General features: G+C 60.9%; 41 protein-coding genes (1 of these 41 running past the window's edge). 8 read left to right on the top strand and 33 right to left on the bottom strand.

From position 1 onward, the window contains the following. The 4 genes from AC2FML_RS13040 to rpsL form a co-directional block, all read right to left on the bottom strand. Positions 1-111 (bottom strand): GTP-binding protein (locus tag AC2FML_RS13040; protein ID WP_170611170.1); only part of this gene is annotated, 111 nt, incomplete at its 3' end. Positions 112-171: 60 nt separating this feature from the next. Continuing rightward, positions 172-2,289 carry an elongation factor G gene (fusA, locus tag AC2FML_RS13035; RefSeq protein ID WP_170360942.1) on the bottom strand — a complete coding sequence of 706 codons (2,118 nt, stop codon included), beginning with the start codon at positions 2,287-2,289 and terminating at the stop codon, positions 172-174. Between the two features lie 18 nt (positions 2,290-2,307). Next, the gene (rpsG, locus tag AC2FML_RS13030) at positions 2,308-2,778 is read right to left on the bottom strand and encodes a 30S ribosomal protein S7 (protein WP_093964348.1); all 471 of its coding nucleotides are present in this window, start codon (positions 2,776-2,778) and stop codon (positions 2,308-2,310) included. 15 nt (positions 2,779-2,793) lie between these two features. Continuing rightward, the gene (gene rpsL, locus AC2FML_RS13025; protein WP_005980675.1) at positions 2,794-3,165 is read right to left on the bottom strand and encodes a 30S ribosomal protein S12; all 372 of its coding nucleotides are present in this window, start codon (positions 3,163-3,165) and stop codon (positions 2,794-2,796) included. A gap of 374 nt (positions 3,166-3,539) precedes the next feature. Here rpsL and AC2FML_RS13020 point away from each other — a divergent pair, with 374 nt between their 5' ends. Further along, positions 3,540-4,346 (top strand): putative rhamnosyl transferase, encoded by an 807-nt coding sequence (locus tag AC2FML_RS13020; RefSeq protein WP_496783457.1) that lies wholly within the window; start codon positions 3,540-3,542, stop codon positions 4,344-4,346. On the opposite strand, the gene AC2FML_RS13015 is transcribed toward AC2FML_RS13020, so the two are convergent. The 6 genes from AC2FML_RS13015 to rplJ form a co-directional block, all read right to left on the bottom strand. After that, positions 4,331-5,200: a DMT family transporter gene (locus AC2FML_RS13015; RefSeq protein WP_170342451.1), complete on the bottom strand. Its 870-nt coding sequence runs from the start codon at positions 5,198-5,200 to the stop codon at positions 4,331-4,333. The genes AC2FML_RS13020 and AC2FML_RS13015 overlap by 16 nt on opposite strands. Positions 5,201-5,345: 145 nt before the next feature. Next, a complete protein-coding gene (locus AC2FML_RS13010; protein WP_496783456.1) occupies positions 5,346-6,455 on the bottom strand; it encodes an HlyD family secretion protein in 1,110 nt (369 codons plus the stop codon). A gap of 196 nt (positions 6,456-6,651) precedes the next feature. Continuing rightward, on the bottom strand, positions 6,652-10,893 hold the full coding sequence (gene rpoC / locus AC2FML_RS13005) for a DNA-directed RNA polymerase subunit beta' (protein WP_496783454.1): 4,242 nt from the start codon (positions 10,891-10,893) through the stop codon (positions 6,652-6,654). A 50-nt stretch (positions 10,894-10,943) separates the two neighbouring features. Then, a complete protein-coding gene (gene rpoB, locus AC2FML_RS13000; protein WP_170341436.1) occupies positions 10,944-15,080 on the bottom strand; it encodes a DNA-directed RNA polymerase subunit beta in 4,137 nt (1,378 codons plus the stop codon). A gap of 251 nt (positions 15,081-15,331) precedes the next feature. Next, entirely contained in the window at positions 15,332-15,709 is a 378-nt protein-coding gene (rplL, locus tag AC2FML_RS12995) for a 50S ribosomal protein L7/L12 (RefSeq protein ID WP_093964343.1), read from the bottom strand. A gap of 79 nt (positions 15,710-15,788) precedes the next feature. Further along, a complete protein-coding gene (rplJ, locus tag AC2FML_RS12990) occupies positions 15,789-16,307 on the bottom strand; it encodes a 50S ribosomal protein L10 (protein WP_093964423.1) in 519 nt (172 codons plus the stop codon). Between the two features lie 331 nt (positions 16,308-16,638). On the opposite strand from rplJ, the gene AC2FML_RS12985 reads away from it, so the two are divergent. Next, on the top strand, positions 16,639-17,910 hold the full coding sequence (locus AC2FML_RS12985; protein ID WP_496783453.1) for a DUF2254 domain-containing protein: 1,272 nt from the start codon (positions 16,639-16,641) through the stop codon (positions 17,908-17,910). Between the two features lie 65 nt (positions 17,911-17,975). Here AC2FML_RS12985 and rplA read toward each other — a convergent pair whose 3' ends face one another. From rplA to AC2FML_RS12935, 10 genes are all read right to left on the bottom strand, one after another. Then, positions 17,976-18,674, bottom strand: coding sequence for a 50S ribosomal protein L1 (rplA, locus tag AC2FML_RS12980; protein ID WP_170360931.1), 699 nt, complete (start codon positions 18,672-18,674; stop codon positions 17,976-17,978). Between the two features lies 1 nt (position 18,675). After that, on the bottom strand, positions 18,676-19,125 hold the full coding sequence (gene rplK, locus AC2FML_RS12975) for a 50S ribosomal protein L11 (RefSeq protein WP_093964340.1): 450 nt from the start codon (positions 19,123-19,125) through the stop codon (positions 18,676-18,678). Between the two features lie 230 nt (positions 19,126-19,355). Beyond that, positions 19,356-20,183, bottom strand: a complete 828-nt coding sequence (locus AC2FML_RS12970) for a DUF2189 domain-containing protein (protein ID WP_496783452.1) — start codon at positions 20,181-20,183, stop codon at positions 19,356-19,358. A gap of 221 nt (positions 20,184-20,404) precedes the next feature. Next, positions 20,405-20,938, bottom strand: coding sequence for a transcription termination/antitermination protein NusG (gene nusG / locus AC2FML_RS12965; protein ID WP_093964422.1), 534 nt, complete (start codon positions 20,936-20,938; stop codon positions 20,405-20,407). A 247-nt stretch (positions 20,939-21,185) separates the two neighbouring features. Next, on the bottom strand, positions 21,186-21,383 hold the full coding sequence (gene secE / locus AC2FML_RS12960) for a preprotein translocase subunit SecE (protein ID WP_093964338.1): 198 nt from the start codon (positions 21,381-21,383) through the stop codon (positions 21,186-21,188). A gap of 89 nt (positions 21,384-21,472) precedes the next feature. Next, on the bottom strand, positions 21,473-21,631 hold the full coding sequence (gene ccoS / locus AC2FML_RS12955) for a cbb3-type cytochrome oxidase assembly protein CcoS (RefSeq protein WP_093964337.1): 159 nt from the start codon (positions 21,629-21,631) through the stop codon (positions 21,473-21,475). A gap of 5 nt (positions 21,632-21,636) precedes the next feature. After that, a complete protein-coding gene (locus tag AC2FML_RS12950; protein WP_496783450.1) occupies positions 21,637-23,814 on the bottom strand; it encodes a heavy metal translocating P-type ATPase in 2,178 nt (725 codons plus the stop codon). Between the two features lie 4 nt (positions 23,815-23,818). Next, positions 23,819-24,277 (bottom strand): FixH family protein, encoded by a 459-nt coding sequence (locus AC2FML_RS12945; RefSeq protein ID WP_170364356.1) that lies wholly within the window; start codon positions 24,275-24,277, stop codon positions 23,819-23,821. 3 nt (positions 24,278-24,280) lie between these two features. Then, on the bottom strand, positions 24,281-25,708 hold the full coding sequence (gene ccoG, locus AC2FML_RS12940) for a cytochrome c oxidase accessory protein CcoG (protein WP_496783448.1): 1,428 nt from the start codon (positions 25,706-25,708) through the stop codon (positions 24,281-24,283). A gap of 101 nt (positions 25,709-25,809) precedes the next feature. Then, positions 25,810-26,685 (bottom strand): LysR family transcriptional regulator, encoded by an 876-nt coding sequence (locus AC2FML_RS12935; RefSeq protein ID WP_496783446.1) that lies wholly within the window; start codon positions 26,683-26,685, stop codon positions 25,810-25,812. 99 nt (positions 26,686-26,784) lie between these two features. Here AC2FML_RS12935 and AC2FML_RS12930 point away from each other — a divergent pair, with 99 nt between their 5' ends. Then, positions 26,785-26,946 (top strand): hypothetical protein, encoded by a 162-nt coding sequence (locus AC2FML_RS12930; protein ID WP_170364352.1) that lies wholly within the window; start codon positions 26,785-26,787, stop codon positions 26,944-26,946. Between the two features lie 150 nt (positions 26,947-27,096). Here the strand turns inward: AC2FML_RS12930 and ccoP are convergent, their stop codons facing one another. The 4 genes from ccoP to ccoN are packed head-to-tail and all read right to left on the bottom strand — an operon-like array spanning position 27,097 to position 30,504. Next, positions 27,097-27,960 carry a cytochrome-c oxidase, cbb3-type subunit III gene (gene ccoP / locus AC2FML_RS12925; protein WP_170342399.1) on the bottom strand — a complete coding sequence of 288 codons (864 nt, stop codon included), beginning with the start codon at positions 27,958-27,960 and terminating at the stop codon, positions 27,097-27,099. Then, positions 27,957-28,142 carry a cbb3-type cytochrome c oxidase subunit 3 gene (locus tag AC2FML_RS12920; protein WP_093964331.1) on the bottom strand — a complete coding sequence of 62 codons (186 nt, stop codon included), beginning with the start codon at positions 28,140-28,142 and terminating at the stop codon, positions 27,957-27,959. Before AC2FML_RS12920 ends, ccoP begins: the two co-directional genes overlap by 4 nt. A gap of 11 nt (positions 28,143-28,153) precedes the next feature. Next, positions 28,154-28,882 carry a cytochrome-c oxidase, cbb3-type subunit II gene (ccoO, locus tag AC2FML_RS12915; RefSeq protein WP_093964330.1) on the bottom strand — a complete coding sequence of 243 codons (729 nt, stop codon included), beginning with the start codon at positions 28,880-28,882 and terminating at the stop codon, positions 28,154-28,156. A gap of 14 nt (positions 28,883-28,896) precedes the next feature. Next, positions 28,897-30,504, bottom strand: a complete 1,608-nt coding sequence (ccoN, locus tag AC2FML_RS12910) for a cytochrome-c oxidase, cbb3-type subunit I (RefSeq protein WP_170373003.1) — start codon at positions 30,502-30,504, stop codon at positions 28,897-28,899. Positions 30,505-30,700: 196 nt separating this feature from the next. Here ccoN and AC2FML_RS12905 point away from each other — a divergent pair, with 196 nt between their 5' ends. Further along, positions 30,701-31,540 carry a universal stress protein gene (locus tag AC2FML_RS12905; protein WP_496783444.1) on the top strand — a complete coding sequence of 280 codons (840 nt, stop codon included), beginning with the start codon at positions 30,701-30,703 and terminating at the stop codon, positions 31,538-31,540. Between the two features lie 49 nt (positions 31,541-31,589). Here AC2FML_RS12905 and AC2FML_RS12900 read toward each other — a convergent pair whose 3' ends face one another. Further along, positions 31,590-31,844 carry a GlsB/YeaQ/YmgE family stress response membrane protein gene (locus AC2FML_RS12900; protein WP_496783442.1) on the bottom strand — a complete coding sequence of 85 codons (255 nt, stop codon included), beginning with the start codon at positions 31,842-31,844 and terminating at the stop codon, positions 31,590-31,592. Positions 31,845-31,902: 58 nt separating this feature from the next. Further along, positions 31,903-33,225: a serine hydroxymethyltransferase gene (gene glyA / locus AC2FML_RS12895; RefSeq protein WP_496783440.1), complete on the bottom strand. Its 1,323-nt coding sequence runs from the start codon at positions 33,223-33,225 to the stop codon at positions 31,903-31,905. A 98-nt stretch (positions 33,226-33,323) separates the two neighbouring features. On the opposite strand from glyA, the gene AC2FML_RS12890 reads away from it, so the two are divergent. Beyond that, entirely contained in the window at positions 33,324-34,196 is an 873-nt protein-coding gene (locus AC2FML_RS12890) for a LysR family transcriptional regulator (RefSeq protein ID WP_496783438.1), read from the top strand. Here AC2FML_RS12890 and fnrL read toward each other — a convergent pair. Continuing rightward, on the bottom strand, positions 34,193-34,936 hold the full coding sequence (gene fnrL / locus AC2FML_RS12885) for a transcriptional regulator FnrL (RefSeq protein WP_170360914.1): 744 nt from the start codon (positions 34,934-34,936) through the stop codon (positions 34,193-34,195). The genes AC2FML_RS12890 and fnrL overlap by 4 nt on opposite strands. A 61-nt stretch (positions 34,937-34,997) precedes the next feature. On the opposite strand from fnrL, the gene hemN reads away from it, so the two are divergent. Beyond that, on the top strand, positions 34,998-36,353 hold the full coding sequence (gene hemN / locus AC2FML_RS12880; RefSeq protein ID WP_170434050.1) for an oxygen-independent coproporphyrinogen III oxidase: 1,356 nt from the start codon (positions 34,998-35,000) through the stop codon (positions 36,351-36,353). A 211-nt stretch (positions 36,354-36,564) separates the two neighbouring features. After that, positions 36,565-38,493 (top strand): elongation factor G, encoded by a 1,929-nt coding sequence (locus tag AC2FML_RS12875; RefSeq protein WP_496783436.1) that lies wholly within the window; start codon positions 36,565-36,567, stop codon positions 38,491-38,493. On the opposite strand, the gene AC2FML_RS12870 is transcribed toward AC2FML_RS12875, so the two are convergent. The 5 genes from AC2FML_RS12870 to AC2FML_RS12850 all read right to left on the bottom strand — a co-directional run bounded on the left by AC2FML_RS12870 (position 38,490) and on the right by AC2FML_RS12850 (position 44,853). After that, on the bottom strand, positions 38,490-40,067 hold the full coding sequence (locus tag AC2FML_RS12870) for an ABC transporter ATP-binding protein (protein WP_170342383.1): 1,578 nt from the start codon (positions 40,065-40,067) through the stop codon (positions 38,490-38,492). The two genes, AC2FML_RS12875 and AC2FML_RS12870, sit on opposite strands and share 4 nt — an antisense overlap. Then, entirely contained in the window at positions 40,064-41,170 is a 1,107-nt protein-coding gene (locus AC2FML_RS12865) for an ABC transporter permease (RefSeq protein WP_496783435.1), read from the bottom strand. The genes AC2FML_RS12870 and AC2FML_RS12865 overlap by 4 nt, the downstream gene beginning before the upstream one ends. Next, positions 41,171-42,265, bottom strand: coding sequence for a microcin C ABC transporter permease YejB (locus tag AC2FML_RS12860; RefSeq protein WP_170341405.1), 1,095 nt, complete (start codon positions 42,263-42,265; stop codon positions 41,171-41,173). Position 42,266: 1 nt separating this feature from the next. Then, positions 42,267-44,177: an extracellular solute-binding protein gene (locus tag AC2FML_RS12855; RefSeq protein WP_170444421.1), complete on the bottom strand. Its 1,911-nt coding sequence runs from the start codon at positions 44,175-44,177 to the stop codon at positions 42,267-42,269. Positions 44,178-44,349: 172 nt separating this feature from the next. Further along, on the bottom strand, positions 44,350-44,853 hold the full coding sequence (locus tag AC2FML_RS12850) for a c-type cytochrome (protein WP_170341467.1): 504 nt from the start codon (positions 44,851-44,853) through the stop codon (positions 44,350-44,352). A 119-nt stretch (positions 44,854-44,972) separates the two neighbouring features. On the opposite strand from AC2FML_RS12850, the gene AC2FML_RS12845 reads away from it, so the two are divergent. Next, the gene (locus AC2FML_RS12845) at positions 44,973-45,806 is read left to right on the top strand and encodes a prephenate dehydratase (RefSeq protein WP_170342378.1); all 834 of its coding nucleotides are present in this window, start codon (positions 44,973-44,975) and stop codon (positions 45,804-45,806) included. Between the two features lie 56 nt (positions 45,807-45,862). On the opposite strand, the gene AC2FML_RS12840 is transcribed toward AC2FML_RS12845, so the two are convergent. Beyond that, positions 45,863-46,046 carry the final stretch of an SRPBCC family protein gene (locus tag AC2FML_RS12840; RefSeq protein ID WP_496734213.1) on the bottom strand. The gene runs 284 nt beyond the window's last position, so the window shows 184 of its 468 coding nt (coding positions 285-468); the start codon falls outside the window, past its right edge — the gene reads right to left on this strand; its stop codon occupies positions 45,863-45,865.

Raw genomic sequence — 46,046 nt, 5'->3', positions numbered from 1 at the left:
GCCGAAATACTTGGTGATTGCTGCGGTCAGCGTCGTCTTGCCGTGGTCAACGTGGCCAATCGTGCCAATGTTGACGTGCGGCTTATTACGCTCAAACTTTTCCTTTGCCATGATGGCCTCCTTTTTCGGAAATGAAGGGAGCCCGGGCAGCAGGCTCCCTCTATTTTTCGGTTATGCGTATTTTGCCTGGATCTCTTCCGCGATGTTCTGCGGAACCGGATCATAGTGGTCGAACTGCATGGTGAACTGGGCGCGGCCCGACGACATCGAACGCAGAGTGTTGATGTAGCCGAACATGTTGGCCAGCGGCACGAATGCGTCGATCGCAATCGCGTTGCCGCGCGGCTCTTGTCCAGACACCTGGCCCCGACGCGAAGTCAGGTCGCCGATGATACCGCCGGTATATTCTTCCGGGGTGATCACTTCGACCTTCATGATCGGTTCCAGCAGTTTCGCGCCGGCCTTTTTCAGACCTTCGCGCATGCACATCCGCGCCGCGATTTCGAACGCCAGAACGCTCGAGTCGACGTCGTGGAATTTACCGTCCAACAGGGCAACCTTGAAGTCGATCACGGGGAAGCCGGCCAGCGGGCCGCTGTCCATGACGGACTGGATGCCTTTTTCGACACCCGGGATGTATTCCTTCGGAACGGCACCACCAACGATGCGGCTTTCGAACGAATAACCTTCGCCCGGTTCGGTCGGAGTGATCTCGAGCTTGACCTCAGCGAACTGACCCGAACCACCCGACTGTTTCTTGTGGGTGTAGGTGTGTTCGATCGGCATCGAGATGGTCTCACGATAGGCCACCTGCGGCGCACCGATGTTGGCTTCGACCTTGAACTCGCGCTTCAGACGGTCGACCAGGATGTCCAGGTGAAGTTCGCCCATGCCCTTCATGATGGTCTGACCCGATTCCAGGTCGGTTTCCACGCGGAAGGACGGGTCTTCGGCGGCCAGACGGGCCAGACCCTGAGACATCTTTTCCTGGTCGCCCTTGGTTTTGGGCTCGACCGCGATCTCGATCACCGGATCGGGGAAGGTCATGGTTTCCAGAACCACGGGATCCTTCGGATCGCAAAGGGTGTCACCGGTGGTGGTGTCTTTCAGACCCGCCAGAGCGATGATGTCGCCTGCGAACGCTTCTTCGATCTCTTCCCGGTTGTTCGAGTGCATCATCATCATACGACCGATGCGCTCTTTCTTGCCTTTGGTCGAGTTCAGGATCGAGTCGCCCTTGTTCAGAACGCCCGAGTAGATCCGGGTGAAGGTCAGCGAGCCAACGAAGGGGTCGTTCATGATTTTGAACGCCAGGCCCGAGAAGGCCATGTCATCGTCAGCGCGACGCGCGATGTTGCGGACTTCTTCCTCGTCACCGGGTTTGAAGCCCATGTAGTCGACAACGTCCAGCGGGCTGGGCAGATAGTCGATCACGGCGTTGAGCAGCGGCTGAACACCTTTGTTCTTGAACGCCGAACCACCCAGAACCGGCACGAAGTGCAGCGCCAGGGTGCCCTTGCGCAGCAGTTTGCGCAGGGTCGGAATGTCGGGCTCGTTGCCTTCCAGGTATTCCATCATCGCGTCGTCGTCTTCTTCGACGGCCGCTTCGATCATCTTGCCGCGCCATTCTTCAGCCATGTCCTTCAGGCTGTCGCGGATCGGAGCTTTGACCCAGCTTGCGCCCAGGTCTTCGCCCTGCCACAGCCATTCTTCCATGGTGACCAGGTCGATCAGGCCTTCCAGCTCGTTCTCGGCACCGATCGGGATACCGACAGGGACGGCGCGCGCGCCGGTGCGGTCTTCGATCATGCGAACGCAGTTGAAGAAGTCGGCGCCGATCTTGTCCATCTTGTTGACGAAGACCATGCGCGGAACTTTGTAGCGGTCAGCCTGACGCCACACGGTTTCGGTCTGGGGTTCGACACCGGCGTTTGCGTCCAAAACGCAGACGGCACCGTCGAGAACCGCCAGCGAACGCTCGACTTCGATGGTGAAGTCAACGTGGCCGGGGGTGTCGATGATGTTCAGGCGGTGCTTGGGGGTATCGGCGGTCTGACCGTCCTCGGTGCGCTCCCAGAAAGTGGTGGTCGCAGCCGAAGTGATGGTGATGCCGCGTTCCTGCTCCTGCTCCATCCAGTCCATGGTGGCTGCACCATCGTGCACCTCACCGATGTTGTGGGATTTGCCGGTGTAATACAGGATACGCTCCGAGCAGGTGGTCTTGCCTGCATCGATGTGCGCCATGATACCGAAGTTACGGTATAGTTCGAGCGGATATTCGCGTGCCATTTGGATAAGCCTCTGGGATTACCAACGATAGTGGCTGAAGGCTTTGTTCGCCTCGGCCATCTTGTGGGTGTCTTCGCGCTTCTTAACGGCAGTACCGCGGGACTGTACGGCGTCCAGCAGTTCGCCGGCGAGGCGTTCTTCCATGGTGTTTTCGTTGCGGCCGCGCGCGGCGGTGATCAGCCAGCGGATGGCCAGAGCTTCGCGGCGCTCGGGGCGCACTTCGACCGGAACCTGGTAGGTTGCACCACCAACCCGGCGCGAGCGAACCTCGACCGACGGCTTGATGTTGTCGAGTGCTTCGTGGAACACCTCGACAGGAGCGCGCTTGATCTTGCTCTCAACGCGGTCGAAGGCGTTGTAGACGATACGCTCTGCGACCGACTTCTTGCCGTCGATCATCAGGTTGTTCATGAATTTGGTCAGGACCTTGTCGCCAAATTTGGCGTCAGGCAGGACTTCGCGTTTTTCGGCGGCGTGACGACGTGACATATCAGCCTCTCCTTCTTACTTGGGACGCTTCGCGCCGTATTTCGAACGACGTTGCTTACGGTCTTTGACGCCCTGGGTATCCAGAACACCACGCAGGATGTGGTAGCGGACACCCGGAAGGTCTTTCACACGGCCGCCACGGATCAGAACAACCGAGTGTTCTTGCAGGTTGTGGCTTTCACCCGGGATGTACGAAATGACTTCGTAACCGTTGGTCAGGCGCACCTTGGCAACCTTACGCATAGCCGAGTTCGGCTTCTTCGGCGTGGTGGTGTACACGCGGGTGCAGACGCCGCGCTTCTGCGGGCACTGCTCCAGGTGCATGGACTTCGAGCGTTTTACTTTGGGCTGCCGCGGTTTGCGGATCAGCTGTTGAATAGTTGGCATTCCGGTTTCTTCCCCGTTTTGCAACACACATGACATGCACGCGCGTTGCGTGCGGCTAACTTCGCTGCGCCAATGCGTCCACAAGCGCAAAACCCGCGAGCGTTCCCATTCCGAGGTGAACGTCGCGGTTGGTTATCAGAGGGCGCGAACTGCAAAATTGTCCGGGCCTTGACCAGTTCAATACTGAAATCGGTTTTGGGGCGGCCCCCGGTACCGAGATGACGGGCGTATAGGGGGAGTCGGCCCGACTGTCAACAGCCCCGGCAGATGCCCGCCCGCCTTGCAGCCGTGCGTCGCGGCGGAAGCGACATCGGTTGCGGTGTCACATCCCTCGGGGCATAGTCCGCACTGGTGTATTCCTACCGGAAGTGAAGATGCAAGTCATTGGTCTGTGCCGTTTCTCCTACCCGGCCATCGGCGGGTTCCAGACCATGCACGAGTCGGTCGAAGCGCGCCGGCGCTATCTGTATGACCCCCGGCGTCTGGACGCGCGGTTCCGCCTGTTCGAGGCCTGTGCCCTGCCCGCCCTGCGCGCCCAGACGGATCCGCGGTTTCAGTTTGTGATCGTGACCGGGACCTGCCTGCCTCGGGTCGCCCGCGATCGTCTGAACGACCTGACTTCGGGCATGAAACAAGTGCAAATCGTCTCGCGGGAACCCGGCCGGCATCGCTCTATCATGAAGGACGTCCTGAACCGGGCACGCTTGAACCCTGACCTGCCATGCCTGCAATTCCGTCATGATGACGACGATGCGATTGCGGTGGATTTCGTCGAATTGCTGCGCCGCGCGGTTCAGGACGCCGAAGGGCTGGTGCGGCGCAACAAGATGGTTGCCATCGATTTCAATCACGGCTTTCTTGCCCGGTTCGACGCCAGCGGAATCCAGGCCACGCCGGTTCACCGGTCCCTGCTGGGTGTTGGTTTTGGGATGTATGTGCGCGGCGGTTGTGAGCTGACGATCATGAACTTTGCCCACCAAAAGATCGGCAACTTCATGCCAGTCATCAGCCAGAACGAACCGCCGATGTGGGTGCGCACTCTCAACGGGTTCAACGATTCACCCAACACCCGCACAAGCAAGGCCAAGCTGGAACCATTGACCCCCGCTCTGGCAAAGCAGTTCGAAACCCGGTTTGCAATTGATCCGGCGGTGGTCCGACGCGTCTATTCGGACGCCTGAAGTGCCCGCTCGCGAAAGAGGGTGAACAGGCCCGCGGTGACCACCAGTGCGGCACCCAGCATGGTGATCCGGTCAGGCCAATCTCCGAATACCGCCCATCCCAGACCCAAGGCCCAGATCAGGCTCGAGTATCGGAACGGCGCGACAAAGCTGACCTCGCCAACGCGCATCACCATGACGCTGAAGAGATACCCCAGCAGGACGAAAACTGCTGCCGAGGCAATCAACATCCCCGACCCGGCCGTCATCGGCACCCAACCCTGGAAGACCGAGGCAATTGCCGCACCGGTGGTAATCGTCAATGAGGTTGCCAAAGTGACGACCATCGACGGCACCTCGGGCGACATTCGGCGGGTGATCAAATCCCGAGCCGTCACGCAGATGACGGCAATCAAGGCATACATGGCATAGATGCTGAATCCGTCCGGACCCGGTCGCACGATCAGCAACATGCCTGCAAACCCCAATGCAATGGCCATGATCCGCCGCCACCCGATCTGTTCCGAAAAGAACAGGGCCGCACCCAGGGTTACGGTCAGCGGCAGGGCCTGCAGAACCGCGGTCACATTGGCCAGCGGCATGTGCATCAAAGCCGTGAGGAAGAAGAACGTCGCCGACAATTCCGCCACGCAACGAAAAGCCACCAACCAGCGGTCGTGCCGCCCGAACCGCAGATGCAATGCCCCCAGATGCCGCGCCAACGCAAAAACCAGGATGGTCGCCAACAACCCACGCAGAGCCACCAGTTGGAACAGTGGCACCTCCTGACCAGCCGCTTTGACCAGCGTGTCGTTCACAGTGAATGCGGCCATGCTGCCCATCATCAGCAGGGCGCCTTTGACGTTCGGTGTCATTGCCGTGGCCCGGTTTCAATCTGGTCCCGGCATTGGCATCTCACCTGAGCAGATTGTCAACTTGTGATACGGCCAATTCGATTTTGTTTGGTCCGATCGCAGTTGTACCTGATCACTGCCATGGGGTGGGTTTCTGCGTTGCCGCCTACAGGTAGTTCAGCTTCTGCGTGACCCAGAACAGTATCTCTGCAAGTGGCGAAATCGGCCCGGCCTTGTCGGTCATCACAAGCGCGGTGCCCGACGCGCCGAATTGAAGTGTTTCCAGAGGTACATCGCCAGGAAGTTCGATGAGGACCGGAAAGCTGGTGATCCCGACAAGTTCGCGCATCGAGGGCAAACCGGAGCGGAGATCCAGTGCGCCCTCAGACAGGGCCGGCGGAAACCCTGAAATAGTTCCCGTGATCTCGGATCCCGGCTGGGTTCGCAGCGCCACACGGATTTCATCGCCAAGGCCGACATTGGATCGGCTGGATTGGGGCAGCGAGGCCACCAACGCGTGGTTCGTCGGATCTATGAAGGTCAATGCGCCCTGGAAGGTCGTCGCGCGATTGCCCGGGCGCAGCGTGACCGCAGTGACGATCCCGTCGCCCGGCGCAAAGACTTCCGTCTGCTTGAGGTTCCATTCGGCCTGCGCAAGCGCCTGTTCGGCCTCCACGACCGCCACATCCTCACCGTCGATCTGAGCTGCGATCCGGCGCTCCAGCCCCGCTTTGCGGGCTTCTGCTGCACGAATGCTTGCGGTGAGCTGTTCGATCGTCGCAACCGCTTCCTGCAGTTTGAAGGTGGTGGATGCGCCACGCTCTTCCAGTTGAACGATGTCATCCCGCCGCTGCTGCCCAAAAACGAGCTGCGCGGTCAATGAAGCGATATCGGCTTCGGCAGCCGCCAGATCCGTGGTCAATTGGTCCGCTGCAGACCGGGCGGCTTCCAGAGATGCCTCCAGCCGCGCTACCTCGAGCACGTAGAATTCGGGATCGATTCTGAACAAAAGATCGCCTTCGTTGACCCTCTGGTTCGGCTCAACGGCAACTTCGACGACCGTTCCGGAGACATTGGGCACAATGCTTGTCTGAACGCCCAGAACCGACACTGGCCCCGTAGGCGCCGTGTGGTTGAGTGCGCCGATGACAACCAATGCAACGACAGCGGCCCCACCGTACGACACGGTCTTCCAGAAGCCATTCCAGGGCAGCAGGCTGAACTTGGAAAAGACCAGCCAAATCACGCCAAAATACAAACCGAGGACTATGAGCATCCGAGCAAGACCCGTGTTGAGTTTCAAACAGTGATGACAGGAGCAATTCCATTACCACATTCCGATTTTTGAGTATGCAGCAGTTCCGTTTGAAATCACAGTGTTTGGAACTAACCCTGGCCGCTTCCGGCACCGGCCGAAACAAAAAAAGGCCCCGCGGAACCGCAGGGCCTGTCTGAGTTTCTCGTCGCCGATATTATTCGCGGCTTTCCGGAGTTTCCACCAGCGAGTCCAGCTCGTCGCCGACCATGTCATCATCCATCATCGGAGCGGCCAGCGCGGCTGCGGCCTCGGCCTCTTCGCGACGTGCCTCAATGACGACATTGTCACGCTGCTGCGCGATCTGGCGGACACGCTGTGTTGCACCACCGGTACCGGCCGGGATCAGACGGCCGACGATGACGTTCTCTTTCAGGCCAACCAGCTTGTCCTTCTTGCCCTGAACCGAAGCTTCGGTCAGCACACGGGTGGTTTCCTGGAACGACGCCGCCGAGATGAACGAACGCGTTTGCAGCGAAGCCTTGGTGATCCCCAGAAGGATCGGCTCGCCCTGGGCCGGACGACCACCGCGGGCAATGGTCTTCTCGTTGGCCGCGTCGAACTCCTGTTTGTCGACATGCTCGCCCTTCAGCAAGGTGGTGTCGCCCGAGTCCAGGATCTCCCACTTCTGCAGCATCTGGCGCACGATGACTTCGATGTGCTTGTCGTTGATCTTCACGCCCTGCAGGCGGTAGACCTCTTGCACCTCGTTGATCATGTAGTCAGCCAGCGCCTCGACACCCATGATCGACAGGATGTCATGCGGAGCCGGGTTACCGTCCATGATGTAGTCACCCTTCTGCACGAAGTCGCCTTCCTGCACAGGGATGTGCTTGCCCTTGGGCACCATGTACTCGATCGTCTCCAGCGACTCGTCGACCGGCTCGATGCTGATGCGGCGCTTGTTCTTGTAGTCGCGGCCAAAGCGCACGTAACCATCGGCTTCCGCGATGATTGCGTGATCCTTCGGACGACGCGCTTCGAACAGTTCGGCCACACGCGGCAGACCACCGGTGATGTCCTTGGTCTTGGCGCCTTCACGCGGGATACGCGCAACAACGTCACCGGCTTCGATCTTCTGACCGTCTTCGACCGACAGGATCGCGTCCACAGACATCGGATAGTGAACCGGGTTGCCCGCATCGTTGCGGACCGGCTCGCCGTTGTCGTCCACCAGAATAATCTCGGGCTTCAGATCGCTGCCTTTGGGGGCCGCGCGCCAGTCGATCACGATCTTCTGGGTCATACCGGTTGCATCGTCGGTCTCGTCGCGGACAGCAATGCCCGAAACCAGGTCGACGTATTTTGCGGTACCGGCTTTCTCGGCAATGATCGGCAGGGTGTAGGGGTCCCACTCGAACAGCTTGTCGCCGCGCTTGACCTTGGTGCCTTCCTTGACGAACAGCTTCGAACCGTAGCCCAGCTTGAAGCTGGCGCGCTCTTCGCCGTGCTCATCCTTGATCACCAGCTTCATGTTCCGGCCCATGACCAGGCTTTCGCCGGCGGCATTGACCAGAATCTGCTGGTTCTCAAAGGCAACGACACCGTCCTGGTTCGCTTCCTGGAACGACTGCTGACCACCTTGCGCAACACCACCGATGTGGAAGGTCCGCATCGTCAGCTGCGTACCCGGTTCACCGATCGACTGCGCGGCGATGATGCCGACAGCCTCACCGGTGTTCACCATGGTCCCGCGTGCAAGGTCACGACCGTAGCAGGTTGCACAGACGCCTTCCTCGGACTCACAGGTCAGAGGCGAGCGGATGCGCATCGAGGCAACACCGGCCTCGTCGATCGTATCGGCCATGCGTTCGTCGATCAGCTGTCCTGCGGCGACGATGACCTCGTCGGTCCCCGGACGCAGAACGTCATCCGCGGCCACACGGCCCAGAACGCGTTCTGCCAGCGACGCGACGACTTCACCGTCATTGACCGCAGCCTCGGCCGTGATCGCACGGTCGGTTCCACAATCAACCTCGCGCACGATGCAATCCTGCGCCACGTCAACAAGACGACGGGTCAGGTAGCCCGAGTTCGCCGTCTTCAGAGCGGTATCCGACAGACCCTTACGGGCACCGTGGGTCGAGTTGAAGTATTCAAGAACGGTCAGACCTTCCTTGAAGTTCGAGATGATCGGCGTCTCGATGATGTCGCCGTTCGGCTTGGCCATCAGGCCGCGCATGCCGCCCAGCTGCTTCATCTGGGTCACCGAGCCACGCGCACCGGAGTGCGCCATCATGTAGACCGAGTTCGGCTCTTTGTCGGCGCCGCCCTCATCCTTGGCCACGGCCGAGATGGTGCGCATCATGGCTTCGGTTACGCGGTCGTTACACTTCGACCAGGCATCGACAACCTTGTTGTACTTTTCGCCCTGAGTGATCAGGCCGTCCATGTACTGCTGTTCGAAGTCTTTCACTTGTTCGCGGGTTTCGTCCACGATGCCCCACTTGTCCTCGGGGATCACCATGTCGTCCTTGCCGAACGAAATACCGGCCTTGAAAGCTTCCTTGAAGCCCATCGACATGATCTGGTCGCAGAAGATCACCGACTCTTTCTGGCCGCAGTAGCGGTAGACGGTGTCGATCACCTGTTGCACTTCTTTCTTCCGCAACAGGCGGTTGACCAGTTCAAACGGTGCCTTGTTGTTCTTGGGCAGCAGAGCCCCCAAGCGAACACGGCCCGGCGTGGTTTCAAAACGCTTCTGAACCTCGTTGCCTTCTTCGTCGATCTGGGTGATCCGCGCGGTGATTTTCGAGTGCAGGTGCACCTCGCCCGCGTCCAGCGCGTGCTGGACTTCGTCGATCGAACCAAAGACCTTGCCTTCGCCGGGCATGCCTTCGCGTTCCAGGGTCACGTAGTAGAGACCCAGGATCATGTCCTGCGACGGAACGATGATCGGAGCGCCGTTTGCAGGCGACAGAACGTTGTTCGTCGACATCATCAGAACACGCGCTTCCAGCTGCGCCTCAAGGCTCAGCGGGACGTGAACGGCCATCTGGTCACCGTCGAAGTCGGCGTTGAAGGCCGAACAGACCAGCGGGTGCAGCTGGATGGCTTTACCTTCGATCAGGACCGGCTCGAACGCCTGAATGCCAAGACGGTGCAGTGTCGGCGCACGGTTCAGCATGACTGGGTGTTCGCGGATCACCTCGTCGAGGATATCCCACACTTCGGGACGCTCTTTCTCGACCAGCTTCTTCGCCTGCTTCACGGTCGAAGACAGACCCTTGGCTTCAAGGCGCGAGTAGATGAACGGCTTGAACAATTCCAGCGCCATCTTCTTGGGCAGACCACACTGGTGCAGCTTGAGTTCCGGACCGGTCACGATGACCGAACGGCCCGAGAAGTCGACGCGCTTGCCCAGAAGGTTCTGACGGAAGCGGCCCTGCTTGCCTTTCAGCATGTCCGACAGCGATTTCAGCGGACGCTTGTTGGCGCCGGTGATCACGCGGCCACGACGGCCGTTGTCAAACAGAGCATCAACAGATTCCTGCAGCATCCGCTTTTCGTTGCGGACGATGATGTCAGGTGCACGCAGTTCGATCAGGCGCTTCAGACGGTTGTTCCGGTTGATGACACGGCGATACAGATCGTTCAGATCCGAAGTCGCAAAACGGCCACCATCCAGCGGAACCAGCGGACGCAGTTCCGGCGGAATGACCGGAATCACGGTCATCACCATCCACTCGGGCCGGTTGCCGGACTCGAGGAAGGATTCAACAACCTTCAGACGCTTGATGATCTTCTTGGGCTTCAGCTCGCCGGTGGCTTCGGCCAGATCAGCGCGCAGTTGCTCGGCTTCGGCTTCCAGATCGATCTGGGCCAGCATCTCACGGATGGCTTCGGCACCGATATTCGCGGTGAACGCGTCCATGCCATAGGCATCCTGCGCGTCCATGTACTCTTCCTCGGTCAGCATCTGGCCGTAGGTCAGGTCCGTCAGACCGGGCTCGATGACGACGTAGTTTTCAAAGTACAGAACGCGTTCCAGATCGCGCAGCGTCATGTCCAGCATCAGACCGATGCGGGAAGGCAGCGATTTCAGGAACCAGATGTGAGCGACGGGCGCGGCCAGTTCGATGTGGCCCATACGCTCGCGGCGAACCTTCTGCAGGGTGACTTCCACACCGCATTTCTCGCAGACAACGCCGCGATACTTCATCCGCTTGTATTTGCCGCACAGGCATTCGTAGTCTTTGATCGGGCCAAAGATACGCGCGCAGAACAGGCCGTCACGCTCGGGCTTGAACGTCCGGTAGTTGATGGTTTCGGGCTTCTTGATCTCGCCATAGGACCAAGACAGGATCCGCTCGGGCGACGCCAGCGAGACCTTGATCTCGTCGAAAACCTTGGGCGGCGTCAGCGGGTTGAACGGGTTGTTGGTGATTTCCTGGTTCATTTGTTACCTCAAATCTTGCGGAAGGGGGGACGGGAGAAAGGGCAGCGCCCTTACTCCTCAACCTCCGCATCCAGGAGTTCCATATTCAGGCCGAGGCCACGGACTTCTTTAACCAGAACGTTGAACGATTCCGGTACGCCCGCCTCGAAGTTATCCTCGCCCTTGACGATCGACTCATAGACCTTGGTCCGGCCGGCGACGTCATCCGATTTCACGGTGAGCATCTCCTGCAGGGTGTAGGCGGCGCCGTAAGCTTCCAGAGCCCAGACCTCCATCTCACCAAAGCGCTGACCACCGAACTGCGCCTTGCCGCCCAGCGGCTGCTGGGTCACCAGGCTGTACGGCCCGGTCGAACGCGCGTGGATCTTGTCGTCCACCAGGTGGTGCAGTTTCAGCAGATACTTGATGCCCACGGTCACCGGACGCGCGAACTGCTCGCCGGTGCGGCCGTCGAACAGGATCGACTGACCGCTTTCCGAGAAACCGGCGCGGATCAGCGCGTCGTTGACGTCGGCCTCTTTGGCGCCGTCAAAGACCGGAGTTGCGATCGGAACACCGCGGGTCACGTTGCTGGCCGCTTCGATCAGCTGATCTTCGTCCATGCCGCTGATGCCCTCTTCGTAGACATCCTCGCCATAGGCGTGTTTCATCGCGTCACGAACCGGCGTCAGGTCGCCCGAGCGGCGGTATTCCTGCAGCGCCTCGTCGATCTTCAGACCCAGACCGCGCGCGGCCCAACCCATGTGGGTTTCAAGGATCTGACCGACGTTCATACGCGACGGCACGCCCAGAGGGTTCAGACAGAAGTCGACCGGAGTACCATCCGCAAGGAACGGCATGTCCTCCATCGGCACGACCTTCGAGATCACACCCTTGTTCCCGTGACGGCCGGCCATCTTGTCGCCCGGCTGCAGCTTGCGCTTCACGGCGATGAAGACCTTGACCATCTTCATCACGCCCGGCGGCAGGTCGTCGCCACGGCGGACCTTCTCGACCTTGTCTTCGAAACGGGCATCCAGGGCGCGTTTCTGCACCTCGTACTGCTCGTTCAGAGCCTCGACGATCTGGGCGTCCTTCTCGTCTTCCAGCGCCAGCTGCCACCACTGACCGCGGGTCAGCGACTCGAGCAGCTCTTCGGTGATCTCCGAGCCCGCCTTGACGCCTTTCGGCCCCTTGACGGCGGTTTTGCCCAGGATCATCGACTTGAGACGCGCATAGATGTTGCGGTCCAGGATCGCCAGTTCGTCGTCCCGGTCACGGGCCAGACGTTCGACTTCCTCACGCTCGATCTGCAGCGCACGCTCGTCTTTCTCGACGCCGTGACGGTTGAAGACGCGGACTTCGACGACCGTACCGTAATCGCCCGGCTTCACGCGCAGCGAGGTATCGCGCACGTCAGATGCTTTTTCACCGAAGATGGCGCGCAGCAGCTTTTCTTCCGGGGTCATCGGGCTTTCGCCCTTCGGAGTGATCTTGCCGACCAGAATATCGCCCGGTTCAACATCCGCACCGATGTAAACGATGCCCGCCTCGTCGAGGTTGCGCAGCGCTTCTTCACCGACGTTCGGGATGTCGCGGGTGATCTCTTCCGGGCCCAGCTTGGTGTCACGGGCGGCGACTTCGAATTCCTCGATATGGACCGAGGTAAAGACGTCGTCACGCGCGATACGTTCCGAGATCAGGATCGAGTCTTCGTAGTTGTAACCGTTCCACGGCATGAACGCGACGACCACGTTCTTACCCAAGGCCAGTTCACCCATATCGGTCGACGGACCATCGGCAATGACTTCGCCCTTCTGGACGGTGTCACCCACCTTGATCAGCGGACGCTGGTTGATGCAGGTGTTCTGGTTCGAACGCTGGAACTTGCGCAGACGATAGATGTCAACGCCGGCATCGCCCAGCTCCAGATCTTCGGTGGCGCGGATAACGATACGCTGGGCATCAACCTGGTCGATGATGCCGGCACGTTTCGCCTGGATCGCAGCACCCGAGTCGATCGCAACCTTTTCCTCAATCCCGGTACCGACCAGCGGCGCCTCGGCCCGCAGCAGCGGAACCGCCTGACGTTGCATGTTCGAGCCCATCAGAGCGCGGTTGGCGTCGTCATTTTCAAGGAACGGGATCAGCGAGGCCGCAACCGAGACCAGCTGCTTCGGCGAAACGTCGATCAGGTCCACGTTCTCGCGCGGGGCAAGCGTGTAGTCACCGGCCTGACGGGTCGAGACCAGATCGTTGATGAACTTGCCATCCGTATCCAGCGTCGCGTTGGCCTGGGCCACGGTGTGACGCATTTCCTCGGTCGCGGACATGTAGTGAACCTCATCGGTCACCTGCCCGCCTTTCACGACGCGATAGGGGGTTTCGATGAAACCGTACTTGTTCACGCGGGCAAAGGTGGCCAGCGAGTTGATCAGACCGATGTTCGGACCTTCAGGTGTTTCAATCGGGCACATCCGACCATAGTGGGTCGGGTGCACGTCGCGCACCTCAAAACCCGCACGCTCGCGCGTCAGACCACCCGGGCCAAGCGCCGACAGGCGGCGTTTGTGGGTGACTTCCGACAGCGGGTTGGTCTGGTCCATGAACTGCGACAGCTGCGAGCTGCCGAAGAATTCACGCACGGCGGCCGCCGCCGGTTTCGCGTTGATCAGGTCCTGCGGCATGACGGTGTCGATCTCGACCGACGACATGCGCTCTTTGATGGCGCGTTCCATGCGCAGCAGGCCGACGCGGTACTGGTTTTCCATCAATTCGCCGACCGAGCGCACACGACGGTTGCCTAGGTGGTCGATGTCGTCCACGTCGCCTTTGCCGTCACGAAGCTCGACCAGTGCCTTGATGCAGGCCACGATGTCTTCGCGGCGCAGAGTCCGCAGGGTGTCCGGAGCATCCAGGTTCAGGCGCATGTTCATCTTCACGCGGCCAACGGCCGACAGATCATAGCGCTCGCTGTCGAAGAACAGAGTGTCGAACAGAGCCGACGCGGCCTCGACGGTGGGCGGCTCGCCCGGACGCATGACGCGGTAGATGTCCATCAGCGCGCTTTCGCGGCCCATGTTCTTGTCCTGCGCCATGGTGTTGCGGATGTACGGACCGACGTTGATGTTGTCGATGTCCAGAACCGGAATATCGGTGATGCCGGCATCGATCAGCTCCTTCACGGTGCCGCCGATCAGCTCGCCATCCTTGTCATATTCCAGCGTCAGTTCATCACCGGCTTCGACATAGATCGCACCGGTTTCTTCATTGATGATGTCCTTGGCGACGAACTTGCCGACGATGTGGTCGAACGGCACCAGTAGGTCGGTGACCTTGCCCTCGTCGATCAGCTGCTTGACCGCGCGCGGGGTGACCTTCTTGCCGGCTTCGGCAATCACTTCTCCGCTTTTTGCGTCGATCAGGTCATAGGTGGGACGGGTGCCGCGCACACGTTCGGGGAAGAACGGGGTGACCCAGCCCTTCTTCTTGTTCAGCTTGTAGGACACGGTGTCGTAATACGCGTCCATGATCGCTTCCTGGTCCAGGCCCAGGGCATAGAGCAGCGTGGTCACCGGCAGTTTGCGGCGACGGTCGATGCGTGCGTAGACGATGTCCTTGGCGTCGAACTCGAAGTCCAGCCAGCTGCCGCGGTACGGGATAATGCGGCAGGCAAACAGCAGCTTGCCCGAGGAGTGAGTCTTGCCCTTGTCGTGGTCGAAGAACACACCGGGCGACCGGTGCATCTGGGACACGATCACGCGCTCGGTGCCGTTCACGATGAAGGTGCCGTTCGGCGTCATCAGGGGCATGTCGCCCATGAACACGTCCTGTTCCTTGATGTCCTTGACCGATTTGGCCCCGGTGTCTTCGTCGACATCAAACACGATCAGGCGCAGGGTGACCTTCAGCGGCGCGCTGTAGGTCATGTCACGCTGCATGCACTCTTCAACGTCGTATTTCGGCTTTTCCAGCTCGTATTTCACGAATTCCAGCACGGAAGTTTCGTTGAAATCCTTGATCGGAAAGACCGATTGGAACACGCCGTTGATACCTTCGCCGTCGGTCGGCTGATCGGCATCGCCAGAGCGCAGGAATAGATCATAGGAGGATTTCTGGACCTCGATGAGGTTCGGCATTTCCAGGACTTCGCGGATTTTGCCGTAGTATTTCCGAAGACGTTTCTGGCCAAGGAACGATTGAGCCATGTCAGATGTCACCTTTCGATGTTCTCAGCGGGCAAAAACACCGTCGGGCCCCGGCGCCTTGCACATACGAGACGACACGTCCGGATCAATTCGTGGCCACCGTCCCGAATGGTAGCCTCCCGATCCGCGAACCGCGTCTTAGAAAACGCCCCAGCACATGAGGCCCTTTCTAAGACAGGTTCGGCTGGACCCGGATTTCTCCGGGCCCAGCCAAATTCCACGGCGCATCCGCGATGCACCGAAAGACAGGCTTAGGCCAGCTCGACCTCGGCGCCAGCTGCTTCCAGCTTGCCCTTGATCTCTTCGGCTTCTGCCTTGTCCACGCCTTCTTTGATCTTGCCGCCGGCTTCGACCAGTTCCTTGGCTTCTTTCAGGCCCAGGCCGGTGATGCCGCGAACTTCTTTGATGACGTTGATTTTCGAAGCGCCGGCGTTCTTCAGAACGACGTCGAATTCGGTTTTCTCTTCCTCAGCTGCACCGCCGGCATCGCCAGCTGCGCCTGCGACCATGACGGCGCCGCCAGCTGCGGGCTCGATGCCGTACTCGTCCTTGAGGATGGTTTTCAGTTCTTGTGCTTCCAGCAGGGTCAGACCAACGATCTCTTCTGCCAGTTTCTTCAGATCAGCCATTGTATCAGCTCTTTCCGTTTACAGTGTGTGTTCCAACGTCAGGGCATGTGCCCCACGCAGATCATTCAGTGCCAACCGCTTACGCAGCTTCCGCCTTCTCTTCGATGGTGGAAAGGATGCTTGCGATGTTGCTTGCAGGTGCGCCAATTGCACCGGCGATGTTCGAAGCAGGCGCGCCGATGCAGCCCACGATCGAAGCAATAAGCTCTTCACGCGACGGCATTTTCGACACGGCTGTGACACCAGCCCGGTCCAGAGCGTTCTCGCCCATTGCACCGCCAAGGATCTCGAACTTCTGGTTCTCCTTAGCGAAGTCCTCGGCCACCTTGGCTGCTGCCACGGGGTCCTCGGAATAGGTCAGAACAGTCATACCCGTCAGCAGGTCAGCAATGCTCGCACATGGCTTACCGTCGAGGGCGATTTTGGCGAGCCTGTTCTTGGCAACACGCACGGAGCCGCCCGCGTCACGAGCACGTGCGCGAAGGTCCTGCATCTCGGCAACTGTCAGACCGGCGTAGTGAGCAACCACTACGACGCCAGAGCTTTCGAAGATTTGGCCGAGTTCCTCGACCACTTTCTCTTTCTGGGCTCTATCCACAGTTCTCTCCAAGTTAGGGGCGATATTTCACCCCGGCTCATATTTGCCGAGGGCTGCGCCCCGGCGTTCAGGTCCGTTGTTACGGGATTGGCCAAAATGCGCCCGAGGGTCAGGACCCTCGAAATTCTTTGGTCTTACCCGTCTCAGGCAGGGAATTAAGGGGCCGGAAGGACCCACCCACCGTCTTGGACGAAACGAAATAAAGCGCACGACGAATCGCACGCTTTATTCCGCAGCCCTCTTTAGGGCAGATGGCCGGGGTTTCCAAGGGGTAAATTGCCCGAACCCCAAGCCGGTAGACAATGACCGCAAACCCGAACAGGATCAACGGATGATCAAGTTGAAATCCATTTCCAAGCCGCAATTCCTGTTTCGTCAGATTTCTCGCCAATTATGGGTTCGTACCAGCCTGATCGCCGCTCTCGCCGTGGTCAGCGCGGGGATTGGCACCTACCTCGGCGGCTTCGTCCCCGACTTTCTCGCACAACGGCTGAGCACCGAGGCCGTGGCAAAGATCCTCGGCATTCTGGCGTCGTCCATGCTGGCGGTGACGACCTTTTCTCTGTCGATCATGGTCGCGGCACAGCGATGGGCCTCGAACCAGTCCTCTCCGCGCGCCCAGCAGGTGATCGAAGAAGACAGTGTCTCGCAAAACGTGCTGGCCACGTTTCTCGGCGCATTCATCTTCGCGCTCGTATCGTTGATCCTTGTCGAAACCGGGGTCTATACCCAGCAGTCCATCGCCGTTGCGCTTGCGTTCACCTTGGTGGTGATCTTTTTGGTGACACTGGCGCTCTTGCTCTGGATCGACCAATTGCCCAGCTATGGCAGCATCTCCGAAACGGCGCGCAAGATAGAAAAGAACGCCAAGGACACCATGACCCGAGCCATAGAACTGCCGTGCCTCGGCGCCATTCCGTATCAAGCCGCCGCGGATGTTCCGCAAACCGGTCACGACGTGCGGGCCAGTTCGACAGGGAACGTGCGCCACGTGGATGTCGGCATGCTGCATTCCTGCGCCGAAGAGAACGACTGCGAGATCTGGATCATGGCGCTGCCGGGGCAGTTCGTGACCGAAGGCCAACCCCTGGCCAGAGCGACCCGGAAAATGGATGGTGAAACCATCCGGGAAGCCTTCGTGATCGGGACCGAGCGCAGCTTCAATCAAGACCCCCGCTTTGGCATTCAAACCCTGTCCGAAATCGCGCAGCGCGCGCTCTCACCGGGTATCAACGACCCGATGACTGCAATTCAGATGGTCGAGAGGTTGCTGCGGGTTCTCCTCCCACTTGGCTCGCGGCCCACCCAGCCCGCCGACCCGCAATTCCCGAGAATCCATGCCCCGGAGATCGCGATCGACACGTTCCTACGTGACGCTTATGCGGCCATTTCCCGGGATGCCGGTGACAAGGTCGAAGTCCACGAGGCCATTCTCAGCGCGCTGACCCGACTAACGCAGACTCAAGACGGTGCAATGACAACCGCGGCCCACGCGGCTGCGAACCAGGCATTGACCGTTGCCGAGCGCGACCTCAGGCTGGAGGCCGACAAGGCACGCGTGCGCGAAATACCCAATCAGGTCACAGTCGAACCTGCTATCTGAGAGCAAAAGAAAACCCCGGGCAGGATGACCGCCCGGGGTTCGAATTTCCGAAAGAACGTGTCGGCTTATTCGCCCGAAGCTTGCGCCACATCCACGGTCACGCCGGGGCCCATGGTCGAGCTCAGCGCGATTTTCTTCATATAGGTGCCCTTGGCGCCCGACGGCTTCGCCTTGGCAACGGCCGAGATGAAGGCACGGACGTTTTCCGCCAGCTTGGCTTCGTCGAACGACGCCTTGCCAACGCCTGCGTGTACGACACCACCTTTTTCCGCCTTGAACTGAACTTCACCGCCCTTGGCTGCTTCCACGGCCGCTTTCACGTCCATGGTCACGGTGCCAACCTTGGGGTTCGGCATCAGGTTGCGGGGGCCCAGAACCTTACCCAGACGACCGACGATCGGCATCATGTCCGGGGTTGCGATGCAACGGTCAAAGTCGATGTTGCCGGCCTGGATGCTTTCCATCAGGTCCTCGGCGCCGACGATGTCCGCACCGGCTTCTTTCGCCTCTTCAGCCTTGGGGCCGCGCGCGAAGACAGCAACGCGCATGTCCTTGCCGGTACCGTTCGGCAGACCGACGACGCCGCGCACCATCTGGTCTGCGTGACGGGTGTCGACGCCCAGGTTCATGGCGATTTCGATGGTTTCGTCAAACTTCGACGTTGCGTTGGCCTTGACCAGTGCAACTGCCTCTTCGACCGACAGGTTTTCCTTGCCGGCGACGGCTTCGCGCGCTGCGCGGGTACGTTTACCGAGTTTTGCCATCTTACTTCACCTCGATGCCCATGGAACGGGCCGAGCCCAGGATGATCTTCATTGCGCCTTCGACGTCGTTGGCGTTCAGATCCTTCATTTTGGCTTCGGCGATCTCGCGCACTTGCTTGGTGGTCACGGTTGCCACGGTCTCACGGCCGGGGTTCTCCGCGCCACGGGGGCGGTTGCGCTTGCCGACCGGCTTCAGACCGGCCGCCTTCTTCAGGTAGTAAGACGCGGGCGGCGTCTTGATGTCCATGGTGAAGGACTTGTCCTGATAGTAGGTGATCACTGTCGGGCACGGAGCGCCGGGCTCCATGTCTGCGGTCTTGGCGTTGAACGCCTTGCAGAATTCCATGATGTTGATGCCGCGCTGACCCAGCGCCGGACCAACTGGCGGCGACGGGTTCGCCTGACCTGCAGGAACCTGCAGCTTCATCGTACCAGCAAGCTTCTTGGCCATTTGGTTTTCCTTTCAACGTGAATGGGACGCGTCCCATCCGGTTTTATGTTGCGTGGTCCGATCCGGAATCGCGATCCCTGCGATCTCCCACGAGAGAATCTCGCCCGAAGACGATAGGGGCGGCGTTTACAGGGGAACGAATGGGTTGGCAAGAGCATGCCACTGAAAACCGGATGGCTGGCGAAGCCGCCTTCCCAACGGCGTCCGTCGGCATGCAGGCTCCGCCCCCGCTATCGATCGGCAGACGCCTCCGGCTGAACGGCGCGCTGGTAGAGATGCCAAGTGGTATGCCCAAGGATCGGCAACGTAAAGACAAGCCCCAGAAACGCCGGCACCAGCGACAACAGCATCGTGACCGAGATGATGGCCGCCCAGCCAAGCATGACCACAGGGCTTTCGGCGACAACACGGAGCGATGTAAGCATGGCCGTTACGAAATCGGTGTCGCGATCCAGCAGCAAGGGCATGGCAACAACAGTAACCGAAAACAGAACTGCGGACAGAAACGCACCGACGCAAGTGCCAACAGCCAGGAAAGCCCAGCCTTGGGGGGTAAAGAACACGGAGTTCAGGAAACCGTCGAAATCCGAAAACGAGGCATTCTGCAGGATGATCGCCAACCAAAGCCGAACCTGATAGATCCATACCCAGAAAACGAACAGCGTAACGAAGGCCATCCAGCCCATTTCCCGCTTACGCTGATTGGCCATGACCGTCAGTATTTCCGACCAGCCAAAATCCTCTCCGGCCTGAAGTCGACGCGACATCTCATAGAGGCCTGCAGCGGCGAAAGGGGCGACCAGCGGAAATCCCACGACGGCGGGAATGATCATCCAAATCTTGCCAAGCCAGACCAGGCTCCAGACCAGCAGAAACCCGAAAACGGCATAGAACAGTCCGAAAAATCCGCTCATTATGGGACGCGCCAGAAAGTCGGAAAACCCGGCCTTCAGCGAGTCGGTGATGTCGGCGGCGGTGACCGTGTTGACCACAGGGATCGTCCGCTGAGGCGGGGCCAGCTTGTCGGGTGGCGTGGGGCCTGCAGCCTTGGATGTCATGACAGAATCCTCCCAAAGCATCACTGCGCGCAAATCCTCTGGCCCATGAGCCCGGCTGCGCAACGGTCATACCTGTACCAAGCATAAGTTTGCATCAGGCAAGGAGTTAGGGCAAGCGGCCAAGGCTGTGGCGAAACCTTACCGGCAACCACCAGAAACAGTTGCGCCGCCTGTTACGGCGGCGCGTTCGATTCCTGCACGATCAGTTCCTGCAGCAAAGATCAGCTCTGCTTGGTGACCTGCGTAAAGTCCAGCTCGACCGGCGTTTCGCGCCCGAAGATCGAGACGGTAACCTTCAGCTTCTGGTTCTCGTCGTCCACGCCCTCGACCATACCGTCGAAATCCTCGAACGGGCCGTCGTTGACTTTGACCTTCTCGCCAACCTCGAAGCTGATCATCAGCTTGGGTGCTTCTTCACCTTCCTGAACACGGTTGAGAATCTGGTTCACCTCGGCGTCGCGCATCGGCATCGGGCGGCCCTGCGGACCCAGGAAACCGGTGACCCGGTTGATCGAGTTGATCAGGTGATAGCCCTGATCCGACATTTCCATGTGCACCAGAACGTAGCCGGGCATGAAACGGCGTTCAGTCGTGACCTTCTTGCCCCGGCGCACCTCGATGACCTCTTCGGTGGGAACCAGAACCTCGTCGATCTCGTCCTCAAGGCCGTGCTCGGCCACCGACGTGCGGATCTGCTCTGCGATCTTCTTTTCGAAATTCGAAAGAACGCTGACCGAGTACCACCGTTTCGCCATGAACCTGTCGTCCTTGTTTGCCTTTGGCGCGCCGCGTCGGGCGGACGCACCTGAATTGAAATTTTGTCGCGGTCCGGCCGCGTGTTCCGGAATAAAAAGCGGCGCGCAGTCCGAATCGCCGCACGCCCATCCCGAAAGGTCCCGCGTCAACTACTCTGACATTGCCTGCTGTGCAAGGGGGCAGTGCCGGTCGGGCGCCCGAAGCGGGCGCACCTCGGCGCGATCCGACGGGACCCGGCAGTCGGCTTTAGCTGAACATACCCAGGATCAGTTGCAGACCGCCGCGAATGCCCAGATCCACCAGAGCAAAGAACACGGCAGTCAGAGCCGCCATGATGAACACCATGACCGTGGTCAGCAGAACCTCGCGCCGCGTCGGCCAGACGACCTTTGCAACTTCGGCACGGACTTGCTGAATGAACTGGATCGGGTTTGTGGTGGCCATTAGGCTTGGTCTCTCTGCTAGCGGATGGGCCGGACATAGCCGGGCATTGCGGCAATTTCAAGGGCCGTCGGCATCACGATTGCACCCGGTCAGGACTTGGGGCGATCATCCCACTCGTTGCTCAGAATCCGTCGGGCATCGCCTTCGGGGTCGTCATATTGGTTGCTGCGGACCGTGTAGATGAACGCCACCAGCCCAACACCGCCCAACAGCAGCGAAATCGGTATCAGATAGGCCAGAACTTCCATAAGGATCACCTCAGGCGCAGAGCGTTCAGGGATACGGTAATCGACGATGTGGACATCGCCAAGGCCGCGATCAAGGGCGTCGCAAGGCCGGCAACGGCCAAAGGCACCGCGATGACATTGTAGATCGTCGCAATCTGAAAATTCTCGCGGATGCGCTGCGTCGCCCGGACAGCAGTATGGCAGGCATCGGCGATCGGCGACAGGTCATTGCCTAGCAGAACGATGTCCGAAGCCACACGGGCCGCATCCAGTGCCGAAGCCGGAGAGATCGAGGCATGGGCCGCCGCCAGCGCGGCTGTGTCGTTCAACCCGTCACCGACCATCAAAACCCGGCGGCCTTGGTCTGCCAGCTTCTGAATGTGTCCCGCCTTGTCCTGCGGCAGTGCCCGCGCGATCCAGGTCTCGATCCCCAGCTTCTCGGCCAGAGCTTTCACGGCGTTGGCCGTGTCCCCGGACATGAGGATGACGTCCTTGCCCGCATCACGCAATGCCGCGACCGCATCGGAAGCGCCGGGGCGCAATGAGTCTGCAAAGCGGAATTCGACCGGGCGATCGTCCCCGACCGCCAACCAGGCCGCGGTGTGATCACCTTCCGTCGCGCCCACCCATTCGGCTCGGCCCAGCCGCACGAGTTGCCCCTGAAACTGGCCCTCGGTCCCGTGACCGGGAATTTCGGTGACGTTTTCAACCTCGGCCGGGGTATACCCCTCGGCCCGAGCGGCTCGGGTCAGGGCGACCGCCAGCGGATGCGCCGAAGCCTGTGCCAAGGCCTGAGCGATCTCGATCTCACGGCCTGTGTGTTCGCCGCCGTTCACCAGTTGAGGCGCGCCTGACGTGAGCGTCCCGGTCTTGTCGAACACCACGGTGTCGACCTCGGCCAACCGCTCCAACGCGGTGGCGTCCTTGATCAGCATCCCCTTGCGGAACAGCCGCCCCGAGGCTGCGGTGGTGACCGCAGGAACCGCCAACCCCAACGCACAGGGGCAGGTGATGATCAGCACAGCGGCGGCGATGTTCAGAGCTGTGCGCAGATCGCCAGAATAGATGTACCAGCCAACGAAACTGAGTGCGGACAGGATATGAACCCCGGGGGCATACAGCTTGGCCGCCTTGTCCGCCAAGGACGTATAGCGCGACCGCCCGGATTCCGCGATGGCCACAAGATCTGCCATGCGGTGCAGCGAAGTCTCTTCGCCCACCGCCGTTGCCTGAATGGTCAGCGGCCCGGTCAGGTTGACCTCACCCGCGCTGACCTGTGTTCCCGGCTGGGCAAATACCGGCAGGGTTTCACCGGTCAGCAACGACCGGTCCAACTCGGATTCACCGGTCACGATCTTGCCGTCCACCGGCATCCGCCCCCCTGGTCGCACCAGGATCAGGTCACCGATGGCCAGTTCGGCAACAGCGACCTCGCGCTCGGCCCCGTCAACAAGACGGATGGCGCGCGGCACCTCGAGGGCTGTCAGCTCCTCGGCGGCGGAGCGGGCCGCGGCACGGGTGCGGTAATCCAGATAGCGCCCCGCCAGCAGAAAGAACGTCAGCGTCAAAGCCGCATCGAAATAGGCGTGCTCACCGCTCAGCGCCGTTTCCCAAAGCGAAGTGACCAAGGCCAGCAGGATTGCCAGAACGATCGGCACGTCCATGTTCAGGCGGCGAACACGCAGCGCGCTCCACGCGTTGGCAAAAAACGGTTGGGCCGAGAACGCAATGGCCGGGAGGGCGATGGCCGCCGATATCCAGTGAAACATGTCGCGCGTCGCGTCAGTGGCGCCGGACCAGACGGACACTGACAGCAGCATCACGTTCATCGATGCAAAGCCGGCGACCGCGAGCCGCATCAAAAGGTCTCGTCCGGCCTTGTCTGATTGCGTGGCTGACAGGGCACCCGGATCCAGCTCATGCGCCTCGTACCCGGCCCGATCGAGGACCGGGATCAGGTCCGTTGCCCGAACCTCGGGGCCTGCCTTGATCAGAGCGCGCTTGAGCGTCAGGTTGACCCGCGCGTCCTGTACGCCGGGGTGCGCGTTCAACGCACGTTCGACATTGGCAATACAGGCCGAGCAATGAATGCCCGGCAGTGACAGCGCGATCTGAACGTCGACCGGAACCGGCCTGGCCGGTTCCGCCGGAGCCGCGATGCAGCCCGGACAGGCTGCGGTCCCGGATGTCACCTGCGACGACATCAGCCTAACCCTTGATGTACAACGGAATGCGCCGACTGAATTCCGCGCCGTCCGCATCGCGCGCGACGATACGGACATTCCAGTTGCCTTTTCCAAGTGTCGCCGGGGTGGAATACGCCACACCGTCAAAGGTGAAGTCCGGCGAAAAATCCTCGCGCATATGAGTTGCGCGGCCGACCACGGCCTGCAGTTCGGCCACCCGCACAGGCACGCCTTGCGCATCCGTGATGCGAAGGATCAACAGGCCGCCCTTGGTTTCCACGTCTGCATCCCAGCCCAGAGACTGCTGCTCCTGCAGCTTTTCATTGAACTCCTGACTGGCAACGTAGGAGTTCTTGACCTCGAGCCCCGGAAATGTCGCGACTGCTTTGTAGGCCAGCACCAGATTGACGGCGATGATGACCCCGAAGGCCCCGACAAAAACCGCAAGAGCGTGCTTTCCGGTGAATTTGCGCTCGGCCATGGTTCAGTTCCCCCGCCCGTTGAACGTGGTGTCCTTGTAGGCGCGCTCGCCGCTTTGCAGGTCTTCGACCCAGATCCGGACCGGTGTCATTTCCGCCGTTGCGGGCGCTGAATCTTTCGCGGCGACGATGTAGACCCGGGTCAACTGCGCCGTGTCCGCAGTCACGTTTACCGTATCCAAATCCGTTCCTTCAATCTGAACCTGCAGGCTTGGATCACCGACCAGAGACAGTTTGAACAGGCGGTCTTCGCCATGCTTGTTCCGCAACCGCACGTCGTAGGTGTTGCGGATCGACCCGTCGGACATGGTCACGAATGTCGGATTGCGCACCGGCGCCACCGTCAGATCGATATCCGACCGGATGAACAACGCAAACAGCAGGCCAAAACCCACCAGCGACCAAAGCGCGGTATACATGATCGTCCGGGGCCGCAGGATGTGCTTCCACACGTTCTTGGGAGGCTGGCCCGCGCGTTCACGCGTTTCGTCGCTGAGCGCCATATAGTCGATCAGACCGCGCGGCTTGCCGATCTTGGCCATCATGTCGTCGCAGGCATCGATGCACAGCGCGCAGGTTATGCACTCCAGCTGTTGGCCATCACGGATGTCGATCCCGACCGGGCAGACATTGACGCAGGCCATGCAATCGATGCAGTCGCCCAGTTCAGAGTCGGCCGTCCGTTTGCCCTTGCCGCGCGGCTCGCCCCGCCATTCTCGGTAGCCAACCACCAGCGTGTCCTCGTCCATCATCGCCGCCTGAATTCGCGGCCACGGACAGGCATAGATGCAGATCTGCTCGCGCGCGAACCCGCCGAAGAAAAAGGTCGTGCCGGTCAGAACCAGCATGGTGGTATAGGCGATCGGATGAGCGTTGCCGGTCACAAGGTCCCGCGCCAGGGTAGGCGCATCCGCGAAATAGAACACCCAGGCCCCGCCGGTCGCCAGACCGATCAGGAACCAGACCACCCATTTGGTCAATCGCAGGCGGGCCTTGCGGAAATCCAGCTTCTTCTGACGATGAAGGCGCAGGCGGGCGTTTCGATCGCCTTCGATCCAGCGCTCGACCAGAATGAAAAGGTCGGTCCAAACCGTCTGTGGGCAGGCATAGCCGCACCACACCCGCCCCAAGGCCGACGTAAACAGGAACAGGCCCAAGCCGGCCATGATCAGCAGTCCGGCCACAAAGTAGAATTCGTGTGGCCAGATCTCGATCCAGAAGAAGTAAAAGCGGCGGTTCGCAAGATCCAGCAGCACCGCCTGATCCGGAAGGCTGGGCCCCCGATCCCACCGGATCCACGGCGTCACATAGTAGATGCCAAGCGTGACGGCCATTATGATCCATTTGAGGTTCCGAAACGTGCCGGAAACGCGCCGTGGAAAGATCGGTTCCCTTGCGGCGTAAAGGCTGGGGGCTGGGGTGTGATCGCTCACGGCATGGCTCCGGATCTTGCTGTTTGTCGGGCGACTTGTTCCAGATCATACACCGGACAACTTTGACATGGGTCAAAAGCGCATCGCGCAGACACCTTTTTTCACACCTGGTTCGCTTGGCGTTTCAGCCACCCGACGAACGTCTTCACCGCCTTTCTATGCGGCGTTTGCGCCATCACGATGTGGTAGCCTCGGGCGTCCGGTGCGACATGAAGTTCAACTAGTCTTCCGGCCACGATATCACGTTCGACGAAATGTCGCACCGTCACCGTGACCCCCTGCCCCGCGCGAACGCCCTCAAGGACCAGGTTGCCCGGCAGACTGGTCCGTCCGGCGCCTGGGTCCATGGCCGCCCCATGTTGTGCCAGCCATGTGCTGGCTTCGGTCGTGCCCACCTCTTCCAGCCACGGCAAACGGGCCAGATCAGCCGGCGACCACTCGGATCTGGACCCTAAGAGACTGGGCGCGGCAACGATGACCATCGGGGTTTTCAACAACATCTCGGACCGGACGCCCGGCCAATCGCCTGCCCCGTATCGAATCGCGACATCCACCCCGCCGGGGCGCAGATCGACCAGTTCCGGTGACGGATCCAAGGTCAGATCGATCCCCGGGTGATCCGACCGGAAAATCGGCAGCCGCGGCATCAGCCATGAAGCAGCAAATGAGGAGGTCAGCGAGACGTGTACCGGCCGATCCTCTCCCGCGCGCACCAAGTCCGAGACCGCCGCATGGATGGCGCCAAACCCCAGCTGAACGCTGCGGGCCAGGTGTTCGCCATCCGACGTCAGGACCAGAGTCTTGCCCGACCGGTCCAACAGGGTCACGCCCATATGCGCCTCAAGCGCCCGCAACTGCTGGCTTATGGCGGCATGACTTACATTCAACGCATCGCCAGCTTTGACGATATTTCTGTGCTCAGCAAAAGCAGAGAAAGCCCGTAGCGCCGATAGTGGCGGAAGGTTCAGCCAGTCCATATGTAACCTCCGCTTACATCTGAACACGGTAATTGAGTCGCAAATATCCGGTCAAGAGCCGATGCTGGAACCCGAGTTCATCGCATCAGGAGAAAGACCATGCTGAACATCTACGCTGCTTCCTTCATGACCGCCACGCGGTTGAACGCACCCAAGCTGCGCGACGCGCCCAAACCGAATGCGCCAAAAAGGAAAAGATGGCTGCCCGCCGGACACTGGTGGGTCAGCAAGAGCCGCGAGTTGGATCCGCGCAACCTTTAGGATCAGATTGCGTGCCCGCGCTGGACCGGGGCCATTGTCAGCACTATTTTCGGAAAATGCGGTGCCGGCTGTTCAGGAAACGCGCGAACAGATGGAACAGCCGGCACCTAGGCCTTCGGGCGGCACGCCGCCCGAAGGTGTTCTCGGATCTTATTGACCGCCACCCAACTGGTGGACATAGGCCGACACGGCGCGGATCTGCGCCTCGGTCAGACGCGTGTCCCAGGGGGGCATGACGCCAAACCGGCTGTAGGTCACCGTTTCGGTCAGCGTTTTCTCATCGCCGCCATACAGCCAGATCGCATCCGTCAGGTTCGGTGCGCCCTGCGCGATATCGCCCTTTCCGTCTTCGCCGTGACAGGCCGCGCAGTTGTCCTCGTAGACAACCTTGCCCGCCTGCGCCGCAGCATCGTCGGTTTGGGCGTTGGTCAGCGACATCACATATTGCACGACCTGGGTGATTTCCTCGGGCTCGAGGATCTCGCCGAATGCCGGCATTTCGGAGTAGCGCGCGTCGTCGCTTTCTTCGTTGCGAATGCCGTAGCTGACCGTTGTGACGATGTCATCCAAGGTACCGCCCCACAGCCAGGCGTCGTCCAGAAGGTTCGGGAAACCCTTTGCGCCCTGCGCGCCCGAACCGTGGCACTGAGCGCACCAGGTGCGGAACACGGCGCCACCGGCGTTGACCGCATATTGCTGCAGCTCGGCATCCTTGGCGATATCATCCAGCGGTGTCTCGACCAGCTTGGCGTTCCACGGAGCGTTGGCCTCTTCAAACGAAACCATCTCCTTCTGCACCAACTCACGCGAGGACCAGCCAAGCACACCGGCGGTTGCGGATTGCACCAGCGGCCACGCCGGATACATGATCGTGTAGATCACACCCCAGAAGATGGTCGCGTAGAAGGTCCACAACCACCAACGCGGCATCGGATTGTCGAATTCCTCGATGCCATCCCAGCTGTGACCGGTCGTCTTGGGATCACCCGGCTGTTTTTCAGGTGTCTTGCTCATTTCCGCGCCTCCTCGGATGTGGCGGGTTTGTCTTGATGCCGGAACGGGATGTTTGCGGTGTCCTTGTATTCCTTGCTGGCACCGGGGCGGAACACCCAGATGACGATGCCGACAAAGAAGGCGAACAACAGAAGCAGCATCCAGCTATCCGCGAATTGCCTCAGGATCGTGTATTCTTCCATCACACCCTCCTTTAGCGGCTTGCATCCGGGGTGAAGGTCGAGAAGTCGACCAGCGTTCCCAGCATCTGCAGATATGCAACCAACGCATCGGCTTCGGTCAGTTCCGGCTGACCATCGAAGTTGCGCACGTTGACGTTTTCGCCATAACGCTCCAGCAGCCCGTCATAGTCGCTGTCCGGATCGGCCTGCGCCCGGAAATCGGCAACTGCGTTTTCCAGCATCTCGTCCGTGTAAGGCGTGCCCAAAACCGCATTGGTGGCCATGATGTCACCGATATACCGGCCGTCGATCTTGCGGTTTTCCAGGAAGCCGTATTTCGGCATCACGGATTCCGGCACCACCGATTGCGGATCACGCAGATGGTCCACGTGCCATTGATCCGAGTAGCGGCCACCCACACGGGCCAGATCCGGCCCGGTGCGTTTGGACCCCCACTGGAACGGGTGGTCGTACATCGACTCGGCCGCCAGCGAGTAGTGGCCATAGCGCTCGACCTCGTCCCGCATCGGGCGGATCATCTGACTGTGGCAGACATAGCAGCCTTCGCGGATGTAGATCTCACGCCCCGCCATCTCGAGAGGGGTGTAAGGGCGCATGCCCTCCACCTTCTCGATTGTGTTCTCAAGGTAGAACAGCGGGGTGATCTGAACGATGCCACCGATGGTCACGACCAGGAAGCTGAAGATCAGCAGGAGGGTCGCGTTGGTCTCGAGGATCTTGTGTTTGTCGAGAATTGCCATTGCTCCGGCCCTCCTTATTCAGCCGGGACCGCGACGGTCAGGCTGGCCTCTTTGGCCGGGGCCCGCCGGACAGTCATCCACAGGTTGTAGCACATGATCAGCGCACCAGCGACGAACAGAACACCGCCCAGCGCACGCACCACATACATCGGGAACTTGGCCGCCACGGTGTCGGCGAACGAGTTCACCAGGAAGCCGTTGGCATCCACTTCGCGCCACATCAGGCCTTCCATGATACCGGTGACCCACATCGACGCGGCGTAGAGCACGATGCCGATGGTGGCGAGCCAGAAGTGCCAGCTGACCATCTGCAGCGAGTATAGACGCTCGCGCTTCCAAAGAACCGGCACCAGGAAGTACAGCGCACCAAATGTGATCATGCCGTTCCAGCCCAGCGCGCCGGAATGCACGTGACCAATGGTCCAGTCGGTGTAGTGCGACAGCGAGTTCACAGCACGGATCGACATCATCGGACCTTCGAAGGTGGACATGCCGTAGAAACCGACCGAGATGACCATCATGCGGATGACCGGGTCTGTACGCAGCTTGTCCCAAGCGCCCGACAGGGTCATCAGGCCGTTGATCATGCCGCCCCACGAAGGCATCCACAGCACGACCGAGAACACCATGCCCAGCGTAGAGGCCCAGTCAGGCAGCGCGGTATAGTGCAGGTGGTGAGGGCCGGCCCAGATATACAGGAAGATCAGCGCCCAGAAGTGGATGATCGACAGTTTGTAGCTGAAGACCGGGCGTTCGGCCTGCTTGGGAATGAAGTAGTACATCATGCCCAGGAAGCCCGCAGTCAGGAAGAAGCCCACGGCGTTGTGCCCATACCACCACTGGATCATGGCATCCTGCACACCAGACCAGACGATGACAGATTTCGAACCCCAGATGCTGACCGGAATGGTCATGTTGTTGACTAGGTGCAGCATCGCGACGGTGACGATGAACGCCAGGTAGAACCAGTTCGCCACATAGATGTGGGGCTCTTTCCGCTTGACGATCGTCCCTAGGAAAACGGCCAGATAGGCCACCCAGACGATGGTCAGCCACAGGTCCACATACCATTCAGGCTCGGCATATTCCTTGGACTGGGTCCCGCCCAGCACATAGCCGGTCGCGGCAAGAACGATGAACAGCTGATAGCCCCAGAACACGAACCAGGCCAGGTTGCCGCCCCACAGACGCGCGGCGCTTGTGCGCTGCACGACATAGAAGGATGTGGCGATCAGGGCGTTGCCGCCGAACGCGAAAATGACCGCTGATGTGTGCAGCGGGCGCAACCGGCCAAAGTTCAGAAGCCCTTGCGCCCATTCGAAGTTCAGCACCGGAAAGGCCAGCTGGAACGCGATGAAGGTTCCCACCAAGAACCCTACGACACCCCAAAAAGCGGTTGCGATCACGCCATAGCGGATCACGCTATCCATGTACTCACCCGAACGATCGACAAGAATATCCGGCTCATCCGTGTTTCGCAGCGTCCAGATGAACAGGCCACCGGCGATGAGCATCACCAGTATCGCGTGCACCTGATACGCCAAATCCCGCGCATAGTTGGATCCGATCGCTGCGAACAGCACGACCAGACCAAGCGCGATCAGCTTGATGTAATTCGACATATTGCGTCCCTTTGCCATGCTCCGGGCGATTCTTGTGCCGCATAGAGCTTTCGTTGACTGGTTGCTGTATGATCCATGCACAACCAATGCTGCTTTGATCTGCATCAAGACAATAGCCTGAAAACTGTGACAGGCATAAGCAAATGAATGGGTTACCTGGTCGCACAGGTTTCAGAACCCGAAACACGAGGTCGAAATGGCTTATAAATCTCTTCTCACCGTCATGACGGAAACCAAATTTGCCAAGCCGGCTCTGGCCCAGTTGGTCGCCTTGGCCGAAGCGCAGGACGGCCATGCCGAAGCGCTGTGCCTCGGTGTCGACCGTAGCCAGACCGGCTACTACTACGCGGGCGCAAACGCCCTGATCCTTCAGGAGACCTTGAAGCGTGCAAATGCCGAGGCCGATGAAGTGCTTGCCTTTGCCGAGGATTTCCTGGGCAAGTCAGGCGTACGCTGGTCCGCTGAAAACGGTGTGGCGCAGATCGCCGACCTGGGTCGGCACGTCGCGCATCGGGCCCGTTTCTCGGACCTTGTCGTTCTGCCGCAGCCCTATGGCAAAGATCGCGGCGCCGAGGCCGAACCGATCATCGAAGCCGCCATGTTCGAGGGTCACGCCCCGGTTCTGGTGGTCCCGGATGACGCGAAACCGTTCGCCAGCCCTCGGACAGTGCTGATCGGCTGGAATGAGAGTGTCGAGGCGATGAATGCCATTCGGCGTGCGCTGCCGTTCCTGCGAGCGGCCGAACTGACCCGGATCGTTGTGATCGATCCGCCGCGTCACGGCCCTGATCGCTCGGACCCGGGCGGTATGCTGTCGCAAATGCTGTCCCGCCATGGCGTGAAATGCGAAATCGACGTGCTGAGCAAGACGATGACGCGTGTATCCGACATTCTGAATCGTCACGCCGCAGACGTCGAAGCCAACATGATCGTGATGGGCGCCTATGGTCACTCGCGGTTCCGCGAGGCCATTCTGGGTGGCGCGACCCGGAACATGTTGGAACAGTCCTCGGTTCCGGTTTTCCTGGCCCACTGAACTGCGGGCACGGCAAAAAAATAACCGCCCCGTCCGGGGCGGTTTTTCGTCAGACCTTTTTGACCAAACCGATCAGGAACAGAAGGATGACGGCTCCGATCGTTGCAAAGAAGATCGACGACATCATACCGCCGCCGACGGAAAACCCGAGTGCGGGAAAAATCGTTCCGGCGAGAAAAGCGCCAACGATCCCGACGATGATGTTCCCGATCACGCCAAAGCCGCGGCCCTTCATGATCTTGCCCGACAACCAGCCCGCGATCGCGCCGACAAACAGCATTGCCAATAGGCTACCGAATTCCATGCCTTGCTCCTGAATATTGTTTCACGCAAAGGCATTAGAACACGGCCGGGCCGTTGGGTCACGCACGAACGTAGTGCATCCCCTGGAACCCGGATCGCAGATCCCGCACCTTGGGCGCGACCGATGCGGGATCATCGGCCGACAGCGCCTCGGCGAACAGGGCCACAAGTTCTCCGGCATGTTCGGGGGTCACGCCCCGCCGGACCAATTCGGGCGTTCCGATCCGCAATCCGTTCATGTCACCCGCAACCGAGGCGATCGGCAAACCGATACCACACGCCAGGAACCCAGCCCGCCGCAGGTGTTTTGACACCGCCTGCCCGCCCCCATAGTCGGCGGCCTTCAGCGCGAATTGGTGCGAGGTGGTGGCTCCACCAGCCCCTTTGAACACGGGCAATCCCTGATCTTCCATCTTGCTGGCCATTGCCTGCGCAAGATCGATCATCGCTTGCCCATAGGCTGGCCCGAAGTCGACCCAGTCCAGCAACGAGATTGCCAGAGCCGCGGATTTCGCAGCATCGAAATTGGCCGTCATTCCAGGAAATGCGATGGCGTCCAGCCGTTCCGCGATTTCGGCGTCGTTGGTGACGATCAGCCCACCCGCCGGGCCGCCGAGGCTTTTGTACGTGCTCATCGTCATCAGATGCGCGCCTTCATCCAACGGGTTCGCCCAAGCCCCGCTGGCAATGATCCCGCATTGGTGGGCCGCATCGAATAGAACCTTGGCCCCGATTTCGTCGGCAATTTCGCGCACGGCCGACACAGGATGCGGAAACAGGTTCAGCGAGCCACCAACGGTAATCAACCGGGGCCGGTGCGTTCTGGCCATGTCGCGCAGAGCGGCCAGATCCAGACTGTACCCGTCCGCATCCACTGGTGCATTGACCGTTTGCAGACCATAAAGCCCTGCGCAGCCACCCTCATGGTGGGTCACGTGCCCGCCGATCGCTGCCGGAGGCGCGATGATCGTATCGCCGGGCCGGGTCAGAGCCATGAAGCCATACAGATTGGCCAAAGCGCCGGATGCCACCCGGATTTCGGCGTATCGCGCGTTGAACACGCGGGCCGCAAGCTCGGCCGCGATCACCTCGATCTCCTCGATGGCCTCAAGACCCATCTCGTATTTGTCGCCCGGATAGCCCAAAGATGGACGACTGCCCAGACCCGCGGCCAGTGCCGCCTCGGCCCTTGGATTCATGACATTCGTCGCCGGATTCAGATTGAAACACTCGGCATCATGAATATCCGAGTTTCGCGCGATCAACGCGTCGATCCGGGCCTCGATCGCCTCCGAGTTGCTGTCGGCAACCTTCCGGGCGATGGTCTGAACAAGGTTTTCGCAGTGGCCCGGAACCCAGGCACGGTGAGCAAGGTGCTGCATCTGATCCTCCGTCTTTGCGGCCAACGATGCAAAGATCCTGACTTGCGCGCAAATCAGTTTTGCGAAAAATTAGGGTCAGAAAAATTGAGCCTAAATCCATGCCCGTTGCTCCACCGCGCCCCAAGCCCCTACCTCTGAACGCGCTGCGTGCATTCGAGGCCGCAGCCCGCCTGGGCGGGTTCTCGGCGGCGGCTACGGAACTTGGCGTCAGCGCAGGCGCGGTATCAGCCCATGTCAAAACGTTGGAAGACGAACTCGGTGCGCCCCTTTTCGAGCGCTCCGCAAGAGGCGTTGCCCTGACCGCGCTGGGACAGAAGGCGTTGCCGGACCTGACCAAGGCCTTCGACACCTTGGGACAAGCCACATTGTCCATGCGCGCCCAAGCACAGCCGCAGGTGGTGCACATCGTGACGCTGCCCTCGATTGCACAGCTGTGGCTGTCGCCAAGGTTGCCCGAACTGCGAGCTGCAGAGCCCGAGATCGAAGTTTCACTCACGGCCGAGGAAACCCCGCCCAACCTCAAGCGCGCGCCCTTCGACATCTACCTGTTTTTTGGCGGAGACTTGGGGGACCCCATCGCCGAAGACGCCATCTTTCCGGTTTGCGCGCCGGCCTTGGCGCATCGCCTGACTACGCCCGAGGACTTGGCGAATGTGACCTGCTTGTCCGACTCTACCTGGTTCGACGATTGGCAAACCTGGGCGGCCGCGGCGCGACCCGGATGGGCGTTCACACCCCGCGGGCCGGTCTTCTCTTTGTACGCGCTGGCTGTCGAAGAAGCGCTGAACGGTGCGGGTGTGTTGATGGGACACAGGGCGCTGGTCCAGCCGCATCTGGACAGCGGTCGACTGGTGGCTCCGTTCAAAACGGTGGTCACTCTTCCCGACAGGCTCAAGCTGTGGTCGCCACGTGCCGTCCGATCGCAGACACCGGTCGGGCGCGTCGTCGAGTGGCTCAGAAAAACCGCTTAGACCAGAAATCCACCGTCCGAATCATCCCCGGCCTCTTCCATCAGGCGGCCGATATCCGGAACGGTCACGTGGCGCTTGCCCTGCAGCAGGATCACTTCATCCTTTTTCAGCGCAGAAATCTGACGGCTGACGGTCTCGAGCGTCAGACCAAGGTAGTCGGCCATCGCCTCGCGGGTCAGCGGCAGGTCGAAGACGATGGGGCCGGATGAGCCCTTCTGGCTGGCAGACGCATCCCGGCGCGCGATGATCGACAGCAGGCTGGCAATCTTCTCTCGCGCGGTCTTGCGGCCAAGAACAAGCATCCATTCACGCGCCGCGTCCAACTCGTCCAACGTCATCTGCAGCAAGCGGTGGGCAATATGCGGCGTGCTGCCCATGAGGTCCTCGAACGGTTTCTTGCGGAAACAGCACATGACCACGTCAGTGGTCGCTTGAACGTCATAAGGCGCCGAGTCGCGCCCCGGCCGCCCTACGAAGTCGCTGGGCAGCAGCAGGCCCACCATCTGGGTGCGCCCGTCCTCCATGGTTTGGGTCAGAGACGCGATCCCGGACACAACCGAGCCTACGAAATTCATCTGATCGCCCGACCAGATGATCGTCTGACCGGCCTCGAAGCTGCGGTAATACTTGATTTCTTCCAACGCGACCAACTCGTCCGCATCGCAGCGCGCGCAGACGGCTCGATGCCGAATTGGGCAATCTTCGCAATTGGAGTGGTCAACGAGGGTATTAAGTGTCATGCGCGCGTCCACTTGATCTCGGTCAAGGTTTTCTGGTCGTCGAGCCTATACCGGTGTCGTCATGATAGTAAAACCTCAATTGGCAAAGCTCGGACTATTTGACGCGAAGGTACCGCGTTATACCAGCTATCCGACCGCCCCCCACTTCAGCAATGACGTGGGGCCCGACATGTTCAGCGACTGGATTTCCGCCATCCGGCCGGGCAGTTCGATCTCGCTCTATGTCCATGTGCCGTTCTGTCGCCGGCTGTGCTGGTTCTGCGCCTGCCGCACTCAGGGCACCCAGACCGACAACCCCGTCATCGCCTATGTCGATGTCCTCAAGGCCGAGCTGGACTTGCTGGCCGCGCGCCTGCCCAGCGGGGTGACCCTGTCGCGCCTGCACTGGGGCGGGGGTACGCCCACGCTGCTGAACCCCGACCTGATGCGTGAACTGGCTGCGCATATTCTGGGCATCGTCCCACTTGGACCCAACGCGGAATTCTCGGTCGAGATCGACCCCAACGAGGTGGATGCCGCTCGACTGGATGCGCTGGCCGAAGCCGGGATGAACCGCGCCTCGATCGGGGTTCAGGATTTCGACGACGAGATCCAGAAGACCATCGGGCGCATCCAGAGCTATGACACCACCCGCGAGGCGATCGACATGATCCGCGAGCGCGGTGTGCCCAGCCTGAACGCCGACATCCTGTACGGACTGCCGCACCAGACCAAGGCGCGGATGACCGAAAGCGTGCAGAAGTTGCTGTCCCTCAACCCCGACCGGGTGGCCCTGTATGGCTACGCGCATGTGCCGTGGATGGCGAAACGCCAGCAGCTGATCCCGTCCGACGCCCTTCCGACGCCGGAACAGCGGCTTGATCTGTTCGACACCGCGCGCCGTCTGTTCCTGTGGGACAATTACGAAGAAATCGGCATCGATCATTTCGCCACCAAGGATGACGGGCTGACCCACGCGCTGAAGGCCGGGCGGCTGAAACGCAACTTCCAGGGCTATACTGACGACCAGGCCGAGGTTCTGATTGGCGTCGGCGCCAGCTCGATCTCGCGCTTCCCGCAGGGCTATGCGCAGAATGCACCGGCCACGTCGGCCCATACCAAAGCGGTGCGCGATGGCCGGTTCTCGACCTCGCGCGGGCATCTGTTCAAGGATCAGGACATTCTGCGCGCCCGCTTGATCGAGGCCCTGATGTGCGACTTCCGCATCGAAACGGCCGAGATCCTGCGCGACCACGACATCTCGGCGGCCGAGCTGAAGGCGATGTACCAGCGCGCCAATGACGCCTTCGACGGGTTGTTGCAAATCACCGATGACGGGCTGTTCATCCCGCCCGAAGCGCGCGCCTTGGCTCGGATGATCGCCCGGACCTTCGACGCTTATGACCTGAGCAAGGCAGGCCACAGTTCGGCGATCTGACGACGGGCGACAGGCCGCAAGCCGGCCAGTCGCCACAATGCAAAAAAGCGGGGGGTTGACGCGCGCGGGGGGTTTTCCCCACACTCGGAAGGCGGGCGGCAGGCCGCCCGACGCCGAGGCAGGCCATCATTCAGACAGACTCGCCGGCGCATCCGCGTTCGACAGCTCCTTTCGTGCAACCACTCTGCAACTTGACGAAGGGACAGCACCCATGCGCGTTTTTACCGTCCTCGGCCCCAGCCAATCGGGCAAGACAACACTGGTCGAGGCCATCAGTCGCCTTGATGGCCGGCCCACCACATTCGACCTGTCCGGAACCGTGCATCTGCACGGTTTTTCTTATCTGGACGAACCGTGGTGCGCGATCGACGTGGATGGCGGGGGCGATGCGCTGGCCTATGCCGGACCCGCCATGGCCATTTCCGATGCGGCCGTGGTGGTGGTTCCGCCGGACCCGGACGCGGCGGTTCTGTGCGCCCCCTATCTGCGGCTGGTCGAGGAGGCGGGCATTCCCTGCTTTCTGTTCATCAACCGGATGGACAACCCCAACGGCCGCATCCGCGACATCATCGCCGCGCTGCAGACCTATTGCAGCCATCACATCACCCTGCGACAGGTGCCGATCCGTGAAGGCGAAACCATCGTCGGCGCCGTCGACCTGATCTCGGAGCGCGCGTGGAAATATCAGGAAGGTCAGCCCTCGGCGCTGATCGAACTGCCGCAATCGGTGGCCGATCGCGAGGCCGAAGCCCGCACCGAACTGCTCGAAACCTTGTCGGATTTCGACGACCACCTGCTTGAGCAGCTGATCGAGGACAAGCAACCGCCCAGCGCCGAGGTCTATGACCTGGCCGCGCAGGTCCTGCAGAACCATCAGTTGATCCCGGCCTGTCTGGGCGCAGCCAGCCATGGCAACGGGCTGACCCGCCTGATGAAGGCCCTGCGGCACGAGGCGCCCGAATTCGACATCGCCGCCGACCGGGACGCGGCGCCCGAGGCCGCCCGCGCCATCGCCGGGTTCGCCGACGTCAAAAAGCACATTGGCAAAATCATCGTCCTGCGGGGGCTGGGCGAGGGGATCAAGGCGCATGACCCGCTGGGCGGCGAAACTGTTGGCAACCTGACCGCGCTGGACGCAAAGACCCAAATCGACGGGCTGAAGGCCGGCGAGATCGGGCTGGCGGTGAAATCCGATCACCTCAACCCCGGCAATATCTATGACAGCAGCGGCTCCACGCCGCTGCCGGATTGGGCCACGGCGCATCCGGTCGCCTATCGGCAGGTGGTGTCGCCGGCCCATGAACGCGACGACGTGCGCCTGTCCAACGCGCTGTCCCGGCTGGTCGAGATCGACCCGGGCCTGACGCTGGAACAGGACGAGTTGAGCGGCCACGCCGTTCTCGGTTCCCAAGGGCCGCAGCACATGCGGCGGGTGGTCGCCAAGCTGGCCGAGGATTTCGGGATCGAGATCGAAACCTCTCCGGTCGAGACCGCGTATCGCGAGACCATCCGCGCCACGGTCGAACACCGACACCGCCACCGCAAGCAATCCGGCGGAGCGGGGCAGTTCGCCGATGTGGTGATCTCGGTCGCGCCGCTGCCGCGCGGATCGGGATTTCAATTCGACGAGGTGGTCAAGGGCGGCGCCGTGCCCAAGAACTATATCCCCTCGGTCGAACAAGGCGCGGTCGATGCATTGGCGCAGGGCCCCGAGGGCTTTCCGGTGGTGGATGTGAAGGTCACCCTGCATGACGGCAAGCATCACAACGTAGACAGTTCCGATTTTGCCTTCCGGACGGCAGGCAAGAACGCCGTGCGCGAAGCCTTGCCACAGGCCAAGCCGGTTGTTTTGCAGCCGATCCTGAACGCCGAGATCCATGTTCCGTCGGCCTTCGTGGGCGATCTGGTGCCCACGATCAGCTCGCTTCAGGGGCAGGTACTCGGGTTCGAGGGCAACCCGAACGCGCCGGGCTGGGAGATATTCAACGCCCAACTGCCCGCCGTGGCCGAGGACGAACTACACCGCACACTGGCCAGCGCCACACGCGGCACCGGCTGGGTCAAGCTGCAGTTCGACCACTATGAAGAGCTGCGCGGCCCGGTGCCGAAATCGGCGGCGCGCGAAGCGGCCAACGCCTAGCCTGCCGCAGCGATCAATTCGCGGGTATAGTCATCCTGGGCGTTGACGAAAAGATCTTCGGCAGCGCCCATCTCGACCACGTCTCCGTTGCGCATGACGATCACCTTGTGTGACATCGCCCGCACCACCTTCAGGTCGTGGCTGATGAACAGGTAGGCCAGCCCGTATTTCTTCTGCAGGTCGCGCAGCAATTCGACGATCTGCACCTGCACCGTCATGTCCAGCGCACTGGTCGGTTCATCAAGCACCAGCAGCTTGGGCCGCAGCACCATGGCGCGGGCAATCGCGATGCGCTGGCGTTGCCCGCCCGAAAACTCGTGCGGATAGCGGTCCATGGCCGCCGGGTCCAGGCCCACCTCGGTCATCACCTCGGCCACCAGTTCGCGCGGGGCCCGGTGCGGGTCGACCTTGTGGATCGCCAGACCCTCGGCAATGATCTGCTGGCAGGTCATCCGCGGGCTGAGGCTGCCGAACGGGTCCTGAAACACGATCTGCATGTCCTTGCGCAAGCGGCGCAGCTCGCGCGTGGACCAGCGGCGCACATCCTGCCCGCGGAAGGTGATCCCGCCCTCGGAGGCGATCAGCCGCATGATCGCCAGCGCCAGCGTGGTCTTGCCCGAGCCGCTTTCGCCCACGATCCCAACGGTTTCGCCCGCCCGCACGCTGAGTGTGGCGTCGTTCACCGCCTTCACATAGCCGACCGTGCGCTTCAGGAACCCGCGCTGGATCGGAAACCAGACCTTCAGATGCTCGGTCCGGGCCACTTCTTCGGCGGCGGGGTCGATCGGGTCGGGTATGCCCGTGGGTTCGGCCGCCAGCAGCTTGCGGGTATAGGGGTGCTGAGGGTTGTCGAAGATCTCGGCCACGGGGCCGGTCTCGACGATCTCGCCATCCTTCATCACGCAGACCCGGTCAGCGATGCGTCGCACGATGCCCAGATCATGGGTGATGAACAGCATCCCCATGTTTTCCGATTTCTGCAGTTCGGCCAGCAGTTCGAGGATCTGCGCCTGAATCGTCACGTCCAGCGCAGTGGTCGGCTCGTCCGCGATCAGGATGTCGGGCTTGTTGGCCAGCGCCATGGCGATCATCACCCGCTGCCGCTGTCCGCCGGACAGCTGATGGGGATAGGCGTCCAGCCGTTCCTCGGGGTCGCGGATACCGACCTTGTTCAACAATTCGACGATCCGGGCGCGCGCCGCGTCGCCCGTCAGACCCTGGTGCAGGGCCAGCGATTCCGCCATCTGCTTCTGGATCGTGTGCAGCGGGTTCAGCGAGGTCATCGGCTCCTGGAAGATGAAGCTGATGTCGTTGCCGCGCACCTCCATCAGGCGCTGCTCGGATGCGCCAATCATCTCCTGCCCGTCATAGGTGACCGACCCTTCGACGATCGCGCTGTCGCCCAGCAGCGACACGGTGGACAGCGCGGTGACCGATTTTCCCGACCCGGATTCGCCCACCAGCGCCACAGTTTCCCCGCGATCGACATGGAACGACACGCCCCGAACCGCCGTGGTCACCTGCCCGTCCTGACGGAACGAGACCTTGAGGTTTTTCACATCCAGCAAGCTCATGAGAAGGTCTTTCGCGGGTCGAACGCGTCACGCACGCCTTCGAAGATGAAGACCAGCAGCGACAGCATGATGGCAAAGGTGAAAAAGGCAGTGAAGGCCAGCCATGGCGCCTGCAGGTTCTGCTTGGCCTGCAGAGTCAACTCGCCCAGCGAGGGCGCCGAGGACGGCAGACCGAAGCCCAGAAAATCGAGGCTGGCCAGCCCCCCGATCGTGCCGGTCACGATGAAGGGCATGAAGGTCAGCGTGGCCACCATCGCGTTGGGCAGCATGTGGCGGAACATGATGGTCAGGTTGCGCACGCCCAGCGCCTTGGCCGCGCGCACGTACTCCAGATTGCGGGCGCGCAGGAACTCGGCCCGCACCACGCCCACCAGACCTGTCCAAGAGAACAGGATCATGAGGAACACCAGCAGCCAGAAACTTCGCCCCAGCACCGCGAACATGATGATGATGACGTAAAGCGAGGGCGTCGCCGACCAGATCTCGATGATGCGCTGGAAGATCAGGTCCAGCCAGCCGCCGAAAAAGCCCTGCAGCGCGCCGGCAAATATACCGATCAGGCTGGCCGCGCCGGTGACGATCAGGGTGAACAGGATCGACAGGCGGAATCCGTAGATGACGCGCGCCAGAACGTCGCGTTTGGTGTCGTCGGTGCCCAGCAGGTTCTGCCCGTTGGGCGGCAGGGGCGCCGCACCGGGACGGTCGACGCTGGTGTTGTAGGAATAGGGGATCGGCGGCCAGATCGCCCAGCCGCGCTCGAATCCTTCGGCCTGGAACGTCCCCGCCTCGATCTGCTCGATGATGCCTTCGGGGTCGTCGAAACAGTCTTCCAGCCCGCCGCTGTCGATCAGGCAACGGACCTCGGGGTCGCGATAGATCGCCTCGGTCTGGAAGTCGCCGCCGAACTCGGTCTCGGCGTAGAAGTTGAAGATGGGCGTGTAGAACTCGCCCCGATACTTCACCAGGATCGGTTTGTCATTGGCGATGAATTCCGCGAACAGCGACAGGCCGAACAGCACTGAGAAGATGATCAGCGACCAAAAGGCCCTGCGGTTGCGGCAGAAATTGCGCCAGCGGCGCTGGTTCAGAGGAGAAAGTGCCATTTACCCCTCGCGTTTCTCGAAATCGATGCGCGGGTCGACCAGCACATACATCAGGTCGCTGATGATGCCGACGACCAGACCGAGCAGACCGAAAATGAACAGCGTCCCGAAGATCACCGGATAATCGCGCGCCACCGCGGCCTCAAAGCCCAGACGGCCCAAGCCGTCCAGCGAGAAGATCGTCTCGATGATGATCGACCCGCCGAAGAACACGCCGATGAACACCGCCGGAAAACCGGCGATCACGATCAGCATCGCGTTGCGGAATACGTGGCCGTACAGAACGCGCTGCTCGCTCAGCCCCTTGGCGCGGGCGGTCATGACGTATTGTTTCTTGATCTCGTCCAGAAACGAATTCTTGGTCAGCAGCGTCAGCGTGGCAAAAGCGGAAATCGTCAGTGCGATGGTCGGCAGGGCGATGTGCCAGAAATAGTCGGCCACTTTGCCCAGCAGGCTGAGGTCTTCCCAATTGTCCGAGGTCAGCCCGCGCAGCGGGAAGATCTGCCAGTAGGAGCCGCCCGCAAACAGCACCAGCAGCAGGATCGCGAACAGGAAGCCGGGAATCGCATAGGCCACGATGATGGTCGCGCTGGTCCATGTGTCAAAGCGTGAACCATCCTTGACCGCCTTGCGGATGCCCAGCGGGATCGAGACCAGATAGGCGATCAGCGTCGACCACAGGCCCAGCGAGATCGAGACCGGCATCTTTTCCAGCACAAGGTCGATCACCGAGACCGAGCGGAAGTAGCTCTCGCCAAAATCCAGCGTCAGATAGTTGCCCATCATGTTCAGGAACCGCTCGACCGGCGGCTTGTCGAAGCCGAATTCCTTCTCCAGTTCGGCGATGAATTCCGGCGGCAGCCCGCGGGCGCCCACGTATTTGTCATCAAAAACGCCACCGCCGGGTTCGGCCCCGGCGCCCGCGTCACCGGACCCCGCAAAACCCGCAAATACATCGCCCTGCCCTTCGATCTGGGCGATGATCTGCTCGACCGGACCGCCGGGTACGAACTGCACCAGCGTGAAGTTGACGATCATGATGCCCAGAAGGGTCGGGATGACCAGCAACAGGCGTCGAAGAATATATGCGCCCATGTTAACGCAGCGCGCCTTCTGCTTTCAGGGCCACTTCCTTCTCGGGATTGATCCACCACAGATCAAGGTATCCCAGCGCATAGGGCGGCAACTGATCGGGGTATTCGTACATGTTGTAGTAGGCTGTCCAGTATTCCGCGATATACCCATCCGGTATGATGAAGAACTCATAGCGCAAGGCGCGATCCAAGGCCATAAGCGCTGCATCCTGATCGGTTTGATTGTTGGTCGCAAAAGACGCCTCGATGATGGCGTCCACCAACGGGCTGGCAAGGCCTGCCGGGTTGAACAGGCTGAACTCGGCCTCTTTCGAGCCATACATCTGACTGAGGCCGCCGCCAGTCGACAGGAACGCGCCATAGCGTGTCGAATAAACCATGTCATAGTCACGCTCGCGGCTGCGCAGGGTGTACTGCGCCGGATCGACCTTTTCGGCTGAAGCATCCACGCCCAGCGCCTGAAGGTTCTGGACAAAGGTCTCGATCATCGTGGCCGTCGATGTCGGCAGGTTGGACGGATAGGGGATGTTCACCCGCAGGGTCTGACCCTGAGCATTGCGGCGCAAGTTGCCGTCGCCCACGGGCCATCCGGCTTCGTCCAACAGTTTCGAGGCTTTGCGCAGGTTGCGCCGATCGTTCAGGCGCGCCGGGTTGGATTCGTGAACGGTCGTCACCGGTTCGGTCAACATCTCGGGTGGAACCACGTCGCCCAAAGCTTGCAGAAATGACAGCTCTGCCCCCTGCGGTGTATCCATCGCTTCAAGCGGTGTGCCTTCGATGAACGAATCGCGGGGTGAGTTCAGGCCGAACAGCAGAGATTCATTGGCCCATTCAAAGTTGAATGCCAGCGCCAGTGCCTTTCGAACATTCTTGTCCGCGAATTGCGGACGCGCGAGGTTGAACACAAAGCCCGACGGGGTCGGTGGGCTGCCATTCGCAATCGCGTCCTTGACGACGTAGCCCTCTTTCAACTTGGGGAAGTCATAGCCGGTCGCCCACAGTTTGGGGTCGCTTTCGATCCGCAGCGTGTATTCGCCTGCCTTGAAGCCTTCAAAGGCGGCTGTCTGGTCCGCGAAATACTCGACTCGGATGGTATCGTAGTTGTGCCGGCCCTTGTTGAACGGCAAGTCCTTGCCCCAGTAGTCGTCCCGGCGTTTGTAGACGATGCGCCGGTTGATATCGTAGCTGTCCAATTTGTAAGGCCCAGATCCAACGGCGACTTCCAGGCGCGGCTCGTCGAGACGGCGGGACGGGTCTGCCTCGAACCACGCTTTCGAGAATACGGGCGTCGCGCCGACGGTTTCGATCCGGCTGCGGGCCGTCAATTCGGGATTGAACGTGAACTTGACCGTGTGCGTATCCAGCGCCTCGGCGCCGGTCACCATCCGCCCGACGGCCTGCGCATATGACGGCAGGCCCTGTTCGATGAACAGGCGGTGGCTGTAGACCACATCCTCGGCGGTGACGGGCGTGCCATCCCAGAAGGTCGCTTCGGGGCGCAGGTGGAAAATGACCCAGTTGCGGTCGGCGTCATACTCCAGGCTCTCAGCCAATACGCCGTAGTACTGGCCGACACTGTCATCGGTGCTGTCCATCAGCCGATCGTATTGCAGTGTCGTCAACGCTCCGGGGCGACCTTTGCGTGAATATGGATTCAGGGAATCAAACGTGCCCGATGCGGCCAATGACAGCTCGCCGCCCTTGGGTGCATCCGGGTTGGCATAGTTCAAGTGCGTGTAGTCGGCGGGGTAGTCGAGATTGCCGAAGTACGAGTAGCCATGGCTGCGAATGATCTGGTCCTCGTCGGCCCGGACTGGCCCCGCCTGCCCCAGAACCAACGCCGCCGAAATGCCCAATGCCGCGACCCAATGACGAAAACCTTGTTCGCGCGCGCCAGGCAGATGGGAAATCATACGGGTCATCCTTCGATGTTGTCTTCTGTCCATGTCCTTGTGCGCAAGCTAAAAGCCCAGCACTGACACTTGCAAGTTTAGAATGCGTGAGCGCTTTGTGAAGTTTTGCTCAGACGAAAAAAGCCGCTGCACATGGCAGCGGCTTTCGCTTTTCCGTGTTTGGATGGGCAGATCAGCCGCCAATCGTCTGCAGGTATGCGATCAGGTCAGCGCGTTCCTGAGCCTTTTTGAGACCGGCAAAGCTCATCGAAGTGCCTTGGATATAGCCTTTGGGGTTTGCAATGAACGCATCCAGCTCTTCCGGGGTCCAGTTGCCGCCATGCGACTGCATCGCCGCCGAGTAGCCGAAGCCCGCAGCCGCCGCCACAGGGCGGTCCACGACGCCATACAGGTAGGGACCGGTGCCATTGGCGCCTTCTTCCAGCTTGTGGCAAGCCGAACACTTGCGGAAAACCTTCGCGCCCTTTTCCGGGTCAGCTGCGGCCAGCAGATCGGCAAAGACCACTTCTTCGCCGTCAGCGCTTTCGCCCGAGCTTTCGGTTTCAATAACATAGGCGGCTTCGCCGTGCCCGCCGACATGGTAGAGAACATCGCCCCCCCATTTTGCCAGGAGGAGTACAAGGAAGGCACCGAACAGGCCGGCTGCGGCCTTGGTAACTGTCATCGTGTCGAACATTGATCGCGAGTCCATTTCAGCTGTCTTCGGGGTGTCTAAGGCTTCCCCTTGCAAGAGGCAAGGTATAGACACCGCGACGAAACGCCCAATTCTGGAACTTGTTGCACGGAATCGACCAAATGACCAAACGCATCGCCTTTCAGGGGGAACCCGGCGCCTACAGTCACGAAGCCTGTCGCAATGCGCGTCCGGATATGGAGGCGCTACCCTGCCGAACATTCGAGGACGTGATCGAATCGGTGCGCTCGGGCGAGGCCGATCTGGCCATGCTGCCGGTCGAGAACAGCACCTATGGACGAGTGGCCGATATCCACCGCCTTCTTCCGCACAGCGGGCTGCACATCGTGGACGAGGCCTTCGTGCGGGTTCACATCAACTTGCTGGGCGTGCCGGGCGCAAAACTCGAAGATATCACCGAAGCCCATTCGCATCTGGTGCTGTTGCCGCAATGCGCAAACTTCCTGAAGGCCCACGGCATCCGCGGGCGGGTCAGCCCTGACAACGCCCGCGCGGCGCGCGAGGTCTCGGAAGCGGGTGAGAAACATTCGGCGGCCCTGGCCAGCGAACTGGCTGGCGAAATCTATGGCCTTGAACTGCTGGCGCGCCACATCGAAGACAGCGACGACAACACGACCCGCTTTCTGGTGATGTCCCGCGAGGACGACCGCCGCCGCCGTGGCGAGCACGGGATGATCACCAGCTTCGTGTTCCAGGTCCGGAACATTCCGGCGGCGCTGTACAAGGCCATGGGCGGTTTTGCCACCAACGGCATCAACATGACCAAGCTGGAAAGCTACATGGTTGATGGCTCGTTCACGGCGACTCAGTTCTACGCCGACATCGTCGGCCACCCGGAAGACCGCAACGTGCAGCTCGCGATGGATGAACTGCAGCATTTCACCACGAATGTGGAAGTGCTGGGCGTGTACCCCGCTGCTCGACCACGCGGTTAGTCTGCTCCCACGCGCAGGCAGCTTGGGACTGCTCACCGCCAGTCAAACGCCGGCTCTCAAGCCCCGTGCAGATAGCGTTCTTCCATTTCGCGCGCAAAATCGCTCAGTCGCATCTGGAACTGGCGCCGGAATCTGGCCTTGCCCAGCTTCAACGACTGCAGAAGCAGACGCGCAGGCAAGGTCTTGGCCGCCAGTGACATCTCGATGCTCAGCCGCGTCTGCTTTTGCGACAGCGACAGA

Source organism: Ruegeria sp. BHSC029 (assembly GCF_059613085.1).
Note: the sequence above shows the minus strand (reverse complement) of the source record. Positions and strands in the feature narration are given on the sequence as shown.

Excerpts from the sequence above, each read along its gene's own strand:
- AC2FML_RS13020 (WP_496783457.1), top strand. The coding sequence starts at position 3,540 with ATGCAAGTCATTGGTCTGTGCCGTTTCTCCTACCCGGCCATCGGCGGG.
- AC2FML_RS12850 (WP_170341467.1), bottom strand. The coding sequence starts at position 44,853 with ATGTTCGACACGATGACAGTTACCAAGGCCGCAGCCGGCCTGTTCGGT.
- AC2FML_RS12920 (WP_093964331.1), bottom strand. The coding sequence starts at position 28,142 with ATGGAAGAATACACGATCCTGAGGCAATTCGCGGATAGCTGGATGCTG.
- rpsG (WP_093964348.1), bottom strand. The coding sequence starts at position 2,778 with ATGTCACGTCGTCACGCCGCCGAAAAACGCGAAGTCCTGCCTGACGCC.
- glyA (WP_496783440.1), bottom strand. The coding sequence starts at position 33,225 with ATGCAGCACCTTGCTCACCGTGCCTGGGTTCCGGGCCACTGCGAAAAC.
- ccoS (WP_093964337.1), bottom strand. The coding sequence starts at position 21,631 with ATGGAAGTTCTGGCCTATCTGATACCGATTTCGCTGCTGTTGGGCGGT.
- rpoB (WP_170341436.1), bottom strand. The coding sequence starts at position 15,080 with ATGGCTCAATCGTTCCTTGGCCAGAAACGTCTTCGGAAATACTACGGC.
- ccoP (WP_170342399.1), bottom strand. The coding sequence starts at position 27,960 with ATGAGCAAGACACCTGAAAAACAGCCGGGTGATCCCAAGACGACCGGT.
- fnrL (WP_170360914.1), bottom strand. The coding sequence starts at position 34,936 with ATGACACTTAATACCCTCGTTGACCACTCCAATTGCGAAGATTGCCCA.
- rpoC (WP_496783454.1), bottom strand. The coding sequence starts at position 10,893 with ATGAACCAGGAAATCACCAACAACCCGTTCAACCCGCTGACGCCGCCC.
- fusA (WP_170360942.1), bottom strand. The coding sequence starts at position 2,289 with ATGGCACGCGAATATCCGCTCGAACTATACCGTAACTTCGGTATCATG.
- AC2FML_RS12985 (WP_496783453.1), top strand. The coding sequence starts at position 16,639 with ATGATCAAGTTGAAATCCATTTCCAAGCCGCAATTCCTGTTTCGTCAG.
- rplK (WP_093964340.1), bottom strand. The coding sequence starts at position 19,125 with ATGGCCAAGAAGCTTGCTGGTACGATGAAGCTGCAGGTTCCTGCAGGT.
- AC2FML_RS12950 (WP_496783450.1), bottom strand. The coding sequence starts at position 23,814 with ATGTCGTCGCAGGTGACATCCGGGACCGCAGCCTGTCCGGGCTGCATC.
- AC2FML_RS12870 (WP_170342383.1), bottom strand. The coding sequence starts at position 40,067 with ATGAGCTTGCTGGATGTGAAAAACCTCAAGGTCTCGTTCCGTCAGGAC.
- AC2FML_RS12905 (WP_496783444.1), top strand. The coding sequence starts at position 30,701 with ATGGCTTATAAATCTCTTCTCACCGTCATGACGGAAACCAAATTTGCC.
- rplA (WP_170360931.1), bottom strand. The coding sequence starts at position 18,674 with ATGGCAAAACTCGGTAAACGTACCCGCGCAGCGCGCGAAGCCGTCGCC.
- rplL (WP_093964343.1), bottom strand. The coding sequence starts at position 15,709 with ATGGCTGATCTGAAGAAACTGGCAGAAGAGATCGTTGGTCTGACCCTG.
- AC2FML_RS12890 (WP_496783438.1), top strand. The coding sequence starts at position 33,324 with ATGCCCGTTGCTCCACCGCGCCCCAAGCCCCTACCTCTGAACGCGCTG.
- AC2FML_RS12930 (WP_170364352.1), top strand. The coding sequence starts at position 26,785 with ATGCTGAACATCTACGCTGCTTCCTTCATGACCGCCACGCGGTTGAAC.
- AC2FML_RS12945 (WP_170364356.1), bottom strand. The coding sequence starts at position 24,277 with ATGGCCGAGCGCAAATTCACCGGAAAGCACGCTCTTGCGGTTTTTGTC.
- ccoO (WP_093964330.1), bottom strand. The coding sequence starts at position 28,882 with ATGGCAATTCTCGACAAACACAAGATCCTCGAGACCAACGCGACCCTC.
- AC2FML_RS12855 (WP_170444421.1), bottom strand. The coding sequence starts at position 44,177 with ATGATTTCCCATCTGCCTGGCGCGCGCGAACAAGGTTTTCGTCATTGG.
- AC2FML_RS12865 (WP_496783435.1), bottom strand. The coding sequence starts at position 41,170 with ATGGCACTTTCTCCTCTGAACCAGCGCCGCTGGCGCAATTTCTGCCGC.
- ccoN (WP_170373003.1), bottom strand. The coding sequence starts at position 30,504 with ATGTCGAATTACATCAAGCTGATCGCGCTTGGTCTGGTCGTGCTGTTC.
- AC2FML_RS13015 (WP_170342451.1), bottom strand. The coding sequence starts at position 5,200 with ATGACACCGAACGTCAAAGGCGCCCTGCTGATGATGGGCAGCATGGCC.
- AC2FML_RS12935 (WP_496783446.1), bottom strand. The coding sequence starts at position 26,685 with ATGGACTGGCTGAACCTTCCGCCACTATCGGCGCTACGGGCTTTCTCT.
- AC2FML_RS12860 (WP_170341405.1), bottom strand. The coding sequence starts at position 42,265 with ATGGGCGCATATATTCTTCGACGCCTGTTGCTGGTCATCCCGACCCTT.
- nusG (WP_093964422.1), bottom strand. The coding sequence starts at position 20,938 with ATGGCGAAACGGTGGTACTCGGTCAGCGTTCTTTCGAATTTCGAAAAG.
- AC2FML_RS12970 (WP_496783452.1), bottom strand. The coding sequence starts at position 20,183 with ATGACATCCAAGGCTGCAGGCCCCACGCCACCCGACAAGCTGGCCCCG.
- AC2FML_RS12845 (WP_170342378.1), top strand. The coding sequence starts at position 44,973 with ATGACCAAACGCATCGCCTTTCAGGGGGAACCCGGCGCCTACAGTCAC.
- AC2FML_RS12900 (WP_496783442.1), bottom strand. The coding sequence starts at position 31,844 with ATGGAATTCGGTAGCCTATTGGCAATGCTGTTTGTCGGCGCGATCGCG.
- rpsL (WP_005980675.1), bottom strand. The coding sequence starts at position 3,165 with ATGCCAACTATTCAACAGCTGATCCGCAAACCGCGGCAGCCCAAAGTA.
- secE (WP_093964338.1), bottom strand. The coding sequence starts at position 21,383 with ATGGCCACCACAAACCCGATCCAGTTCATTCAGCAAGTCCGTGCCGAA.
- AC2FML_RS13010 (WP_496783456.1), bottom strand. The coding sequence starts at position 6,455 with ATGCTCATAGTCCTCGGTTTGTATTTTGGCGTGATTTGGCTGGTCTTT.
- hemN (WP_170434050.1), top strand. The coding sequence starts at position 34,998 with ATGATAGTAAAACCTCAATTGGCAAAGCTCGGACTATTTGACGCGAAG.
- AC2FML_RS12875 (WP_496783436.1), top strand. The coding sequence starts at position 36,565 with ATGCGCGTTTTTACCGTCCTCGGCCCCAGCCAATCGGGCAAGACAACA.